The organism is Micromonospora sp. L31, assembly GCF_052068075.1.
In the GTDB taxonomy this organism is placed as follows: domain Bacteria; phylum Actinomycetota; class Actinomycetes; order Mycobacteriales; family Micromonosporaceae; genus Micromonospora; species Micromonospora purpureochromogenes.
Genome location: NZ_JBQHDC010000015.1, coordinates 57,672 through 114,062, shown reverse-complemented (window position 1 = coordinate 114,062; position 56,391 = coordinate 57,672). Strand labels below are relative to the sequence as shown.

General features: G+C 73.2%; 49 protein-coding genes, 8 tRNA genes and 3 pseudogenes (1 of these 60 cut by a window edge). 29 read left to right on the top strand and 31 right to left on the bottom strand.

Translation table 11 applies throughout. From position 1 onward, the window contains the following. From ACTMS9_RS28265 to ACTMS9_RS28255, 3 genes and pseudogenes are all read left to right on the top strand, one after another. Positions 1–285 (top strand): annotated as a pseudogene (locus ACTMS9_RS28265) (hypothetical protein); the annotation flags it as partial. 518 nt (positions 286–803) lie between these two features. Next, complete coding sequence (locus ACTMS9_RS28260) at positions 804–1,223, top strand: protein-tyrosine phosphatase family protein (RefSeq protein ID WP_441148657.1); 420 nt, start codon at positions 804–806, stop codon at positions 1,221–1,223. 174 nt (positions 1,224–1,397) lie between these two features. Then, a complete protein-coding gene (locus ACTMS9_RS28255; protein WP_441148656.1) occupies positions 1,398–1,631 on the top strand; it encodes a hypothetical protein in 234 nt (77 codons plus the stop codon). An 18-nt stretch (positions 1,632–1,649) separates the two neighbouring features. Here the strand turns inward: ACTMS9_RS28255 and ACTMS9_RS28250 are convergent, their stop codons facing one another. After that, positions 1,650–3,923, bottom strand: coding sequence for an ATP-binding cassette domain-containing protein (locus ACTMS9_RS28250; RefSeq protein WP_441166424.1), 2,274 nt, complete (start codon positions 3,921–3,923; stop codon positions 1,650–1,652). A 116-nt stretch (positions 3,924–4,039) separates the two neighbouring features. On the opposite strand from ACTMS9_RS28250, the gene ACTMS9_RS28245 reads away from it, so the two are divergent. The 6 genes from ACTMS9_RS28245 to ACTMS9_RS28220 all read left to right on the top strand — a co-directional run bounded on the left by ACTMS9_RS28245 (position 4,040) and on the right by ACTMS9_RS28220 (position 9,833). Continuing rightward, positions 4,040–4,774, top strand: a complete 735-nt coding sequence (locus ACTMS9_RS28245) for a MerR family transcriptional regulator (RefSeq protein ID WP_154936576.1) — start codon at positions 4,040–4,042, stop codon at positions 4,772–4,774. A 43-nt stretch (positions 4,775–4,817) separates the two neighbouring features. After that, positions 4,818–6,065, top strand: coding sequence for a D-alanyl-D-alanine carboxypeptidase family protein (locus ACTMS9_RS28240; RefSeq protein WP_441166423.1), 1,248 nt, complete (start codon positions 4,818–4,820; stop codon positions 6,063–6,065). A 74-nt stretch (positions 6,066–6,139) separates the two neighbouring features. Beyond that, positions 6,140–6,928 (top strand): peptidylprolyl isomerase, encoded by a 789-nt coding sequence (locus ACTMS9_RS28235; protein WP_441166422.1) that lies wholly within the window; start codon positions 6,140–6,142, stop codon positions 6,926–6,928. A gap of 105 nt (positions 6,929–7,033) precedes the next feature. After that, complete coding sequence (locus tag ACTMS9_RS28230; RefSeq protein WP_441166421.1) at positions 7,034–8,293, top strand: D-alanyl-D-alanine carboxypeptidase family protein; 1,260 nt, start codon at positions 7,034–7,036, stop codon at positions 8,291–8,293. Continuing rightward, positions 8,290–9,192, top strand: coding sequence for a M15 family metallopeptidase (locus tag ACTMS9_RS28225; protein ID WP_441166420.1), 903 nt, complete (start codon positions 8,290–8,292; stop codon positions 9,190–9,192). Before ACTMS9_RS28230 ends, ACTMS9_RS28225 begins: the two co-directional genes overlap by 4 nt. Positions 9,193–9,332: 140 nt before the next feature. After that, positions 9,333–9,833: a DinB family protein gene (locus tag ACTMS9_RS28220; protein ID WP_441148765.1), complete on the top strand. Its 501-nt coding sequence runs from the start codon at positions 9,333–9,335 to the stop codon at positions 9,831–9,833. A 20-nt stretch (positions 9,834–9,853) separates the two neighbouring features. Here the strand turns inward: ACTMS9_RS28220 and ACTMS9_RS28215 are convergent. Then, a pseudogene (locus ACTMS9_RS28215) lies at positions 9,854–10,402 on the bottom strand (alpha/beta hydrolase); the annotation flags it as partial. Positions 10,403–10,452: 50 nt separating this feature from the next. Here ACTMS9_RS28215 and ACTMS9_RS28210 point away from each other — a divergent pair. Further along, positions 10,453–11,653 (top strand): annotated as a pseudogene (locus ACTMS9_RS28210) (IS110 family transposase). A gap of 44 nt (positions 11,654–11,697) precedes the next feature. Here the strand turns inward: ACTMS9_RS28210 and ACTMS9_RS28205 are convergent. The 11 genes from ACTMS9_RS28205 to ACTMS9_RS28155 form a co-directional block, all read right to left on the bottom strand. Next, positions 11,698–15,111 (bottom strand): NUDIX domain-containing protein, encoded by a 3,414-nt coding sequence (locus ACTMS9_RS28205; protein WP_441166419.1) that lies wholly within the window; start codon positions 15,109–15,111, stop codon positions 11,698–11,700. A 50-nt stretch (positions 15,112–15,161) separates the two neighbouring features. Then, positions 15,162–15,749 (bottom strand): hypothetical protein, encoded by a 588-nt coding sequence (locus ACTMS9_RS28200; RefSeq protein ID WP_441148650.1) that lies wholly within the window; start codon positions 15,747–15,749, stop codon positions 15,162–15,164. Between the two features lie 28 nt (positions 15,750–15,777). Continuing rightward, complete coding sequence (locus ACTMS9_RS28195; RefSeq protein WP_441166418.1) at positions 15,778–16,707, bottom strand: CehA/McbA family metallohydrolase; 930 nt, start codon at positions 16,705–16,707, stop codon at positions 15,778–15,780. 437 nt (positions 16,708–17,144) lie between these two features. Continuing rightward, a complete protein-coding gene (locus tag ACTMS9_RS28190; protein WP_441148648.1) occupies positions 17,145–17,642 on the bottom strand; it encodes a DUF4913 domain-containing protein in 498 nt (165 codons plus the stop codon). Beyond that, positions 17,639–19,417, bottom strand: a complete 1,779-nt coding sequence (locus tag ACTMS9_RS28185; protein WP_441166417.1) for a type IV secretory system conjugative DNA transfer family protein — start codon at positions 19,415–19,417, stop codon at positions 17,639–17,641. Before ACTMS9_RS28185 ends, ACTMS9_RS28190 begins: the two co-directional genes overlap by 4 nt. Beyond that, positions 19,414–20,898, bottom strand: a complete 1,485-nt coding sequence (locus tag ACTMS9_RS28180; protein WP_441148646.1) for an ATP/GTP-binding protein — start codon at positions 20,896–20,898, stop codon at positions 19,414–19,416. The genes ACTMS9_RS28185 and ACTMS9_RS28180 overlap by 4 nt, the downstream gene beginning before the upstream one ends. A 9-nt stretch (positions 20,899–20,907) precedes the next feature. Next, on the bottom strand, positions 20,908–22,377 hold the full coding sequence (locus ACTMS9_RS28175) for an SCO6880 family protein (RefSeq protein ID WP_441148645.1): 1,470 nt from the start codon (positions 22,375–22,377) through the stop codon (positions 20,908–20,910). Next, a complete protein-coding gene (locus tag ACTMS9_RS28170; RefSeq protein WP_441148644.1) occupies positions 22,374–23,624 on the bottom strand; it encodes a hypothetical protein in 1,251 nt (416 codons plus the stop codon). The genes ACTMS9_RS28175 and ACTMS9_RS28170 overlap by 4 nt, the downstream gene beginning before the upstream one ends. Before the next feature lie 5 nt (positions 23,625–23,629). Then, positions 23,630–24,379 (bottom strand): hypothetical protein, encoded by a 750-nt coding sequence (locus ACTMS9_RS28165; protein WP_441148643.1) that lies wholly within the window; start codon positions 24,377–24,379, stop codon positions 23,630–23,632. Positions 24,380–24,390: 11 nt separating this feature from the next. Then, complete coding sequence (locus ACTMS9_RS28160) at positions 24,391–24,684, bottom strand: hypothetical protein (protein ID WP_441148642.1); 294 nt, start codon at positions 24,682–24,684, stop codon at positions 24,391–24,393. Then, entirely contained in the window at positions 24,681–25,175 is a 495-nt protein-coding gene (locus tag ACTMS9_RS28155; RefSeq protein WP_441148641.1) for a hypothetical protein, read from the bottom strand. Before ACTMS9_RS28155 ends, ACTMS9_RS28160 begins: the two co-directional genes overlap by 4 nt. 308 nt (positions 25,176–25,483) lie before the next feature. On the opposite strand from ACTMS9_RS28155, the gene ACTMS9_RS28150 reads away from it, so the two are divergent. The 4 genes from ACTMS9_RS28150 to ACTMS9_RS28135 all read left to right on the top strand — a co-directional run bounded on the left by ACTMS9_RS28150 (position 25,484) and on the right by ACTMS9_RS28135 (position 28,673). Beyond that, positions 25,484–25,960: a hypothetical protein gene (locus tag ACTMS9_RS28150; RefSeq protein WP_441148640.1), complete on the top strand. Its 477-nt coding sequence runs from the start codon at positions 25,484–25,486 to the stop codon at positions 25,958–25,960. Next, a complete protein-coding gene (locus ACTMS9_RS28145) occupies positions 25,957–27,096 on the top strand; it encodes a M23 family metallopeptidase (RefSeq protein ID WP_441166416.1) in 1,140 nt (379 codons plus the stop codon). The genes ACTMS9_RS28150 and ACTMS9_RS28145 overlap by 4 nt, the downstream gene beginning before the upstream one ends. A 211-nt stretch (positions 27,097–27,307) precedes the next feature. Further along, positions 27,308–27,613, top strand: coding sequence for a hypothetical protein (locus ACTMS9_RS28140; RefSeq protein ID WP_441166415.1), 306 nt, complete (start codon positions 27,308–27,310; stop codon positions 27,611–27,613). Positions 27,614–27,626: 13 nt separating this feature from the next. Continuing rightward, positions 27,627–28,673: a hypothetical protein gene (locus tag ACTMS9_RS28135; protein WP_441166414.1), complete on the top strand. Its 1,047-nt coding sequence runs from the start codon at positions 27,627–27,629 to the stop codon at positions 28,671–28,673. A 397-nt stretch (positions 28,674–29,070) separates the two neighbouring features. Here the strand turns inward: ACTMS9_RS28135 and ACTMS9_RS28130 are convergent, their stop codons facing one another. Further along, entirely contained in the window at positions 29,071–29,718 is a 648-nt protein-coding gene (locus ACTMS9_RS28130; RefSeq protein ID WP_441166413.1) for a TetR/AcrR family transcriptional regulator, read from the bottom strand. 87 nt (positions 29,719–29,805) lie between these two features. On the opposite strand from ACTMS9_RS28130, the gene ACTMS9_RS28125 reads away from it, so the two are divergent. Continuing rightward, complete coding sequence (locus ACTMS9_RS28125) at positions 29,806–30,501, top strand: NAD(P)-dependent oxidoreductase (protein ID WP_441148635.1); 696 nt, start codon at positions 29,806–29,808, stop codon at positions 30,499–30,501. On the opposite strand, the gene ACTMS9_RS28120 is transcribed toward ACTMS9_RS28125, so the two are convergent. Further along, complete coding sequence (locus ACTMS9_RS28120; RefSeq protein WP_441166412.1) at positions 30,490–31,119, bottom strand: DUF6058 family natural product biosynthesis protein; 630 nt, start codon at positions 31,117–31,119, stop codon at positions 30,490–30,492. The two genes, ACTMS9_RS28125 and ACTMS9_RS28120, sit on opposite strands and share 12 nt — an antisense overlap. Before the next feature lie 356 nt (positions 31,120–31,475). Between ACTMS9_RS28120 and ACTMS9_RS28115 the strand changes: the two genes are divergently transcribed. The 9 genes from ACTMS9_RS28115 (at position 31,476) to ACTMS9_RS28075 (ending at position 33,674) form a co-directional block, all read left to right on the top strand. Further along, positions 31,476–31,549: transfer RNA gene (locus ACTMS9_RS28115), tRNA-Trp, on the top strand. A 132-nt stretch (positions 31,550–31,681) separates the two neighbouring features. Continuing rightward, positions 31,682–31,755 (top strand) — tRNA-Glu (locus ACTMS9_RS28110). Between the two features lie 14 nt (positions 31,756–31,769). Then, positions 31,770–31,841: transfer RNA gene (locus tag ACTMS9_RS28105), tRNA-Gly, on the top strand. A 144-nt stretch (positions 31,842–31,985) separates the two neighbouring features. After that, positions 31,986–33,185 carry an RtcB family protein gene (locus ACTMS9_RS28100; RefSeq protein ID WP_441148633.1) on the top strand — a complete coding sequence of 400 codons (1,200 nt, stop codon included), beginning with the start codon at positions 31,986–31,988 and terminating at the stop codon, positions 33,183–33,185. A 37-nt stretch (positions 33,186–33,222) separates the two neighbouring features. Further along, a tRNA-Arg gene (locus ACTMS9_RS28095) sits at positions 33,223–33,295 on the top strand. A 34-nt stretch (positions 33,296–33,329) separates the two neighbouring features. Continuing rightward, positions 33,330–33,401, top strand: a tRNA-Gln gene (locus ACTMS9_RS28090). A gap of 36 nt (positions 33,402–33,437) precedes the next feature. Continuing rightward, positions 33,438–33,513: transfer RNA gene (locus tag ACTMS9_RS28085), tRNA-Glu, on the top strand. A gap of 5 nt (positions 33,514–33,518) precedes the next feature. After that, positions 33,519–33,591 (top strand) — tRNA-Arg (locus ACTMS9_RS28080). Positions 33,592–33,603: 12 nt separating this feature from the next. Further along, a tRNA-Cys gene (locus ACTMS9_RS28075) sits at positions 33,604–33,674 on the top strand. A 146-nt stretch (positions 33,675–33,820) separates the two neighbouring features. Here ACTMS9_RS28075 and ACTMS9_RS28070 read toward each other — a convergent pair. From ACTMS9_RS28070 to ACTMS9_RS28040, 7 genes are all read right to left on the bottom strand, one after another. Beyond that, a complete protein-coding gene (locus tag ACTMS9_RS28070) occupies positions 33,821–35,308 on the bottom strand; it encodes an MFS transporter (protein WP_441166411.1) in 1,488 nt (495 codons plus the stop codon). Between the two features lie 75 nt (positions 35,309–35,383). Continuing rightward, positions 35,384–35,986 (bottom strand): TetR/AcrR family transcriptional regulator, encoded by a 603-nt coding sequence (locus tag ACTMS9_RS28065; RefSeq protein ID WP_441166410.1) that lies wholly within the window; start codon positions 35,984–35,986, stop codon positions 35,384–35,386. A 134-nt stretch (positions 35,987–36,120) separates the two neighbouring features. After that, positions 36,121–37,032 (bottom strand): Gmad2 immunoglobulin-like domain-containing protein, encoded by a 912-nt coding sequence (locus ACTMS9_RS28060; protein WP_441148630.1) that lies wholly within the window; start codon positions 37,030–37,032, stop codon positions 36,121–36,123. After that, positions 37,029–38,432 (bottom strand): ATP-binding protein, encoded by a 1,404-nt coding sequence (locus tag ACTMS9_RS28055; protein WP_441166409.1) that lies wholly within the window; start codon positions 38,430–38,432, stop codon positions 37,029–37,031. Before ACTMS9_RS28055 ends, ACTMS9_RS28060 begins: the two co-directional genes overlap by 4 nt. Before the next feature lie 15 nt (positions 38,433–38,447). Next, positions 38,448–39,128, bottom strand: coding sequence for a response regulator transcription factor (locus ACTMS9_RS28050; protein ID WP_210775238.1), 681 nt, complete (start codon positions 39,126–39,128; stop codon positions 38,448–38,450). A 99-nt stretch (positions 39,129–39,227) separates the two neighbouring features. Beyond that, positions 39,228–39,836, bottom strand: coding sequence for an AMIN-like domain-containing (lipo)protein (locus tag ACTMS9_RS28045; protein ID WP_210775237.1), 609 nt, complete (start codon positions 39,834–39,836; stop codon positions 39,228–39,230). A 109-nt stretch (positions 39,837–39,945) separates the two neighbouring features. After that, positions 39,946–41,250, bottom strand: a complete 1,305-nt coding sequence (locus tag ACTMS9_RS28040) for an MFS transporter (protein WP_441166408.1) — start codon at positions 41,248–41,250, stop codon at positions 39,946–39,948. 89 nt (positions 41,251–41,339) lie between these two features. Between ACTMS9_RS28040 and ACTMS9_RS28035 the strand changes: the two genes are divergently transcribed. Then, on the top strand, positions 41,340–42,314 hold the full coding sequence (locus tag ACTMS9_RS28035) for an ArsR/SmtB family transcription factor (protein ID WP_441166407.1): 975 nt from the start codon (positions 41,340–41,342) through the stop codon (positions 42,312–42,314). Positions 42,315–42,338: 24 nt separating this feature from the next. Here ACTMS9_RS28035 and ACTMS9_RS28030 read toward each other — a convergent pair whose 3' ends face one another. From ACTMS9_RS28030 to ACTMS9_RS28015, 4 genes are read right to left on the bottom strand one after another with little or no spacing between them, the layout of a single operon-like run. Beyond that, complete coding sequence (locus ACTMS9_RS28030; protein ID WP_441166406.1) at positions 42,339–43,223, bottom strand: ABC transporter substrate-binding protein; 885 nt, start codon at positions 43,221–43,223, stop codon at positions 42,339–42,341. A 56-nt stretch (positions 43,224–43,279) separates the two neighbouring features. Continuing rightward, positions 43,280–45,559 carry an FtsX-like permease family protein gene (locus ACTMS9_RS28025; protein WP_441166405.1) on the bottom strand — a complete coding sequence of 760 codons (2,280 nt, stop codon included), beginning with the start codon at positions 45,557–45,559 and terminating at the stop codon, positions 43,280–43,282. Further along, on the bottom strand, positions 45,556–46,239 hold the full coding sequence (locus ACTMS9_RS28020; protein WP_441148624.1) for an ABC transporter ATP-binding protein: 684 nt from the start codon (positions 46,237–46,239) through the stop codon (positions 45,556–45,558). The genes ACTMS9_RS28025 and ACTMS9_RS28020 overlap by 4 nt, the downstream gene beginning before the upstream one ends. Further along, the gene (locus ACTMS9_RS28015; protein ID WP_154936593.1) at positions 46,236–46,760 is read right to left on the bottom strand and encodes a PadR family transcriptional regulator; all 525 of its coding nucleotides are present in this window, start codon (positions 46,758–46,760) and stop codon (positions 46,236–46,238) included. The genes ACTMS9_RS28020 and ACTMS9_RS28015 overlap by 4 nt, the downstream gene beginning before the upstream one ends. 297 nt (positions 46,761–47,057) lie before the next feature. Between ACTMS9_RS28015 and ACTMS9_RS28010 the strand changes: the two genes are divergently transcribed. Both ACTMS9_RS28010 and ACTMS9_RS28005 read left to right on the top strand, forming a co-directional pair. Next, positions 47,058–48,803 carry a M28 family peptidase gene (locus tag ACTMS9_RS28010; RefSeq protein WP_441166404.1) on the top strand — a complete coding sequence of 582 codons (1,746 nt, stop codon included), beginning with the start codon at positions 47,058–47,060 and terminating at the stop codon, positions 48,801–48,803. Positions 48,804–48,916: 113 nt separating this feature from the next. Continuing rightward, positions 48,917–49,333 carry a type II toxin-antitoxin system Phd/YefM family antitoxin gene (locus ACTMS9_RS28005; RefSeq protein WP_441148621.1) on the top strand — a complete coding sequence of 139 codons (417 nt, stop codon included), beginning with the start codon at positions 48,917–48,919 and terminating at the stop codon, positions 49,331–49,333. Between the two features lie 48 nt (positions 49,334–49,381). On the opposite strand, the gene ACTMS9_RS28000 is transcribed toward ACTMS9_RS28005, so the two are convergent. The 5 genes from ACTMS9_RS28000 to smpB form a co-directional block, all read right to left on the bottom strand. Further along, on the bottom strand, positions 49,382–50,338 hold the full coding sequence (locus ACTMS9_RS28000; protein WP_441148620.1) for an anti-sigma factor RsbA family regulatory protein: 957 nt from the start codon (positions 50,336–50,338) through the stop codon (positions 49,382–49,384). Further along, positions 50,335–51,138: an MEDS domain-containing protein gene (locus ACTMS9_RS27995; protein ID WP_441166403.1), complete on the bottom strand. Its 804-nt coding sequence runs from the start codon at positions 51,136–51,138 to the stop codon at positions 50,335–50,337. Before ACTMS9_RS27995 ends, ACTMS9_RS28000 begins: the two co-directional genes overlap by 4 nt. 200 nt (positions 51,139–51,338) lie before the next feature. Then, entirely contained in the window at positions 51,339–52,610 is a 1,272-nt protein-coding gene (locus ACTMS9_RS27990; protein WP_441148618.1) for an MFS transporter, read from the bottom strand. After that, positions 52,607–53,182: an ArsR/SmtB family transcription factor gene (locus ACTMS9_RS27985; protein WP_441148617.1), complete on the bottom strand. Its 576-nt coding sequence runs from the start codon at positions 53,180–53,182 to the stop codon at positions 52,607–52,609. Before ACTMS9_RS27985 ends, ACTMS9_RS27990 begins: the two co-directional genes overlap by 4 nt. Before the next feature lie 77 nt (positions 53,183–53,259). Then, complete coding sequence (gene smpB, locus ACTMS9_RS27980; RefSeq protein WP_441148616.1) at positions 53,260–53,742, bottom strand: SsrA-binding protein SmpB; 483 nt, start codon at positions 53,740–53,742, stop codon at positions 53,260–53,262. A gap of 139 nt (positions 53,743–53,881) precedes the next feature. Here smpB and ACTMS9_RS27975 point away from each other — a divergent pair, with 139 nt between their 5' ends. Both ACTMS9_RS27975 and htpG read left to right on the top strand, forming a co-directional pair. Further along, complete coding sequence (locus ACTMS9_RS27975; protein ID WP_441148615.1) at positions 53,882–54,553, top strand: class I SAM-dependent methyltransferase; 672 nt, start codon at positions 53,882–53,884, stop codon at positions 54,551–54,553. Between the two features lie 79 nt (positions 54,554–54,632). Further along, positions 54,633–56,391: the 5' portion of a molecular chaperone HtpG gene (gene htpG / locus ACTMS9_RS27970; protein ID WP_441166402.1), read on the top strand. 128 nt of this gene lie beyond the right edge of the window; only the first 1,759 of its 1,887 coding nucleotides appear in the window; its start codon is at positions 54,633–54,635; its stop codon lies off the right edge, out of view.

The window sequence follows — 56,391 nt, the reverse complement described above, 5'->3', positions numbered from 1 at the left end:
GAGTCGAAGCTGGAGAACCTGGGTCACCTGGGTGAGCGCAACGACCACGACTCGCAGGGCCTGTTCCAGCAGCGCCCGTCCAGCGGTTGGGGCACCGTTGAGCAGATCACCGACCCCGAGTACTCGACGATGGCGTTCCTGAAGGGTCTGAAGCAGGTCGACGGCTGGAAGGACATGCCGCTGACCAAGGCCGCGCAGACCGTGCAGGTCTCGGCCTACCCGGACCACTACGCGCAGTGGGAGAAGCAGGCCGCCGACCTGGTCGCCAAGCACTGGAACAACTGACACGTGAACGACACGCTGGCCGGCACCCCCGAGCGGGGTGCCGGCCAGCGGCATGTCCGCCCGGGAGCCAACCCCGTCCGACGGAATCTTGGACACTTACCGTCCCGTCGGAACGACAACTCTGGGAGTTCGGGCCGGCGAGGCCTGCGCGGAGGCTGCCCGCGGCGGGGGTGTGGCCCGCCGTGACCGGCGCAGGGATCAAGCCTGACCGCCCGGAGCCGGGCACGGCGGGCCACACCACCCACCGACCACCGCAACCCACGCACGGAACAAGCAGGTGGCGCGCGTCACCAGGACGGGTGGAAGACCCGGAGCGGGTAGCCTGTTGAGTCAGGTGTCGGTGTGTCCAGTGTCCCCGGGCCTCACCTAAATTGCCTTCGCGGAATACCGTTCGGCTGGAGCCGCGTCGTGCCACTCGCCGAGAGGCGACCTGCACACCGACACCCCAGCGCCGCCCCCGACCCACCAGGGCCGGGGGCGGCGCTGTTTCGTACGCCCCGGACGGCAGAATCACCCGGGTGGACTGGTCCGAGACGACCGGGGCGGTCGTACTGCCCAGCGGCGCGACCGTGCGGGGTCGCCGCGTCGGCGATCCCGCCTCGCCCGCCGACTTCACCCTGCTCCTGGCCCCGGGCCCGGCACCGGCCTGGCCGCACCGCCGGATCCGGTGGCCCGACTTCTGGTTGCCGCTCGACCACGCCGACGCCCTCGACGCGCTTGCCGAGGCCCTGCGCCGGGCGCACGACGGCGCACGGGTCGAGGTGGCGTGCCGGGGCGGTGTCGGCCGGACCGGGACGGCGCTGGCCGCCCTGGCGATCCTGGACGGCCTCCCGCCGGACCGGGCGGTGGGCTGGGTACGCGAGCGGTACCACCCGCGGGCGGTGGAGACCCCCTGGCAGCGGCGCTGGCTGCGCCGGCTGGATGACGTCGGCGCGTGACCCGGCGGGCGGTGCATCGGCTGTGGTACTGGTTACCTCGGCGGTTCCCGCAGCTCAGGGCGGGTACAACCGGGCCACGATGATCAGCCGCGCCACCGGTCGGCGCGGCACCAGGGCCGGCGGCGGGCGACGGTCGCCGTCCCTGGTCGCTCTCCACGCAAGGCAGGTACCACCATGGCCGCAGCCGACCCCCGCTACCGGGGTACGCACCGCCGCCCGCTGCCCACCCCCGGCCACCTCGGACGGGTCACCCTCTCGCTGGCGGTGCTCAGCGTGCTGGCGACGCTGTTCCTGGACGTCTTCCTGGTGACCGCCGCGCTGTCCATGCTGATGGTCGGCCCGGTGGTGCTGGTCGTGCAGCGGTGGCGGGACCGGGCCGGCGCCGAGGAGCCGGTGACCACGGGCTGAACCGGTCCGCCCGCAGCGCTACCCGCCGACGTACTCGCGCAGGTGGCGAGCGGTGAGGGTGTCGCCCTGCGCGACCAACTCGGCGGGGGTGCCGGTGAACACGATCCGGCCGCCGTCGTGCCCGGCCCCGGGGCCGAGGTCGATGATCCAGTCGGCGTGCGCCATGACCGCCTGGTGGTGCTCGATGACGATCACCGTGTTGCCGTCGTCGACGAGCCGGTCCAGCAGGGCCAGCAGTTGGTCGACGTCGGCCAGGTGCAGGCCGGTGGTGGGTTCGTCCAGCACGTACGTGCTCGACTTCTCCGCCATGCGGATGGCCAGCTTCAACCGTTGCCGCTCGCCCCCGGAGAGGGTGGTCAGCGGCTGACCGAGGCTGAGGTAGCCCAGGCCCACGTCGGCCAGCCGGTCCAGCACGGCGCGGGCCTGGCCGCCGGGGAAGAACTCCCGGGCCTCGGTGACCGACATGGCGAGGACGTCGCTGATGTTCTTCCCGCGCAGCGTGTACGTCAGCACCTCGTCGGTGTAGCGGCGCCCCTCGCAGCTCTCGCACACCGAGGCGACGCCGGCCATCATCGCCAGGTCGGTGTAGACCAGCCCGATGCCCTTGCAGGTCGGGCAGGCGCCCTCGGAGTTGGCGCTGAACAGGGCCGCCTTGACCCCGTTGGCCTTGGCGAAGGCGGTGCGGATCGGGTCGAGCAGCCCGGTGTAGGTGGCCGGGTTGCTGCGTCGGGAACCCCGGATGGGGGACTGGTCCACCACGACCACCCCGCTGCGGCGCGGCAGCGAGCCGTGGATCAGGGAGCTCTTGCCCGAGCCGGCCACCCCGGTGACCACGGTGAGCACCCCGAGCGGGATGTCGACGTCGACGTCGCGCAGGTTGTGCAGGTCGGCGCCGCGGATCGGCAGCTGCCCGGTCGGACGGCGTACCGGGTCGCGGAGGGTGACCCGGTGGTCGAGGTGACGCCCGGTGAGGGTGTCGGCGCGGCGCAGGCCGGCGACGTCGCCGGTGTAGCAGATGCGGCCGCCGGCCGAGCCGGCGCCGGGCCCGAGGTCGACGACGTGGTCGGCGATCGCGATGGTCTCCGGCTTGTGCTCCACGACCAGCACCGTGTTGCCCTTGTCGCGCAGGCGCAGCAGCAGGTCGTTCATCCGAGCGATGTCGTGCGGGTGCAGCCCGACGGTCGGCTCGTCGAAGACGTACGTCACGTCGGAGAGGCTGGAGCCCAGGTGCCGGACCATCTTCACCCGTTGCGCCTCGCCCCCGGAGAGGGTCGCCGACTCCCGGTCGAGGCTGAGGTAGCCGAGCCCGATCTCCACCAGCGAGTCGAGCGTCTCGCGCAGGGTGGCCACCAGCGGAGCCACCGACGGGTCGTCCACGGCGCGGATGAACTCCGCCAGGTCGCTGATCTGCATGGCGGAGCACTCGGCGATGTTGCGTCCGGCGATCCGCGAGGAGAGCGCCGCCGGGTTGAGCCGGGCGCCGCCGCAGTCGGCGCAGGTGGTGAAGGTGACCGCCCGGTCCACGAACGCCCGGATGTGCGGCTGCATCGACTCGCGGTCCTTGGTCAGGTAGATCCGGCGCACCTTCACCGCCAGCCCCTCGTACGTCCAGTTGTTGCTGCCCACCTTGATCTTCGTGGCCGGCTTGTGCAGGAAGTCCTGCCACTGCTGCGGGCTGTAGTCCTGCAGCTTGGTGTCGGGGTCGAACAGGCCGGAGCCGACGATGGTCTGCCAGTACCAGGAGTCGACGGCGAAGTTCGGCACCAGGATCGCCCCGTCGTTGAGCGACCGCTCCACGTCGACCATCGCGTGCAGGTCGAGGTCGGCGACCCGGCCCAGCCCCTCGCAGGTCGGGCACATCCCCTCGGGGAGGTTGAAGCTGAACGCGCCGGCCGGCCCGACGTGCGGCTGCCCGAGCCGGCTGAACACGATCCGCAGCATCGCGTACGCGTCGGTCGCCGTGCCGACCGTCGAGCGGGAGTTGGCGCCCATCCGCTCCTGGTCGACGACGATTGCCGCGCTCAGGTTGCGCAGCGCGTCCACGTCCGGCCGGCTCAGGCTCGGCATGAAGGTCTGCAGGAAGGCGCTGTACGTCTCGTTGATCAGGCGTTGCGACTCGGCGGCGATGGTGCCGAAGACCAGGGACGACTTCCCGGATCCGGAGACCCCGGTGAAGACGGTGAGTCGGCGCTTGGGGATGTCGACCGAGACCCCGGTGAGGTTGTTCTCCCGGGCACCTCGTACCTCGATGACGTCGTGGCTGTCGGCGGCGTTCCGCGCTGGCTGCTCCATGGGTTCGATCGTCTCATTGATGTTCCCATGTAAACTCCGGCGCCAATCTGCCGAGCAGCGTCGCGAGATGTGGGAGGGAAAGTCTCAAACGGCGTGGCAGGCGATAGGGTGACCCGGTGAAGGACGGGCGGTTGCGGGTGGTCGACGTCGCGGCCACCGCCGGGATCTCCACCCAGCAGGTGCGCAACTATCTCGACGAGGGGGTCCTGCCTCCGGTCGAGCGCACCCCGAGCGGCTACCGGGTGTTCACCGTCGCGCACGTGCGCGCGCTCGCCGTGCTGCGCCGGATGGCCGAGGGGCATGGCTGGGCGCGTACCCGGGAGGTGATGCTCGCGGTCCACCGGGGCGACCTGGCGGCGGCGCTGACGGCGCTGGACGCCGGCCACGCCGAACTGGACCGCGAGCGGACCGAGATCCGTCGCGTCCTGGGCGCCTTCGAGACGGTGGTGGTCAGCCCGCCGGTCGTGGTGCCCGCACCCCGGCGCGGTGCCCGGATCGGCGAGGTCGCGGACCTGGTCGGCGTCCGCACCTCCCAGCTCCGGCTGTGGGAGGAGCGGGGGCTGCTGCGGCCGGCGCGCGAACCGGGCACGAGCTACCGGCTGTACGACGCGGCGGAGCTGCGCGCCGCGCAGGTCGTCGCGCTGCTGCGCCGGGGCGGCTACCCCTTCGAGATCGTGACGGCGGTCCTCGACGAGATGCGCACCAGCGGCCGGCCGCAACGGGTGCACGCCGAGCTGGCCCGGCGCGAGCAGGACCTGCACCGGCGCAGCCTGCGGCGACTGCGCGCCTCGGCCACCCTGTACGACTACCTCGCCGAGATCGGGCTGGCCGGCTCCGGGCTGCCCGGGTGAGGCGTGCCGGGCCCGCCGGCCGGCCTCGGTATGGTGCCTGACCATGAGAGCCCGGGTCCTGGCCGCCGCCACCGTCGCCGTACTCCTCAGCACCGGGACCGCCGTCCCGGCGGACGCCGCGCCGCCGACGGCCCTGGCTCCCGGCGTGACCGCGCCCTGCCCGAAGCTGCCGACGCCGGCGGTGACCCGCCCGCCCCGCCCGACCCCGCCGGAACCGGTGCCCGCGCAGCGCGCGGTCGGCGGGGAGGCGCTGGCCACCTCCGGCCTGGTCGTGCCGCCCGGCACGCCGGCGCCGCCGCCGGTCACCGCGACCTCCTGGCTGGTCGCGGACCTGGACAGCGGCGCGGTGCTCGGCGGCTGCGGCCCGCACGAGTACGCCACCCCGGCGAGCGTGCAGAAGCTGCTGCTGGCCGCCACCATGCTGCCGAAGCTGGACCCGAAGCAGGTGGCCACGGTGACCCGCGAGGACCTGGACATCGAGCCCGGCAGCTCCGCGGTGGGCCTGCTGGTGGGCGGCCGGTACGCGGTGGAGACGGTCTGGCTCGGGCTGCTGCTCCAGTCCGGCAACGAGGCGGCGAACCTGCTGGCCCGGCTCGGCGCCGGCAGCACGGAGGCCGGGGTGCGGGAGATGAACGCCGAGGCGCGCCGGCTGGGCGCGTTGCAGACCCACGCGGTGACCCCGTCCGGCCTGGACGGCCCGGGCCAGTTCACCAGCGCCTACGACCTGGCGCTGATCGCCCGGGTCTGCTTCGCCAACCCCACCTTCCGGCGGTACGCGCTGACCGAGCGCGCCCAGATCCCCGCCCAGCCCGCCCTGCGCAAGCGCGGCTTCCAGATCCAGAACGAGAACCCGCTGATCTACGACTACCCGGGTGCGCTCGGTGGCAAGACCGGCTTCACCGACCTGGCCCGGCACACCTACGTCGGCGCGGCCGAGCGGAACGGCCGGCGGCTGGTGGTCACCCTGCTGGGCGCCGAACGACGGCCGGTACGGGCCTGGGAGCAGGGCGCCCGGCTGCTCGACTGGGGCTTCTCGCTGCCGCCGGACTCCTCCGTGGGCCGGCTGGTGGAGCCGGGGGAGGTCAGCGAGGACGGCGCCGCTGCGAGCCCGTCGGCGGCCCCGGACGCCGGGGCGGCCGTGGCCGCCGGCCGGTCGTCCGGTGGCGCCCCGGAGTGGCTCGGCGGGGCGGTGGTCGGCGGCTCGGCGGGGCTGGTCGGGCTGCTCGCCGCCCTGCTGGCGGTCGGGCGACGCCGTCGCCGGCCCCGGCGGCGCGCGGTCCAGTGGGATTGACCGACGTCGACAACCGGCCGACACCTCCATAGACTCCGGTCTTTCTGGTACCACGAGTCCAGGGAGGACCCCACGTGTCGAGCGAACCCCGACCGCCCGCCACCCCGCCGCGGCTGTCCGTGGCCCCGACGCTGCGCCGCCTCGCCGGCGTGACGCTGGCCTCGGCCGCGCTGGTCGTCGCCGGCGGCACCGCCGCGGTCGCCGCGCCGGGCACCGACGCGTCCGCGCCGCCGCGGACGACCAACGGGCCGTGCGCGTACACCGAGACGCCCGACGAGCCCGCGGCCCGGCCGGTGCCGTTGCCCCCGGACCCCCGGCGTACGCCGGACCGGGGCACCGTGCGGGTCACCCTGCGCACCAACCAGGGCCCGATCGGGCTGACCCTGGACCGGGAGCAGGCCCCGTGCACCGTGCAGAGCTTCCTGCACCTGGCCCGGCACCGGTTCTACGACCGCACGTCCTGCCACCGGCTGACCGCGTACCCGACGCTCAAGGTGCTCCAGTGCGGTGACCCGTCCGGCACCGGCGAGGGCGGCCCCGGCTACCGGTACGCCGACGAGCTGCCCACCGACCTGCCGCCGGCGCCGACCGACCCGACCGGCGTCCGCCGGCTCTACGCGCGCGGCACCCTGGCCATGGCCAACGCCGGGCCGGACACCAACGGCAGCCAGTTCTTCCTGGTGCAGGCCGACTCGGCGCTGCGCCCCAACTACACGGTCTTCGGCTCGGTCGACGCGGCCGGTCTCGCCACCCTCGACCGGATCGCCGCCGGCGGGATCGCACCCACCCCGGAGGACCCGGCGCCGGTCGACGGCGCGCCCGCCCAGCCGGTGGAGATCTGCAAGGTCGCCCGGCGGCACTGACCCGGACGCGGCGGGGCCGGGATCCTAGCGGCCCGGCCCCGCCCGCCGGCGGTGATTCCGCGGAAGGGGGGAGCGGACCGCCGCGCCTCACTACCGTGCGACAGAGTGAGAGTCACCAGTCGGATCATCGCCGCCGTCGCCGTCGTCCTGCTGTCGCCGGCCGGCACCCCGGCCGTCGCCGCCCCCGCCCGCACCGCCCCCGCCACCACCGGGACCGGCGCCGTCACGACCGGCCCGTGCCCGCCGGTACCCTCGGTGTCCCGGCCGCCCCGGCCGGCACCACCCCGGGCGGACCCGGCGCAACGGGCCGTCGGCGGGGCCGCCCTGGCCACCCCGGGCCTGGTGACGCCCGCCGGGTCGCCCGCACCGCCGGCCGTGCCGGCGACCTCGTGGCTGGTCGCGGACCTGGACAGCGGCGCCGTGCTCGGCGGCTGCGGCCCCCACGAGTACGCCACCCCGGCGAGCGTGCAGAAGCTGCTGCTCGCCGCCACCATGCTGCCCCGACTCGACCCCCGGCAGGTCGTCACCGTCACCGCCGGGGACCTCGACATCGAACCGGGCAGCTCCGCGGTGGGGCTCGTTGAGGGGGGTCGCTACCGGATCGAGACGATCTGGCTGGGGCTGCTGCTGAAGTCCGGCAACGAGGCGGCCAACGCCCTCGCCCGGCTCGGCGGCGGCCCCGACGGACAGGCCGGCGGCATCCGGGCGATGAACGCGGAGGCCCACCGCCTGGGCGCGTTGCAGACCCACGCGGTGACCCCCTCCGGGCTGGACGGTCCCGGCCAGTTCACCAGCGCCTACGACCTGGCCCTGATCGCCCGGGCCTGCTTCGCCGACGCCAACTTCCGCCGCTACGACGCCACCCGGGAGGCGGTCGTGCCCGCGCAGCCGGCGCTGCGGGAGAAGGCGTTCCAGATCCAGAACGACAACCAGCTGCTCTACCGCTATCCGGGCGCGCTCGGCGGCAAGACCGGCTACACCGACCTGGCCCGGCACACCTATGTCGGCGCCGCGGAGCGCAACGGGCGGCGGCTGGTGGTGACCCTGCTCGGCGCGGAGGCGACCGACCGGCGCGGCTGGGAGCAGGGCGCCGCGCTGCTGGACTGGGGCTTCGCGCTGCCCCGCGCCGCCGCCGTCGGCCGGCTGGTACGCCCCGGTGAGCTGGCCTCGCCGCTGCCCACGGCCACCGGCACCCCGCCGCCGCTGGCCGCGGCGGGCGGACCGACGCGGGTGGACCCGCTCGGACACCGGTGGGCGCGGCCCGGGCCGCTCGCCGGGGCGGCGCTGCTGCTGCTCGGGGCGACGGTCGTCGGCGCGCTGGCCGGGCGGCGTCGCCGGCGGGCGGCCGCGGGGCGCCGGGCGTGACGTCCGCCCGGGCCCGCACCCGCGCGGTGACACCGGCGTCCCGGGAGCGGCCCGGCGCGGTGCCGCCGTCCGGCGCGGGGCGGTTCGCCCGGGCGCTGGCCCTGCTGCTGGCGGTGGGGGCGGTCGCCGGCTGCCAGCGGCCTCCCGGCCCGGCACCGCGGCCCAGCGCGGTCACGCCGTCGCCGAGCGGCTCACCCGCCCCGGCCGACTTCGTGCTGCTCTCCGAGGTCGACCCGAGCATCTCGGTGGACATCCGGTACGCCACCGCGCACAACTTCGTCGGCCGGCCGATCGACGGCTACCCCGAACCGCTCTGCCTGCTCACCCGCACCGCGGCCGAGGCGCTGCGCCGGGTGCAGACCGCCGCCCGCGCCCAGGGCCGCAGCCTGCGGGTGTACGACTGCTACCGGCCCCAACGGGCGGCCGACGACTTCGTCCGCTGGGCGAAGGACCCCGCCGACCAGAAGACGAAGGCCGAGTTCTATCCCCACGTCGCCAAGTCGAAGCTCTTCGACGACGGCTACATCGGCTCGCCCACCTCGCACAGCAGCGGCAGCACCCTCGACCTGACCCTGGAGCCGGTGCCGGCGTCGCCCGGGGCCACGTACCGGCCGGGGCAGTCGCTGGTGGCCTGCACCGCGCCGGCCGGTCAACGCTTCGCCGACGGCGGCGTCGACATGGGCACCGGCTTCGACTGCTTCGACCCCCGGGCCCACACCGACGACCCGCGGGTCACCGGCACGCCGCGCCAGAACCGGCAGCTGCTGCGCCGGCTGATGGAGCAGGCCGGCTTCGTCAACTACGACCGGGAGTGGTGGCACTACCGGTTCGCCGACGAGCCGTACCCGGACACGTACTTCGACTTCCCGGTGGCGGTGTCGTCGCTGCGCCCGCGCTGAGCCCGGGCCGGAGGCGTCCCATGATCCCTTCGAGGGGGGGGGTCGACCCGCCGGGACTAGGCTTCCCGCCGACCCCTGCCAACCCTCGACGGGCCGGTCACCGCCGGCCCGTCGACCGCGTCCGAGGAGCCGTTGTGGAGATGGAACGGATCGGCCCGCCGCTGCGCGCCGGGGAGCGGGAGACGCTGCGCGCGTTCCTCGACTTCCACCGGGCGACCCTGGTGATGAAGTGCCAGGGGCTGTCCGACGAGGAACTGCGGCGTAGGTCCATGCCGCCCTCGACGCTGACCCTGCTCGGCCTGCTGCGGCACATGGCCGAAGTGGAGCGGACCTGGTTCCGGCGGGTGATCGACGCCGAGGACGTGCCGCTGATCTGGTCGGCGACCGGCGACTTCCAGGAGGCGTACGACCCGACCGGCTCGACCGGCGCGGACGCGTTCGAGGTGTGGCAGCGGGAGGTGGAGCACGCCCGCCGGATCGAGCGGGAGGCCGAGTCCCTCGACGTCACCGGGCACCAGGCGCGGTGGGGTGAGGACGTCTCGCTGCGGCTGGTGATGCTGCACATGATCCACGAGTACGCCCGGCACAACGGCCACGCCGACTTCCTCCGCGAGGGCATCGACGGCTCCGTCGGGGTCTGACACCCGCGGCCGTACCCGGCTCAGTGCCGGGCGCTGCCCGGCGCAGGGGCCTCGCCGCCGGTGGGTCGCGCGCCGTCCAGCGGCAGCCAGGCCAGCACGTCACGGATCTTGTCGTCCCAGTACGCCCAGTCGTGGTCGCCGGGGGAGAAGTCCACGGTCACCGGGACGTCGCGCGCCCGGGCCGCCTCGACGAAGCGCAGGTTGTCCTCGTAGAGGAAATCCTCCGTGCCGCAGGCGACGTAGAGCGCGGGCAGCTCGCCGCCGACCCGGTCGAGCAGCGCGACCGTGTCGTCGTCGCTGCCCGGCACCTCCCGGTCGCCCCAGACGGTGTGCCAGACGGCCCGGTCCACCGGCCGGGTCGGGTGGTCGCGGCGGTTGGCCACGTCCAGCGCGCCGGAGAGGCTGGCCGCGGCGGCGAACCGGTCCGGCCGGCGCAGCGCCCACTTCACCGCGCCGTAGCCACCCATCAAAAGGCCGGCGACGAAGGTGTCCTCCCGGCGCTCGGAGAGCCGGAAGAACGACCGGCACACCTGCGGCAGCTCCTCGCTGAGGAACGTCCAGTACCGGTCCGACGCCTGGACCAGCAGCCGAGGAGGCGACGCGGGTGAGGAGGCGTGGGGTGCACGGCGACTACGGCGTGTTCCTCGGTTTGGACGTCGGCAAGGAAGGTCATCACGCGGTCGGGCTGTCTGCGGACGGCAAGCGGCTGCACGACGGGCCGCTGCCGAACACTGAGGTCAGGCTGCGGCAACTGTTCGACAAACTCGGCCGTCACGCTCGGATTCTTGTGGTGGTCGACCAGCCGGCCTCGATCGGCGCCCTGCCGATCGTGGTCGCCCGGGCGTGCGGTCATCAGGTGGCATACCTGCCCGGCCTGGCGATGCGGCGCATCGCTGACCTGCATCCCGGTGCGGCGAAGACCGACGCCCGCGATGCCTACGTCATCGCCGACGCCGCCCGCACCTGCCGCACACACTGCGGCGGGTCGATGTCGGCGACGAAACCTTGGCTGAGCTGGAAGTCTTGGTCGGTTTCGATGACGACCTCGCTGGCGAGGCCACTCGGGTCTCGAATCGGATCCGGGGACTGCTCACGCAGATCCACCCCGCTCTGGAACGGGTCCTCGGCCCGAAAGTGCAGCACAAGGCCGTCCTGGAGCTGCTGTCCCGCTGCGGGGGACCAGCAGGGATGCGCAAGGCAGGCCGACGCAAAACTGCTGTCCATCGCCGGATCCCACGCTCCTCGCCTGGGCGAACGACTGGTCGAGCAGGTCATGACCGCCCTCGACGAGCAGACTGTCACCGTCCCCGGCACCCAGGCTGCGGAGACGATCCTGCCCCGCCTCGCCGACAGCCTCCGCGACATCCTGCGGCAACGCGACCAGGTCGCTGGCGAGGTCGAGAGGATGCTCGATGCGCACCCTCTCGCCTCGGTCCTGACCTCGATGCCCGGCATCGGCGTCAGGACCGCCGCCCGGATCCTCCTCGAAGTCGGCGACGGCACCGCCTTAGCCACCCCCGGCCACCTCGCCGCCTACGCCGGCCTGGCCCCCGTCCCCCGCCGCTCCGGCAGCAGCATCCGCGGCGAACACCCACCCCGAGGCGGCAACAAGCAGCTCAAACGCGCGCTCTTCCCTCGCCGCGTTCGCCGCCCTGGCCGACCCCGCCAGCCGCGCCTACTACGACCGCAAACGTGCCGAAGGCAAACGCCACAAGGCCGCCCTCATCTGCCTCGCCCGACGCCGCTGCGACGTCCTGTTCGCCATGCTCCGCGACAAGATCCCCTACCAGCCACGCCCAACGACCCCCATCCCCGCTTGACGAAACCCATAGGGACACCCCCCGTGGTTGATCAGTGCCTTCGGCTACCGGGTCGGTTCCTCATCCTTGCCGGCTTCCCGGCTCGTCGCCCGTCGGGCTGTCGGTTGGTCGGCGTAACCTTCGGAAGGTTGCCTGGGCAGGGATTGTCGTGTGCTTGTCGGGAACGCTTTCGCTGCAGCAGCCGACGCGGATCGCCCGGTGAGCCGGGGCAGGGGTTTCTGGGAGCCAATTCGTGGCCGAGAGGAAGCCTCCAACCGGCTGGCTTCCCCTGGCGAACGCGGCGGTGTGGTGATCCTGGATCTTGACGTACGCCAAGCCATGGGTACGTCAGGGCTGTGGATGATCCAGTCGGTCTCGCGGAAGTGGGAGGAGAGGGTTCGGCCGAGCACAGTGGCATCAAACGGCCCGCTGGACTCGAAGATCCCCAGGGACAGCGGTCTGCCCAGCGTCTCTTCCCACCTACGCGCCCAGGCGGCCAGCGCTGGGAGGGTGCCGATCGCGGCCTGTTTGTCTATATATCCGTGGCCGTTCATGAAATCGCCCAGGTAGCGGTGGGAGTGATGGGTCCGCCAGTACGTTCGAGCAGCCCGAACTATGGCAGTGCTGTTGATGTCTAGATCGAAGTCGCTGGGCGCTCGTTCGAGGCCGAGGCGCCACATGGCGTCGTACGGACGGCGCAGGGGACGATCGAGGCTCTCGCCGAACCAGTCTCGGAGACGCTGCGCCGCCATCGGCCTGGCAGTCAAGTCCTCCTCACGTGGCATCGTTTTGTGGCCTCCGGAGAAAAAGCCAGCGCCGGTTCCTTTCAGGCGGATGTCGACCTGAGACGGGTCAATGCCGTCGCGCTCGAGCGCCTCCAGCATCTCCGTGCCGAACCGCTGGTAGAGCTCCGGGGTCATGCCCATGGGCGCCTCACCAGTGAGCATCCACTTCACCTGGACCGGGTTGATGCCCAGGAAGTCGAGGTCACGCCTTGTGATGGCGTAACCGGAGTCATCCCGCGGCCACCAGCTTGGCAGCTCCTCCTCGCCGTCGAGGATCCGAATGATCTGGCTGTCGATGGGGTCCGCAGGGTCCAGCTGGGCCGTAATGGTGAGGGGACGCCAATGATCAGGAGCGTCCGACACCGGCTCCTTCTCTGCGTCACTCGGAGGGGTCTCCGCAGCACCTTCCAGGGAAGGGGCGCCGAGGGCGACGCTGCTCGCTGTGGTTTGCTCTGCCGCTGCTGCCGGGGTGTTGCCGGTGAAGACGCCGTCTAGCGTGACGAGGCTGTCGCCCGGCAGGGTGACCAGCTCCTTCTGTGCGAAGTAGCCTATGCCCGTCATGGGGATGGACAGGACGTCCTGCGCCGGCTTGCGATCAACCAAAATCACTGCACGGCCGCCACGCTTCTCCAGCCAGTCGGCGACGATCTGACGGTCTGCGGCCCAGCTCGCTAGCGGCCGCTGACGTGCCTCGAAGGTGTCTCCGACGTTGAGTCCAGCCCAGTCTGGCTGCGCTGATCCCTCTTCCCAGGTCAGCGCCCGGTAGGCGATGACCTCGGTGATGCCGCGGCTGGCAAGGGTCTCCTGCGTCATCTCGTACTGGCTGCGTAGGAAGTCCCGCAGCGCGTCGCGGTTGTAGTCGAGTTCCAGGGCGACAGCGTCGCGCGTCTTGGGATCCATCCGCCACTCCAGAACACCCGCCAGCCCGAACTCCTCTTTGGCGGCTTCCTGCAGGGCCAGCACCCGCACGTTGTTGTTGGAGCCGTACGACCAGGAACTCATCAGCTCGCTGACCGCGATCCAGCGGACGAGGGTTTCGGCGCGCGGATCGTCCATGCGCACCACCTTGCTCGGGGCGTGCCGAGGGTCCGCCGGGTTGAGCTCGTCGAAAAGGAGGACATCAGCTCCCATCGACGGGTACTGCTCGTTGTGCGGCACGAGCACGTAGCGGCCGTCTCCTAACCGGTGTCCCATGTCGGTACCGACGACCAGGCCGAACGCCGCAAGAACGAGTTCGGGCGTGGACGACCGCATCCGGTCGGCGAGGGCCTGGATGGCGATGGTCTTGGCCTGAGGCGTGTCGGTGATACGGCCGTTGTCGGTCAGCAGCGCCTCGGCGATCTGCTGATGCCGGGTCCGTTCCTGCGAGTCGGGTGGCGGTGCCAGAGGGTAGTGCCGCTCAGGCATCGGGTCGGGAAGTGTGACCTTGCCGCCAGGTGGCCGGGGCAGCAGGGGAGCTGTGCCGACGGCGTGCTCGGAGACCTGACCGAATCGCTCCATGACAGCGTCGTGCAAGTCGGGCCGACCGAGCTGCTCGAAGAGGGGGCGTAGGCCGTCGAGCTGCCGTCCCATGATCTCGATATCTGCAGTGGGGATCGGGTTGTCCACCCAGGAGAACACGTGCGGCTCAACCTGGCGGTAGAAGACGCGGACAAAGGGGTTGTCAGCGTCGGGGAAAGCGCCGTGCGAGGTGGCTGCCTTGGTTGCCGTGATGAGGCTTTGCTGTTCTCCGACGAGAACCTGGTCGACGGTGAGGCCATGAGTAGCGGTCAACGCGTAGTAGAGGCCGAGGAACACGCCGTCGCGGGTGGCCGGCATCCCTCCATCTGCCAGGTCAGTGAGGCTTCCGTAACGGGCGGACGCCGGCTGGCCGGGCATGTGATCGGTGTAGAGCTCCTGAGGCCCCAGCGGGTACGAAAGCGGAACTCGGGCGCCTACCGCTCGGCCGACGTACGCGTCGAGCACCTTGAGCCTGGCGTCCTCGGTCCGTAGGTACTCCTCATACAGAGCGAAGGTGCCGTCGCTGAAGGTGACCAGCTCTCTGCGTGAGATGCCCTCACCACTGTCAAGCGCTTCTCGCGCGAGCACCTGGGCGCCAGTCGCCGGATGCGTCGGCAGCGGAAGTTCCCCGTCGGGCCGTGCGGCAGGGGCGGCCGGCGGCGTAGGCGACTCGACGGCCAGCACCGCGTCGAGCGCCGTCCGGACCTTCGGCCAGCTCCCCGAAAAGCCAGAATGAAGATTCAGGTCCTGGACTTCCGAGAGCGGCACCCAGGCCAGTGCCACCGACTCGCCCTCGACCCCCTGCACCGGCTCGGGTCGGTCGAGCGAGACGATGACGGTGTCATACGACCAGCCGCCGTGGTCGTCTCGGACCACACGCTCGATACGGGCATGGGTGGGATCGAAGTCGCTCTCCTCCGTTGCCTCGCGGAGTGCGGCCTCGGCCGCCGACTCGTGGCTGTCCCGTGCGCCGCCAAGAAGCGCCCAGGTTCCTCCTTGGTCGGTGCTCGCGCCTCGATAGTGCATCAGGACGTGCACCTCGCCGTCCGCGGCACGGTAGACGGGCAGCAACCCGGCGGCGCCGAATCGGCCCCAATGCGCGTGCCCCTGTGCGCAGTTGACCCAACTGTCGCCGGCCATCGCGGGAAGGACGAGTTCTCGCCTGGCCGCCTCATTGATCGGCTGCTCGCTCACCTGGCCCCCGTCCAGAGGTGAAACCGCGTCTCGTTCTAGCGCTGCTGGATTTACTTGGCTGTGCCGCGTTCGGCGTCTTCGAGGAAGGACTCAGCTTCCTGCTGAAGATCCGCGGGAGCAGCGCACCATGCAGGGCTGCGCATCACCTCGCGTAGCTTGACTGCCTTCACTTCCTTGGGAGCGTTCTTGCGCAGGCCGACGTGCGGCCATAGTTGATCAAGTTCGGTGTATGGGAGGTCCCAGGAGTGACCGATGGTCGGCTCTGCGGAGCCGGCCGGCTGCCGAGGCGTGACGTGTACTTCGTCGGCGGTGACGGCAGGAGTGATTTCGATGAGGGTGAGGCCGAGTCGTTCGACGACGCCCCGGAGCAGTGCCCGGTGGCCTTCGACCGTATCGGTGGAGGGTGGCTCTCCCTCAAAAAACAGGGTGAACACCCAGCCGGACTCGCCAGTGCGCGCGAGGTCCAGGACGAGACGTGTGCCAGTGGTATCGGTGAAGGAGCGGTGAGCGATGCTCTTCGCCGCTGCGGGTCCGTCGCTGCGAGGAGCGTTTTCAAGCTGGAGTGTGCCGACCAGTCGTTGTAGTTGGTCAGATGCCAGCTCTCCCTGAGAGAGCACTCGGAGCGCGGGCCAAAGCATGAGAGCGTCCTTCTCTCGGTCTTGACGATTACGCCGTGATGGAGGGGGTGCGGCCTGGTGGAAGGTAGATCGGGTTGCTCCAGGCGCGCCGGCCGTGGCTGTCCTCGACCGTGACTCGGCACCACCTGCGCTTGAACATCGCGAGCGGCAGGGAGCACTCGGTCAGTGCCTCGCCTTGGACAACCTTTGCGCCCGGATCCCCGCCGGTGATCAGCACTTTGCGCACGGGTGAGCAGCGCACCGTGATGAGGTCGTCATCGAGCTTTATGTCGTGCAGTTCGGGCCCGGTGCTGGAGTAGTAGTGGCCGGCTTTGAGGGCGGCGAGAAGTGCCTGCGGGTCGAGGGATTCGGCGCGCACTTGAACCCAGGCCGCGCAGCCTGGAGGGTCGTGGGGCTGAAAGTGGGCATCATCGGCAGCGTAAGCGCTCAGCCGGTGTCCTCGGTTGATCAGAACGTCGGCCAGGTGCCAGCTGTCGCCCCGGTCCTCACGTGCTGAGAGCGCGTTGTAGACCTCGACCGCGTGGGCCGCATCGAGGCTCTCGGCATCGGCGGTCGTAAGTAGCGACGCTGCGGGATGGGCCATGCCAATGAACGCGCCAGCGCCTCTGGCTCGGCGGGCTAGCTGCGGCGCGCTCTCGTCGGGCTCGGGTGGAGGGAAGCCGAGTGGCAGCCCCACCGCCAGGATGTGCCACTCCGAGGAAAATTCCGTGCGTGGAGGGTGCAGTTCGGCACCCAGCAGGGTGGTGAACCTGGACGTGCGCAACTGCCGGGTGTCCGTCAGCGGGAAGTTGTACTTGGCTCGGAAGTGGTCGGTGATGGCCAGGAAGTCGTAGCCCGCTTCTCGGTAGCGGCGCGCGATCTCCTCGGGAGGTAGGGCTCCGTCTGAGCGGTCGGAGTGGGTGTGAAGATTGCCCCGCCAGAAGCGACCGGGCTGATTGAAGGGGACAGTCACGTGCATCGCCCGTCGGTCACGTGTCCTCGTTTCAGGTGGCTGCTGCGGGTGTCATCGCGTGCTGTGGTTGGCCTCATGCCGGCGGACACTGTCAGGTGCGCCTGCGTAGCCGCAGTGCCTGCACCGCATCCAGGGGCAGTCGGTGGCGTCGACGGCGGCGTCAGTCACGGATCTTTGAGGACCGAAGCCATGGCGGTGGAGAAGCTGGGGCACAGAGCTGTCGTACTCAAGCGCCATCAGCGCGGCTTCCGCGATCTTGTCGTGACCGCGGATGAAGAAGGAGCCGACGGCAGTGTCCCTACCGCATCCACACCAGCAACTCCCAGTGGGGAGCAACCGAGGGAGAGGCTGACCCGACTCGCCAGACATACCTTCAAGATATCCCATCAAGATTGACAATCAAGGTTTGACCGATGGTCAAGAGGCCGGAGAGGCGACGTCCGTTAGAGGCTGTCGGCATCAAGGAACTGCGCGAGCACTTCCGGTGGTGCCTGCTCCACGGGTAGAGGCCGCGGTTCGGTGTGCTTTTCCGGGCTGCACCGGCTGAACGGTCCGTACTCGGCGCCGAGTGCGGCGAGGTGCGGGTCCAGGTGGTCGCGCCACCAGATACTCATGCCAGTTTGGGGGTCGCTGAGCCGTAGCGTTTCCCAGGCCCGCCACAGCGCGTACAGGCGGGAGATCGCCTCCGGGTGTGCCCACCAACGCGGACACCAATTCACCCCGGAGGTAGGCCCGGAGGCGAGGCGCCGCTCAACGACGTGGGCGAGGTACTCCTGGATGAACGCTTCGACGTTGCGATAGGCCGGCTCCGGCTCTGCCGGGTCCTCGGCCGGCGGCTGGACTGAGGTCGGGGCTTGGTCGCCGACGAGCTGCCCGAGCAGAGCGTTGAGGTCCGCGACTGGGTCGCTGACTGGCCCGGGCCCGGTGGCTGGTGTGGTCATGGTGTTGGCTCCGGCGGGGCGTCGGGGGACAGGGTCCAGTCAGTGCGGCTGTCGGGGTCCCAGCGGGCTATCGAGGCGCGGATCGCGGCGGCGTGCGGGCCGTCCTGCCAGGGGGCGGTGCGGGCGAGGGCCGGTGGGGCGCCGGAGGCGTAGACGACCATCCGGCCGCGGGGAAGGGCGTGCAGATCGGAGACGTCGAGGATGCGCTGCCGGCGGGTGGCGTGCGAAACCGACCGCTGGCCCCACCCGGATCCGCTGCTGCTGGTCGAGCGGGTCGTGACGTCGTGCTCGCCGATCAGCTTCGAGAGTTCCTCCAGCCAGTCGGGGTCGGCGACGCCGCCGCCGTAGGTGCGCACGTTCGCCGCGGACCAGAGTTTGCGCATGCCCTCGCGGCCCCACACGTCGACGCCCTGTGGGTAGGACTGCAGGATCGTGATGATCGGCAGCCCGTGGGAGCCGTAGTAGGAGTAGAGGCTGGGAAGCTGGCGCAGCCGGCAGATGTTGGCGGCCTCGTCGAGGATGCTCAGTAGCGGCGGGTCCAGGCGCCGCCCGGTCGAGGCCCTAGCGCGTAGCTCGCCGGCGCGCAGAACCGCGTCGGTGAGCGCGGCGACCAGCGGGGCAGGAGATCCGGGTCCGCCCTGGGAGAGCAGGTACAGCACGTCGGTGGAGGCCACGAATGCGGCCGGGTCGAATTCGAGTACGCCGCCGCGGGTGGGTGGGGTGACCCAGGCGGTGACGGCGGGCTCGGTGAGGCACATGAGCATCTTCTGGGCGCCGGCGTAGATGCCGCCTCGGGTCTTGTCGGGCATGTTGACCACCCCGGCGACCGCGTCGGCGGGCAGGTCGTAGCCGTGCTCGCGCAGCAGCATCGCCGGCTCGTCGTCGCGGGGGCTGACCGCCCACCGGTACGCGGCGAGGATGTCCCGACCAGAGACGGCGGCCGCCAACAGGAGGTTCGCGACCAGTTCCTCGGAGCTGGGGTCGAAGAAGGCGTCGCGGCTGACCCCGGGTTCACGTTCGGCGGCGGCGAAGTGCTCGGCGAGGCGTCGGGCGTCGGTGACCGTGGCCACGGCGCGCAGCGGGTTCCACCACATGCCCTGTTCGGCGCCGAGGATGTGTTGGGGGTCGAATGCCCACACCGTGCCGCAGGCGGCGCGGACCTCGCGGGTGGCGTCGACGATGTCGCCCTTGACGCTGGTGACCAGCGTCGGCCCGGGGGCGGCGACGACGGCGGGGATGGCCCGGCTGGTGGTCTTGCCGGTGCGCGGGCCCCAGATGTCGATGGCCATGTCCTCCCAGGACTGGCGCAGCGGCATCCCGCCAGCGACGGTGTAGGCGATCAGCACGCCGAGCTGGTCCGGCTCGGGGCGGTTGACGTCGGCGAGGCTGGGCCGTAGCCGCCGGCCGCTGTCCGCGACGCCCTTGGGTCCGAGGTGCGCGAGGTCGTTGCGGGTGGCCATCCGCCGGGCAGCCGGGTCGACGCGGGTGCGCCGCCGGCGGGCCCACCGCCAGGCCGCCACCGCCGCGGTGATCAACAGCGCCAGGACGGCGACCTCGCTGGCGGCGACGAGCGTGCAGGCGGTGGTCCAGGTGATCTCACCGTGCAGCACCGCGACCGCGACCCGGATCGGGCCGCCCCCGGTGTATCCGGGCGGCCTGGTGAGCACGACCGGCAGCCACGCCGCGCTGGCCAGGGCCAGGGCCAGGGCGGCGATGCCGCCGACGATCAGGCCGACGTCGTCGTGGCCGCCCCGGGGCCCGGCGGGGCGGCTCACGTCATCGTCCAGCGGAAGTCGGTGTTGCCGAGGCGCTTCTCCGTCTCGGTGGGTTCCAGGTGCACCGGGATGCCCGGCCGGGAACCGACCTTGATCAGGAAGTTCCCGCGGCCAACAGTCTCGCTGCCCTCGGCGGCCGTCCACGACGGCGGCGCCGACCAGGACAGCACCTCCCGTCGCTCGGCCTGCGACAGCGGCCGGACCCGGGAGACGGCGTCCAGTTCCTGCTCCGAGCAGGGACCGATCATCAGCACCGCGGACCGCTCGGCGAAGCCGCGAGCCTTGGCCCGGTCGTGGGCGGTGGGCAGCGCTTCCAGGTCAGCGAGGCTGTGGGTGATGAAGGCCGTGCCGGTGCCCTTCTGCCGGTTGAGACGGGTCAGGCCGTCGGCGCGGTCGACCAGGCCGTGCCCGACGCGCAGCGCCCGCCACAGCTCATCGAGCACGGTGAAGAACGTGCGGGCCGGGGCGAGGTTGAGGTCGGCCATCAGGTGTGCGGCCTCCACTTGGGCGAAGCCGTAGGACCAGGTCGAAAGTAGGGTCGCGGCGGTGCGTAGCTCGTCGGTGTCGTCGATGCTGGAGATGTCCACGCACACCGCTGGGGTGTCGAGGCGGATCGCGGTGGTGGTCTGGCCCTCGAAGGTGTCGCCGAGCGGGCCGTGCAGCAGCGCCAGCAGGGTGCGGTGCAGCCCTGCGGTGTCCTCCCGGAACCGAGGGAGGTCCTCCTCTTCCTGCCAGAGGGTGACGGCGCGGACCTCCGCAGGGGCGTCGCGGATGACACGCAGGACGTCGGAGAGCACCGGCTGTGTGTCGGTTTCCCGCTCGGCGAGGTAGCGCAGCGCGGCGGACAGCACGGTGGTCTCATCGGAGCTGACGGGCCCGCGTCGGATGAGGGTGGCCAGGGCGACCAGCATGTTCAGCCGCCGGTCGGTGACCGCGGCGCGCACCACGGCGCCGGTGCGCTCGTCGACCCGGTCGAGGACCTGCCGCCACGGGCCGGCGTCGAGGGGGTTGATACGGTCCAGACCGGGCCCGACCCGCAGCACCTGCCCGCCCAGGGCACGGACCAGCTCGGCGTAGTCGGGCTTGAGGTCGCCGAGGATCAGCGGGGTGACGCCCTGGGCGGTCAGCCCGAGGACCATCCGCCGCACCGCCGTGGACTTGCCCATGCCGGGCTCGCCCTCGATCCACACCGACGGGTTGTTGATCAGTCGGGCGCGGGTGTACCAGGAGATCGGGTCGAAGCAGACCGCGCTGCCGGTGTAGAGGTGCCGGCCGACCGGCACGCCGATCATCGGCGTCGACGCGCCGGTGCCGAACGGGAACAGGCCGCACACCTGCACGGTGGTGCCCCTGTACTCCGTCGGCGGCTCGATGTACGACCACCGGCCGCCGCCGGGTGCGGCGTGGCCGAGGCGGCCGGGCCGACGGCCGGCTGGTCGACGCGGCGGGGGTGAGATGTTCTCGCGGGGGCTGATCGTCATGCCGGCGTCCTAGAAGGGGATGGTGGCGTGGGTGGGCAGGACCACGCCGGCGGGCAGGCCGGCGGCGAACCCGGCGGCCTGGCAGCCGTACATCGGCCGCAGCACCAGGCGGGCCTCCCCGGCGCGGGCCCGGATGATGCCGCCGGCCTCGTCGAGCTGCCTCTCGTCGGCGACGGTCGCGGTGACCAACACGCTGAACCGGGTGACCCCGGCGCCGGTGGCTTCCTCCTCCGCGGCCTGCTCGGCGGCGGCCAGGTCGGTCAGGTCCCGGGCGCTGGGCCGGTGCTTCTTTCCGGCCAGGAACCGCGCGTCGCGCTTGTCGGCCTCGACCAGCCGGGCCGCCTCGCCCGGCGAGTACGGCCGGTAGATCATCGTGACCCGCTTGCGTAGCAACTGCGGGTCCGGGTCGGTCAGCCGGGCGAACAGCCGCGAGTACACCACCCCGCGGGGCGCCTCGACCATGCACCAGGTGCGCGACACCCCGGAGTCGTGCCGGTAGGCATCCCAGCTCTCCCGGGTGGCGACCGGTCCGGCCTGCGTCCAGTCGGGGGTGAGCTGCGGCTCTCGGGCGAGGTCCAGGGCGGCGCCCGGGTCGTAGGCGGCGCGCACCACCCCGGCGAGGCCGCGGGCGGACATCGGCACGATCCCGGCACCGGTGGCACCGGTGAGGCCGGCGTGCAGGTGCGGCAGCCGGGCGGCGACCTCTCGGCAGACGTCCTCGTGCGACATGGACCGCCCAGTTGGGGCGGTGTAGGTCAGCGACACGCGGGTGTCCACGGTCGCCGACCCGGCCGGGTACGACTGTACGACGTCGTCCAGGACCTGCAGGGCCAGCGCCGGCGCGTTAGGCCGGCTGGTGGCCGCGACCTCGGCGGCCAGTCGGGTGCCCGGGTCCGGCGTGGTCTCGACAGTGACCTGGGCCTGCACGAGCTGCGGCTCCCGGGACAGCGCCGCCAGCCAGGACGCCAGGTGCCCGACGCGGGCGTCGATGACGGCCTGGTCGACCAGGTCCATGCCCTCGGGTGCGCAGCGCAGGGTGACGGTGTAGTGCCGGCTCTGCGGCACCACGACCACGGCCACTACGCCGGAGCGGCCGGTTTCCACTTCGTACACCTCGGAGCGGGCGAGCACCCCGGGCAGTTGGTGGGCGGCGGTGACCCGGGAGGCGACCCCGGAGACGTAGACGTGGTGGCGGCGGGAGCGGGCCAGCCACCACGCTACCCGGGCGGTGATGACCTGGAATCCGGTGCGCCCGTTGATCCTGATCGCCAGGGGCGCGAGGACCAGGACACCGGTGACGGCGGTGATCAGCGCGGCCAGCACGGAGACCGGCAGCATCGCGGCGGCGAGCACCATGACCAGGAACGCTGCGATGGTGCCAGCCGGGCCGAGCCCGAACAAGCCGGCCCCGCGGCCGAGCCGCCAGTTGCCGTAGGTGCGCTGCTGCTCGCTGGCCCGTTCCTGCACTCCGGTGCTCACGATCCCTCACCGTCGGTCGCTCCGGACGCCGTCCCGCCGACCTTGCGCACGGCCGCCGGGCCGGCCTTCGCCGCCGCGACGCCCGCGGCGGCGGCGACACCGACCGGCCCCGCGGCGGCGGCACCCGCACCGGCCGCACCGGCGCCGGCCCCTGCTCCCGCGCCCGCCCCTGCCGCGCCCGCCCCTGCCGCGCCCGCCCCTGCTGTCCCGGTACCAGCTGCGCTGCCGGAGCCGGTCGCGCCGGCGGTGCTGCCGCCGGAGGGACGGGGCGCGGGCGCTGACGGTGCCGCGCCTCCGGGGCGGCCCGGGCCGCCGCTGGCCCCCGCGCCGCTGGATCCACCGCCGTTGGCGCCGCTGAGCCGCACCGCGCCGGAGGCAAGCTGCCCGGCACCGGACGCGGCGGCGACCGCGACGCCACTGGACCCGCCGCTGGACAGTACCGACACCGCCGGGGCGATGAGCCGCATCAGGGCGGGCAGCGCCACGATCGCCATGCAGAACATCACCAGACCGGTCAGCACGTCGGTCAGGGTCTGGCCTTGACCGAGCCAGAACACCGCGGCGTAGATCGTGGCCGCGGCCGGCTTGTAGAGCACCAGGGCGAGCAGCCACGTGAGGTACCGGTCACGCACCGACCGGCCGGCGCCGGAAATACCGGCCGACGCGGCCAAGGGCAGCAGCCCGGCCAGCAGCACCAGTCCCGCGTTGCGGGCTAGCAGCAGCAGCAACTGCACCATGGTGGACAGGAACAGCATGATCGAGATGCCGATGACCATGAGCGAGGACAGGCCGTTGGTGGCGGCTGCCGGGGCGAGCAGCAGGAGCCGTTTACCGAGATCGCCGTTGGCGGAGGCGTCGAGAATCCACCCGGAGTAGGCGTCACCGATGGCGATGAGCAGCTGGATGGCCGGCACGCCGGCGCCGGCGAGCACGACCATCGTCACCAGTCCCTTGGCGAACGAGCCCGCCTCCCGACCGTTGCGTTCCAGCGCCATCCGGATGGCGGCGAACAACACCGCGCCGACCGCGATAGCGGTGACCGCCCAGTTGGTGTAGGCGCGCAGGCTGCCAACCACGCCAGACTCTTGCGACACCTCGGGGGTGGGAATCGACAGCCACCCCGCAACGAGGGTCTTGAGCATCTCGGCGGCGGCCTGCGACGCCTGCTCGGCCAGCTCGTCAAGGAACCGGCTGGCCGTGTTGTCGATGACCTTGCCCGGGATGCAAAGCGGGTCGACGACGGGCACGCACACTAGCGGGCACCCCACTCGACGATGCCGGTCAGCTCGGAGGTCTGCCGGTTGATCGATGTCCACGCGCCGCCGGGCGGAGCGACCATGCGCCAGTCTCCGTCGCGCCAGCGCAGCGTCAGCGACAGCACGTGGTAGCGGGGCGTGCCCGCCGACGGCGCCCGCAACGCCAATCCGATGACCGCCGTTTCTGGGGTGTAGGACTGGTAGCTGAAGCCGGCGATCTGGCTCAGCTCGCCGGGCTGCGCCGGGGCGTCCCCGACCTCGCGCAGCGTCGCCAGGAGCCGGTCTCGGTCGGCGCCGGGCTCGAACTGCTGCTCGATCGTCGGCTCCCACGACTGCCGGCCGGCGGAGTACCCGGCTCGCGTGCTCAGCTGCGCCGCGGCGATCAGCGCGCCCTCGGGGGTGTGCGCGTAGCCGGCGGCCTTCCCCCCTGCGACGCGGGTCGGGCCGGCTGACGCGCTGACCGGCACGGCGGTCTGGCCGACCAGATCCCACCGCACCCCGGCCGGTGCAGCGGTCGGCACGGCGGTGGGCAGGGTGTGCGGCGTAGTGGTCTCGGTCGGTGCGGAGCTCGGCGACGGTGCACTGGTGGTGCCACTGCCGGTGCCGTCGTCGCTGTCGCGCGACGACACCGCGACGAGCACTCCGGCGATGACGACGATCAGCACCAGCGCCGCGGAGGCGATGAAGACGGGCCGTGTCCACGGCGGACGGTCGGCGAAGTCCTGAGGGGCAGACGAGCGCGGCATCGGCGTTCCTCCTAGATCAGCGCGGAGACCACTGCGGACGCGCTTCCGATGAGCATGCAGGCGGCGAACACCCAGCCGAGTTGGGAGATGTTGGTGTCGTCGCCGCGGCGGTGGGCCAGGGCCATCTTCGCCGCGGTGTAGAGCACCCCGCCGACGCACGCGGCGGTGGCGAGATAGGCCACCCACTTCAGGATGGTGAGGATCTTGTCGCCCACGCCGGGGGGTGCCTCGCCGCCGCCCGGGTCGGGCACGGGCGCCGCGGCCAGCGCGGTCTGGAGCTGGTCGAGGTGGTCGATCAGGGTCATCGTTTCCCTTCCCGGGGTGTGTGTAGCTTCTGCCATATCGCGGTGCGCAGCGCCTCGATGTCGGGGGGAGCGCCGACGTCGCGTGGGTCGTCGGCGGCGAGCAGCGCGTCGACCCAGCCGACGCGCCAGATCTCCGGTGCCCATCCGCCTAGCAGTTGCAGTCGTTCGGTGGCGATGCGCGGCGGCCGGCGGGGCGAGGCGGCGACGGCGACTACCCCGAGGACCTTCATTAGGCCGGACATCCCAGAGCGGCGACGCCACTGCTCGATCGCGCCGGTCGCCGCCCAGGTGCCGGAGGCGGACGCCCGGCAGACCAGGACCAGGTTGGTTGCCGGCATCGCTGGCGTCACCGTGGGCCACCCTCTGCTGCCGAAGTCCAGTCCGAAGCCGACCAGGCGGGCCAGGGTGCTCACCCCGGCGCCGCCGTGGCACCCGACCCACCACACCGGCGGCCAGGCGTCGAGATTCTGCGGAATCAGCGCGAAGGGCATCTCGGGAGCGGGACCGGGACGTGTGCGCGAGGGCGCGATAGCCGCTGCCTTCACCGGCGGCCCCACCAGCGCGCGCAGATGGTTCCCGCCATCCGATGCCTCCCCCGTGTTTCAAGGTCACCGACAAGTACCAGACAGTAGCACTGTGTTTGCAAATGGATCTATGGTGTTTGCTCTGCCGCGATAGGACGCGAAAGGCACCACGGGGGAGGCGTCGATTGGCACGCAGAACACGCTCATCCGCCCACATTGATCGGGTCAGTCGGCCGGTTCTTGTCGTCTACGGCGTCGTCCTCGCCGGGCTGTTGGTGGTCGGCTGCGCGCCCATCGGCGAGGCGGGCGTTCCCGCGCCGGAGCGCAGCGGCCCGGTCTATCCGACAGGCGGCGCCGACGGCGGTTCACCGTCGTCGGCGGGGGAACAGCCGGGCCGCGACGACCACCATCACGACCAGTCGCCTGCGGCCCCGCCGCCGGCGCAGGCCACTTTCGTGGCGGCGGCGTTCGCTGCAGCGTGGGCGCGTCCGGACCTGCCGCCGCAGGTGTGGTGGCGGGGAGTGGCGGCGACCTGTGACGAGGGGTTCGCTCGGGTGTTGCGTACGGTTGATCCGGCGCAGGTGCCGGCGACACAGGTGACGGGCCGTCCGGTGGCGAAGCAAGCACCGAAGGGCGGCACGGCGGTGTACGAGGTGGCCACCGACGCGGGCACGTTGAGCGTCACCCTCGCCGGCGTGGACGGCCGGTGGGTGGTAACCGGGAACGACTTCGCTCGGTCGGTGAGCCGATGAACCGTCGAACGATTGCGCTCGGCGCGGCGGTGCTGTCGGTCATCACGCTGGTATGCGGCGGCACCGTGGGGTTGCCGCTGCTGATGTTCGGCCAGGCGCAGGCGGAAGCGGCGGCGTGCGAGGTGCCGTCCCTGCCGGGGGCCTCGCCGGTCCCGGGCACCGGTTCGTGGGGCAGTGTCGAGACGACCAACGCCGCCACCATCGTCGCCGTCGGCCGGCAGCGTCAGGTCCCGCCGCGCGGCTACGTCATCGCGCTGGCGACCGCGATGCAGGAGTCCGAGCTGCGCAACCTGGCCAACGCCAACGTGCCGGAGTCGCTGAGGCTGCCGCACGAGGGGGTGGGCCGCGACCACGACTCTGTCGGGCTGTTCCAGCAGCGGCCTGGGTGGGGCAGCGTCCGCGAGCGGATGACGCCCACCTACGCGGCGGGGAAGTTCTACGAGGCGCTGCTGCGCGTCGACGGCTGGCAGCGGATGCGGCTTACCGACGCGGCGCAGGCGGTGCAGGGCTCCGGCCTGCCGGAGGCGTACCAGAAGTGGGAGGACGACGCCGAGCAGCTCGCCGCGACCGTGCTCGGCCTGCCGAACATCGACGACATCGGCGGCGGCCCACCGACCGCCCCGTGCGGCGTCGACGGCCTGGGGCCGGTGCCGGTCGGCCCGGGCGGATGGGTACAGCCGATCCGCGCTGCCATCGTCAGCTCGTTCGGGCCGCGGGGAGGCCGGCTGCACGCCGGCGTGGACCTGTCGAAGGCCGATATCCGAGGGGACGCGATCCGCGCGGCGGCGACCGGGGTGGTGGAGCAGGTCAAGTGTGACTGGTACACCACCTGTGACCGGGACGGCAACACCCGTGAGCGCGGCTGCGGCTGGTACGTCGACATCCGTCACCCGGGCAACGTCGTCACTCGCTACTGCCACATGATCCAGCGTCCCGAGGTCTCCATCGGCCAGCAGGTCACCGCCGGTACGGTCATCGGGTTCGTAGGCAGCAGTGGCGGCAGCTCCGGACCGCACCTGCACTTCGAGGTGCACCTCAACGTGTCGCCCGGGCCGTACCACGCCAACGGCAGCAACGCGGTCAACCCGGTGCCGTTCATGCGCGCCCAGGGCGCTCCGCTAGGGCCGGCCACGTGAACGGGCACAGCGCAATGACCTCCCCCGCCGCAGCGGAGGAGGCCATCGACGTGCCAGCGCGGAAGCTACGCCTGCGCGCGTGGCGGCGGCCACCGAACCGTCGGGGCGGGGTCCGGTGAGCCGGACCGCCGATGCCCTGGCTCGCGCGGCGGCGCCGCCGCGTCGCGCGCCGGCGCCCGCGGCGTCGTCCGTGGCCGGGGAGTTGGGTCGCGTGGCGGACGCGCTGCTGGTGGCCGGACACGCCCGCGACGGTGGTGAGGCGGCCATCCTGCTCGCCGTGGTCGTCCAGGCGGCCCGGCTGGTCGTGGCGCTGGCCGAGCTACGCGCCGCGCAGCAACAGGCCCACGCCGCCGGCGCGGCGGCGGCGGCAGCCGCGCACCTGATGCCCCTGCTCCAGTCGGGCGCCCAGCTCGTCGACCAGGTGCATGTGCCGACCCAGAGCGGGCCGCCGCAGCGGCCGGTCCACACCGTGCCGGGCCCGGTCCGGCCCCGCGTCGACCGGGATCCGCAGCGTTGAGGAGGACGAGGTAGTGCCCGACAACGAGATGGCCGAGATCCACCAGCGGGCCACCGCGGCGGTCACCGCCGCGATCCGGGCCGCCGGGCAACTGGCGCAGGTGCTCATCGACGCCCGCATCGCCCAGCTGCAACGCACCGCCCGGGCCAGCGAGGAACAGGCCCGTCACATCCGCGCCCAGGTGCGCGCGGCACAGCAGGCCGACGCGGCGGTGTGGCGGCCGGCGACCCGGGCGTCGTGGTGGCGGCAGGCGTCGGTCGACGACATCGCGCGGGCCTGGCGGGCCAGCGCCGGGTGGGCGGCCGTCGACCCGCGCGCCGGTGCCGCGCAGCGGGTCATGGTGGTGCGGCTCGCCGAGCGCGGTGTCCGCGTCGACCCGCAGACCGGTGCCTGGCCGGGAGATGGGGCGTGGCTGTCCGACCAGCTCGACCGCGCCGCCCTGGACGACGGCGACAGGCCAGCGGACGCCCGGCCCGATGACGTCGGCGAGCGACGCCGCACCGCCCAGGAGCGCCAGGAGGCGCTGGCGGTGCATGTGCGGGAGGTGTGGACCGCCGACCGGGCGGAGCGGGTCATCGGCTCGGCGGCGTGGCCGGCGCTGGCGTACAAGCTCGACCAGTTGGAGCGCGCCGGGCACGATGTGCGTGACCTGCTGCGGCAGGTGCCCGGCTTCGTCGACCAGGCCCACACCCCCGCCGCGTACGCGTTCCAGATGGTCGATTACGCCACGGACCAAGCCGCCGGAGAACGACCTGCCGCTGATGCCGACCCCGCTGAGGAAGGTAGCTCGGCCACCATTGAAGGTGAGTGGCGGGACGATTGCGGTGCCACTGCCGAGGAACGTGCGCGGAGCGAGTCCGTCGGAGTCGGGCGAACCTCTGCGGGAGCCGTCGAGCAATACATACGCGCCGCCCACGCCGCGGCGCGTGCGTACCCAAGGTCGGCCAAGTCGGTCGTCGCTAGCACTTCGGCGACGACTGCAGCGCTGGCCGGAGCGGCGCAGCGCGGGACGGCGAGATCCCCTATGCCGGCAGCACCGGCGCAGGCGTCGGGTCGGTAGCTACAGAAAAGTTTCGAAGACGGCCACATCAGCGATGTTCTGCCGCTGGTTGACCCACCGTAAGCAAACAAGTTCAGACGTGAGCGTGGGGGCGGAGAATGCCGAGGTTGCGGCTGTAGCGGCAAGGCCCGGGTACTACGAGTTCCGCCTCGGCGACCACCAGCACGAACTCGGCCTGATCGACAGCCGGTACGCCCCGCCCGGCGCGACCACCGGCCCGGGCGGGGCGATGGTCTACTGGCACGTCGACGACCTGCTGGCCACCGTGGCCCGGCTGCTGGCGGCCGGCGCCCGCGAGCACGACCCGATCCGGGAGCGGGGTGCCGGGTTCGTCACGGCGTCCGTGGTCCCGTTCGGAAATGTGCTGGGCGTGATGACCAACCCGCACTACCTGGACTCACCCCACCGGTCGGGAACGCGATTCCCGGCTGAGCGGGTGCCCCGTCGCGCCGCGCACGGGCGGCCGGAGACGGCCGGACCGGTGCCGGGGCGCCAGCGCCGCGCGCAGTGCCGGACCGAGGATCCGCCGGACGTCGGCGGGGGAGAGGCCGGACGCGGCCGGGAGCGGATTCAGGTACCGCGTGTAGATCATCCCGCCGATCACGGTGACCGCCGCGGTGGCGCGCTCGGTCGCGTCGGGGCCGCCGAGGAATTCAGCGAGCCGGACCAGCACCTCCCGGTCCAGGTACTCGCGCACCAGGCCGAGCAGTTGGTCGTCCGGCGCCGGCTCGCCCGTGGCGGAGGCGTCGTCCCACAGGGTCACCACCGCCTGCAGCAGCCGGTCGGCCAGCCCGGCCGGGTCGCCCGGCAGCGCCTCGGCCAGCGCCCGGGACTGCGCGCAGTGCACCCGCATCACCTCGCCGAACAGGCCCTGCTTGGAGCCGAAGTGGTAACTGACGAGGGCCTGGTCGACGCCCGCCGCGGCGGCCACCGCCCGCAGCGTGGTGCCCTGGTAGCCCCGTTGCAGGAACAGCGTCCGCGCCGCCTCCGCGATGCGCGCGCGGGTCGGCGGATTGCCGCGTGGACGTCCTCGGGATTTATTCATCAACGTTGAACATGCCGCCCGGGACCCGCAGTGTCAACGCGTACCGAGCGACCCGGACCGCCCGGGTCCCGGAGGAGGAGTAGACACATGCGCATCGTCGTCATCGGCGCCAGCGGACCCACCGGCCGGCAACTCACCGGCCAGGCCCTCGCCGCCGGCCAGCACGTCACGGCGGTGAGCCGCCGCCCCCGGGGACTGCCCCGGCACGACCACCTCACCGTGGTGGCCGCCGACGCCACCGACCCCGCCGCGATCGAACCGGCGGTCGCCGGCGCCGACGCCGTGCTCTCCGCGCTCGGCGTCACGCCCAGCCGGAAACCGGTCACCACCTACTCGGCGGCGGCCACCGCCGTCGTCACCGCGATGCGACGCCACGGCGTACGGCGGCTGATGGTGGTCAGCTCCAGCGTGCTGGACCCCGGCTGGCGACCCAGCAACGCGTTCTTCTTCAACCACGTCCTCGACCCGTACGTCAACCGGGTGCTGGTCCGGCAGGTGCACCAGGACATGCGGCGGATGGAGGAGGTGGTCCGGGCCAGCGACCTGGACTGGACCATCGTCCGCCCGTCCGGCCTCTTCGAACATCCCACGGTCACCGACCATCTCGTCGCCGACGGCAGCGCGGACGGTGTGTTCACCGCCCGGGCGGACCTTGCCGCCGCCATGCTGCGCGAGTTGGACGAGCGGCGCTTCCTGCGCCGGGCGATGGGGGTGGCTACCACCGCCGTGAAGCCCGGCCTGGTCCGGCTCGTCCGTGACGAGGTCCTGCGATCACCCCGCTGAGCCGGCCGCGCCGGGTGCGCGCCCTCCGGCCGGCGGGAACGGGACGCGAGCCCGCACCGCGTCGATGCAGCTGTCCCGGGAGGTCGGGCCGCCGAAGCGCAGCCGGTCGTAGCCGGTGAAAGCCGGCTCCAATCCGTCCAACTCGTCCACCAGCGCGTGCAACCGTCGCGCCCACCCCGCGCCGGGCTCCGGCCGGTCCACCGCCGCGCGGATCGCCGCGGTCAGCTCGTCCTTGCGCCGGATCGTCTCCGGCGTCACCGACCGCAGGCATACGTACCGGCCGCTGAGGTAGGCGTCCCACTCCGCCGCGCCCTGTCTCGGGTCCGCCCAGTGCGCGGTGAACCAGGCCCGCAGCGCCGCCGGCCCGCCCGCCCGGTCGGCCAGCGAGAACAGGTCCGCCGGCACCATCTGCGCGCCGTCCGAGCGCAGGTAGCCCGGCAGCGGCAACCGCCGGTCCAGCATCAGCCGGCGTACGGCGTCGACGGCGCGCCCGTGCGCCGCGCAGAGCTCCTCGAGGACGACGAACTGCGCGTCGACGTACGCGTCATCGGCCGCCGTCATCGGATGCTCCCCGTTGACCTCCCGGAAGCGTTCGGCCACCTGCTCCGCCAACCCCATCGACGTCTCCTTCCTCGCATCGGGCTGCGACGGTAGCGGCGGAATCCTTCGGCAACCGCCGAAGGATTCTCGGAATATCCGTTGCGGGCCCCGGGAGGCCTCGCCTACCGTCAATGCCGCAACGTCACACCGATCACTCCGGGGAGCCCGCCGTGCAGCAGCAGACCAGCACCGAGACCACGCGGTCCATGCCGCGCGGCGGTGCCATGCTGCCCGCGGGCGAACGAGCCCGGGGCCTGCTCCAGGGCCGGTGTGGCTGGCGGCGAGGGTGGCGGCGCGGATAGCGCCAGCGCGACAGCGCAGCCGCCCACCCCACCGGGGTACGGGCGGCTTTTTCGTCACCCGGCACCCGTCCGAGGGGTGTAGCTCAACCCGGAAGAGCACCGGATTCCAAACCCGATGGTTGCAGGTTCGAGTCCTGTCACCCCTGCCTCATGTCCCGGCACGGCCGGCGACGTCGCTTCTTCTCAACTCCACAGTGGATGGCATGAGTACGAACCCGGCCGGCGCCGCGACCGTGTCGGCCGGGGGGACGACACGGGGTGCGACCAGCACCCCGCACGGGCCGTTGGAGCAAGTTGGCAGCTCACCCGGTTCTCAGCCGGGAGGTTACGGGTTCGAGCCCCGTACGGCCTACGTAGTGACGACACGCGGTTGTGGCGCAGCGGTAGCGCGTCGCCTCGCCATGGCGAAGATCGCCGGTTCGAATCCGGCCAGCCGCTCGGAACACTCCCATCCCACGGGCTGCGCGCTGGGGCGCAGAGAGGCCTTGCAAGCCACTCCGGCCGGGTTCGATTCCCGGGCGGTCCACGAGCCTTCCCGCCGCCCCACCCGGGGCGGCACCCCCACGACACCAGGAGAAGACGATGGCATTCACCCCGCTGCCGGGCACCCGGGCGCCGGTACGGGTCTGGACCGACCCGTACGGCATCGAGCCGCAGGCCGCGCAGCAGCTGCGTAACATCGGCGCGCTGCCCTGGGTGCAGGGCGTCGCGGTCATGCCCGACGTGCACTTCGGCAAGGGCGCCACGGTCGGCTCCGTCATCGCGATGCGGCAGGCCGTCTCGCCCGCGGCGGTCGGCGTGGACATCGGCTGCGGGATGTCCGCGGTGCGTACCTCGCTCACCGCGGCCGACCTGCCGGACGACCTGGCGCCGCTGCGCGCGGCGATCGAGGCGGCCGTCCCGGTCGGCTTCGCCAAGCGGGCCAACCCGGTCGACCCGCGCCGGATCCGGGGCCTGGAGCAGGCCGGCTGGGACGCCTTCTGGAAGCGGTTCGGCGAGCTGGACCGCCGGGTGGCGCAGCTGGAGAGTCGGGCCCAGCACCAGATGGGCACCCTCGGTGGCGGCAACCACTTCATCGAGGTCTGCGTCGAGCAGGGCGGGCCGGACGCCGGCCAGGTCTGGCTGATGCTGCACTCCGGCTCCCGCAACATCGGCAAGGAACTCGCCGAGCGGCACATCGGGGTGGCGCGGAAGCTGCCGCACAACGTCGACCTGCCCGACCGCGACCTGGCGGTGTTCCTCGCCGGCACGCCGGAGATGGACGCCTACCGTCGGGACCTCTGGTGGGCGCAGGAGTACGCGCGGCGCAACCGGGCCGTCATGCTGGCGCTGCTCTGCGGCGTGGTCCGGGAGCAGTTTCCGCAGGTCGCCTACGGCGAGCCGATCAGCTGCCACCACAACTACGTGGCGGAGGAGAGCTACGACGGGGTGGACGTGCTGGTGACCCGCAAGGGCGCGATCCGGGCCGGTCGGGGGGACCTGGGCATCATCCCGGGGTCGATGGGCACCGGCTCGTACATCGTGCGCGGCAAGGGGAACCCGGACGCGTACTGCTCGGCGTCGCACGGCGCCGGGCGGCGGATGTCGCGGGGACAGGCGAAGCGGACGTACAGCACCGCCGACCTGGTCCGGCAGACCGCCGGGGTGGAGTGCCGCAAGGACGCCGGGGTGGTCGACGAGATCCCCGGCGCGTACAAGGACATCACCAAGGTGATGGCGCAGCAGGACGACCTGGTCGAGGTGGTGGCGCACCTCAAGCAGGTGGTCTGCGTGAAGGGTTAGGCCGGCCGGCGCCCCTGGGGGGAGGCGCCGGTCGTACGCCCCGATGGCTCAGCGGAGAGAGCGCCGGTCTACGAAGCCGGAGATCCCAGGTTCGAATCCTGGTCGGGGCACGGTCCGTATCCGCCAGCGGCGGAACGGAACCCTTGCGAGCTGGTGCAACCGGCAGCACAGCCGACTCTGGATCGGTCGATGGAGGTTCGAGTCCTCCGCTCGCAGCACGAACCCTCGTGGCCCAAGCCCGGGCACGCGGATGGCGCGGTGGACGAAGTGGGAGAGTCGCCCGGCTTTCACCCGGGACACGTTGCGGGTTCGAATCCCGTCCGCGCTGCTCATGCCCCCGTGGCGCAGTGGAGAGCGCATCAGATTCCGAATCTGGGGACCGCTGGTTCGAATCCAGCCGGGGGCACTGCTCCACCTCGACCGAGTGCCCGAGTGGCCAGGGGACGGTCCGCAAAACCGTACACACGGGTTCGATTCCCGTCTTGGTCTCGACTGCCATCCACTATGGTGCCGCCGGAGGACGTGGGCCCAGCCGCTGCTCATGACGGTGGCCCGCCCGGTTCGACCCCGGGTCCGGCGACGACCGACCGCGCCGCGGCGACACGGCGGAAGCCGTGTCGCCGCGACAGCGACGCTCAGCCCATGTGTACCGCGCCGGTGGCCAGGTCCTCCTTGCGGACCTTGATCAGCAGCATGGTGGTCAGGCCGGCGACCAGGATCAGCGCGGCACCCCAGGCGAAGGCCACGGAGTAGCCGTGGATGGTGGCCTGGGCCATCGTCGCCTGGTCGGGGACCCGGCTGGCCAGGTACGCGGTGACCGCGCTGGTGAAGAAGGTGTTGAGCAGCGCGGTACCGAGCGAGCCACCGATCTGCTGGGTGGCGTTGAGGGTGGCGCTGGCCGCTCCGGCGTCGTGTTCGGGAACGCCGACCAGGGCGAGGCTGGACAGCGGCACGAAGGTGAAGCCGAGGCCCAGGCCGAGTACCACCTGGGCGGGCAGCAGGTGCGCCACGAAGGAGCTGTCCACGTCGATCTGGGTCAGCGACAGCATGGCGACGGCGGCCAGCGCCGCACCGGCCACCATCAGCGGCTTCGCGCCGACCCGGGGCAGCAGCTGGCTGGCGGCGCCCGCGCTGATCAGCACGCCGGCGGTGATGGGCAGCGAGGCGAGGCCGGCCTCGACCGGCGTGTACCCGAGCGTCTGCTGGAAGTAGAACGTCAGGAACAGAAACGCCCCGAACAGTCCGGCGCCGATCAGAGTGGAGGCGAGGTACGCCCCGCCCCGGTTGCGGTCCAGCAGGATGCGCAGCGGCAGCAGCGGGTGGCTGGAGCGCAGCTCGATCACCACGAAGGCGGCGAGCAGGACCACGCCGGCGACGATGAACCCGATGGTGGCGGTGGCGTCCCAGCCGTCCTCGGCGGCCCGGGTGAAGCCGTACACGAGGGAGACCAGGCCGGCGGTGACCACGACGGCGCCGGGGATGTCGTACCGGGTGTCGCCGTGGGCGCGGCTCTCCGGCACCAGCGGGATGGCGGCGAACAGGGCGACCACGGCGATCGGGATGTTGACCAGCAGGCACCAGCGCCAGTCGATGTACTGGGTGAGCACGCCGCCGAGCACCAGGCCGACGGCGGACCCGCCGCCGGCGATGGCCCCGTAGACCGCGAATGCCTTCGCCCGCTCCTTCGGCTCGGTGAAGAGCACGGTGAGCAGGGCCAGGGCGGCCGGGGCGAGCAGCGCGCCGAAGGCGCCCTGGAGCGCGCGGGCGGCGAAGAGCATCCCGCCGGTGGTGGCCAGGCCGCCGATGGCGGAGGCCAGGGCGAAGCCGACCATGCCGACGAGGAAGGTGCGCTTGCGACCCCAGTAGTCGGCGATCCGCCCGCCGAGCAGCAGCAGGCCGCCGAAGGTCAGGGTGTAGGCGGTGACCACCCACTGCCGGTCCGCGTCGGAGATGCCGAGGTCGGCCTGGGCCTCCGGTAGGGCGATGTTCACGATGGTGGCGTCGAGCACGACCATCAGCTGGGAGATCGCGATGACCGCGAGGACCAGCCAGCGCCGCGGGTGCGGCGTGGCCGCCGCCTGGGCGCGGGGCGCGCCGGGGGCGGTCGAGGTGGTACCGGGCATGGTGCAGCCTTCCGTGACGTGGTGTTGCGGTGCGGTCGGGGCGCGTCGGGTCCGTGGTGACGCGGCCGGGCGTGGTCAGGCGGCGCGGTACCGGAGGACCGGGACGAGCACCTGGTCGACGAGCTGGGTGAGGAAGTCCTCGTCGGCGGGGAGGCCGTGGGCGAGGATCCGGGACATGACCATGGCCGGGGCGAGATCGTGGAAGAGGTCCCGCTCGCCGGCCTCGGCGGGGATCTCGCCCCGGGCGGCGGCGCGGACGACGACGGCGACGCTGGCCACCCGGCCGGCGGGCAGCACCTGCTGCCGGATCAGGTGCTCCAGCTCGGGGCAGGTCCGCATGGCCAGGATGAGGGCCTGCACCAGGTCGCTGTCGGCGGTGCAGATCGCGGCGGTGGTGCGCAGCAGCTCCAGCAGGTCACCGCGGAGCGACCCGGTGTCGGCGGGGGTCTGCACGCCGACGTGCCGGTGCCGCAGCGCGGCGGCGACCAGGTCGGCCTTGCCCGGCCAGTGCCGGTAGATGGTCGCCTTGCTCACCCGGGCCCGGGCGGCGACCCCGTCGATGGTCATCCGGTCGTAGCCGACCTCGCGGATCAGCGTGAGAACGGTGTCGAGCAGCTCGGGGTGACGCTCCCCGCCGGCCGTGGTGCCCGCCTGGGCCGGGATGTTCCCCTGGCGCATGATCCCCCCGAAGCGAAACGATTTCGTACTCACGTTAGCCGGGGCAGGCGAGCCCACGCCGAGCTTTATGAGATGTCTCGCAGTGCGGTCGGGAAACGAGCCCGTTTTGTGCCGCAGTCGGGCGGTGGCGCCGGTCAGGCGGTGGCGGCCAGCAGGACCGGCACGGCCACCACATGGGTCCGGGAGCCGTCGCGGGGCGACACCTCGTACACCTCGACGGTGCCGGGGCCGGCGGTCGCCAACCGGTACGCGACTCCGCCGCGGTAGTCGCCCCGGCAGCCGCTGCCGCAGGTGGCGGTGGTGAAGCCGGTGCCGACCACCCGGCCGCTGCCGTCGAGGATCCGGATCGAGACGGTCGCCTCGTACACGTCGGCGGTGCCGGCGACGGTGACCGGCCCGGCGACCCGCTGGCCGATCGCCGGCTCGGTGACCACGATCGGCGCCAGCAGGTCGGCGAGGTCGGTGCGGGCCAGCACGACGCCGCTACCGGCGAAGGCCACCCGGCGCACGGTGGGGAACTGGGTGAGCGTCCAGACCACCTGCGCCCGTCGCAGCCGCAGCGTCCGGGCGTCGGTGTCGGCGAAGGACTCCGGCGGGGCGACGGTGGCGGTGCCCTCGGCTATCCGGACCATCTCGACGCCGGCGGGGACCAGGGTGGCCAGGCCGGCGGCGGCCTCGGCGGAGGTCGGTCCGGCGGCCAGTTCCGCCAGCGCCAGCCGGGAGGTGGCGACGGTGGTGGGTCGCGTACGCCGGGTCGGCACCACCACCCCGGCCCGGGCGAACCAGAGCTGCACCGTCACGCTGCCCGTGGCGGCCGGCGACGGCGTCGGAGTCCGGGGCGGCGTCACCGGCCCGGTCGACCGGGTGGCGGTGGGCCCGGGGACGCCGGTCGGGGTGCCCGACGGGGCGGTGGGGGCGGTCACCGGGGCGGTGGCGGTGCCGGGCGCGGCGGCGCGCGGGGCCGGTCCGAGGGTGCCCGAGCGGGCGTCGCCACAGCCGGCGAGCAGCAGCGCGAGCGCGGCGAGCAGGGCGGGCAGCCGGTTCACGGTTCTCCTCCCGGTTCGGCGTCGGGCGGGGTCATCGGCAGCGCCAGCTGGAACGTGGTGCCGACGCCGAAGGTGCTGCGGACCGTGAGCCGGCCGCCGAGCAGCCGGGCGTTCTCCCGGGCGATGGCCAGGCCGAGGCCGCTGCCCCGACCGGAGCGCGCCGGGTCGGCCTTGTAGAAGCGGTCGAACACGTGCGGCAGGTGTTCGGCAGCGATCCCCGGCCCCTGGTCGCTCACCTCGTACACGAGCAGCGGGCCGGTGCGGGTCACGCTCGCGCGGACCTCGCCCTGGCCGTGCGTGACGGCGTTGCCGACCAGGTTGGCCAGCACCCGTTCCAGCCGGCGCGGGTCGGTGCGCAGGACGGCCTCGTCGCCGGCGACGACGACCCGGCCGGCCCAGCCGTGCGCGGCGACCAGGTCGCGCAGCGGGGCGAGGGCGGGCACCGACGCCAGGTCGACCGCCTCCCGGCCGGCGTCCAGCCGGGAAATCTCCATCAGCTCCTCGACCAGCGTGCGCAGCCGGACCACGTCGGCGACCAGCAGCTCGGCGGCGCGGCGGGAGTCGTCGGGCAGTGTGTCTAGCCGGTCGGCCAGCAGCGAGGCCGCCGCCACCAGAGCGGTGACCGGGGTACGCAGCTCGTGCGCCACGTCGGCGGTGAACCGCCGCTCCCGGGCCTCGGCCCGGGACAGGTCGTCGATCTTCGTCTGGAGCGCCTGCGCCATGTCGTTGAACGCGGCGGCCCAGTCGCTGAACTCGTCCCGGCCGCGCACCGGCAGCCGGGTCGCCAGCAGCCCCTCCGCCACGGCCCGGGCGGCCCGGCTGGCCCGGCCCACCGGTTCGAGGGTGCGCCGGGCCAGGGAGTGCCCGACGCCCGCGGCGAGCGCCACCACCGCCAGCCAGCCGACCGCCAGCGCGGTGCGCAGCTGGTCCAGCCCGCCGACCAGGTCGCTCTCGTCCGTGACGGCGTACAGCTCGGCGGTCGAGCCGGGGATCCGGCCGCCGACCACCAGCAGGTGCCGTCCGCCGGTGCCGTCCAGCCGCTCGTAGCCGAGCTGCCCGTCGGCGACGGCGGCCCGCAGTTGCGGGCCGGGGGTGGGGGCGTACGAGGGGTGCGACGCGCGGGTGTCCCCGGCGACCAGCAGCACGTGCCGGCCGCTGCCCTCGAAGCTGGTCAGCAGTTCGGCGCGACGGGTGTCGGTCAGCGGCACGAACTGCCCGGCCAGGACGAGCTGGTAGCGGGCGTCGGCCGCCGCCCGCTGCACCGAGCCGTCCAGCCGGGCCTGCCGCAGCATCAGGTACGACCCGCCGGCGAGCACCCCGGCGGAGACCCCGGCGACCAGTACGAACGCCACCGTCAACCGGCGGCGGAGCCGACCCGGCGGTACGGCGCCCGTGGCCATCGCGCCATCCTCCCGTCATGCCGTGGCGAGCTTGTAGCCGACACCGCGCACCGTGCGGACCAGCCGGGGCTCGGCGGGATCGTCCTCCACCTTGGCGCGCAGCCGCTGCACCGCCACGTCGACCAGTCGGGAGTCGCCGAGGTGGGAGTGGTTCCACACCCGGTCCAGCAGCAGCTCGCGGGTGAACACCTGGCCGGGCCGGCGGGCCAGCTCCAGCAGCAGTCGGAACTCGGTGGCGGTCAGGGTCAGCTCCCGGCCGGCCTTGCGGACGACGAACCGGTTCGGGTCGATCTCCAGCCCGCCGACGGTGAGGATGGTCTCCTCGACGACGGCGCTGGCCCGGCGCAGCCCGGCGCGTACCCGCGCGACGAGTTCCGGCAGGTCGAACGGCTTGCGCAGGTAGTCGTCCGCGCCGCATTCCAGCCCGACGACCACGTCGATGGTGTCGGTGCGGGCGGTGAGCATCAGGATCGGCACCGCGCTGGTGCGCCGGATCTCCCGGCACACCTCCAGCCCGTCGAGGCCGGGCAGCATCACGTCGAGGACCACCAGGTCGACCGGCTGGGCCCGCCAGGCGGCCAGCGCGGCGCGGCCGTCGACCGCGGTGCTGACCCGGAAGCCGGCCCGCCGCAGACCGAGGGCGGTGACCTCCCTGATGGAGGCATCGTCCTCGACCAGCAGCACGCGGCCGTCCATGACGTCCTCAGGGTAGCCCCGGGAGGTCATCGGCCGGTCCTGCCGCAACGGCCGGTGACGGGGGGCCGGTCGACGCCGGACCCCCGCCCCGACGGCTGGTCATTCCTGCCACTGGTGCGCCACGTCGAGCACGATCCGGCTGTGCGTGCCGGGGCCGGCGAGCACGAACACCCGGAACGGCAGCCGGGCCCGCACCCCGACGGCGAAGGTGGTGTAGCCCTCGAAGCTGCCGGCGAAGACGACGTCGCGCAGCGTCGAGTAGCGCAGGACGTTCGCGGCGTGCTCGCCGACCCGGTACGGGACGGTGGCGACGTGCTGGTCGTCGTACGCCGGTGCCCGCAGCGACACCCGCAGCAGCGCGTCCCCGGCGGTGTACGGCGACAGCGCCAGCCCCTCGCCCTCGGTCCAGGTCTCGCCGTAGGCGACCGAGTAGCCGCTCACCGGGCCGGCGAACTCGAACACCACCCGGTCGAAGCAGTCGTGCCGACCGGTACGCACCTGGGTCAGCGGGGCGCTGCTGAGCGGGCCGGTCGTCTTCTCCGCGCTGCCCCAGGTGATCCCGCAGTACGGCGCGCCGGTGACCGCCCGGGGCGCGACCTGCGTGCCGGTGGTCGTGGGCCGCGCTCCCGCGGTGGCCGCCGTGGCGGCGGTGAGCAGGACGGCGAGCATGACCGCCGCCACCGCCCCCAGTGTCCTCGTGGATCGCATGGTGTCCTCCCTGCCTGTTCCGTCCGGCCCGGTGAGCCGGTTCGAGTTCGACGGTCGGGCCGATCCGCCACAGCCGTCCCACCGGGGCGTAACAGCGGGGTAACAGTCCTCAACGGCCGGTCCGGGCCGCCGGTGCGCAGGCGTCCGCGACGGTGGCCGGCCCCCGCGGTGAGGCCACCGTCGGCGGCTCGGCGAGGGCGCGCAGCGGGGAGCAGAAGATCGGCAGCCAGGTCAGCGCGGCACCCGCGGCGCCGAGCCAGAGCGCCGTGCGGACACCGGCGTACTGGCCGAGCAGGCCGGAGAGGGCGGCGCCGACCGCGATCGCGCCGAACAGCAGGAAGCGGAACACCGCGTTCATCCGCCCGAGCAGCGCGTCCGGGGTGCAGCGCTGGCGCAGGCTCACCCCGATGACGTTGCCGATCCCGGTGCGCCAGGCGGTGGCCAGCCAGCCGAACCCGGCCAGCCAGAGCGCCGGACCGGTGTCCAGCAGCGGCACCAGCGCGCCCAGCGGCGCCACGATCAGCCCGGGCAGCCAGAGCGCCCGACCGTGGCCGATCCGGTCCGCCAGCGGCCGGGCGGTCACCGCCCCGAGCAGCGCCCCCACACCGCCGGCGCCAAGGAACAGCCCGAGCGCCCCGGCGCCGAGCCCCAGCTCGCGGAGGAAGACCACCGGCAGCATGGTGGTCATCACGTTGACCGTGAGGTTGATGCTCGCGAGCGAGAGCACCAGCGGCCGCAGCAGCGGGTTGCCCAGCACGTGCCGTACCCCCTCGGCGAGCTGGCGGCCGAAGCCGTCGCCCCGGCCGGCCTGCCGGGCCGGCGCGGCGTCCGGTCGCAGCCGGGTCAGGACCAGCGCGGAGACCAGGTACGCGAGGGCGTTGAGCACCAGGGCCACCGGCGCGCTGAGCAACTGCACCAGGAATCCGCCGAGGGCCCGCCCACCGATCTGGATGGTCGCGCCGGTGCTCACCAGCAGCGAGTTCGCCGCCACCAGCCGCTCCCGGCCGACCACCGCCGGCAGGTAGCTCTGCTCGGCGACGTCGAAGAAGACCGTGCCGGCCCCGGCGAGCAGGACCACGAGGTAGAGCTGCCCGATGGTCAGCCAACCGGCCCACCAGGCCACCGGGACCGAGGCGAACAGCACCGACCGGACGAGATCCGCGAAGATCATGACGGTGCGGCGGTCGGCCCGGTCCACCCAGACCCCGGCGGGTAGGCCGATCAGCAGGAAGGCCGCGGTGCCGAGCACCCCCAGCAGGCCCACCTGCCCGGGGGTGGCGCGCAGGACGTCGACGGCGAGCACCGGGACGGCCAGCAGGGCCACCTGCTGGCCGATGCCACCGACGACGCTGACGGCGTACAACTGACGGAAGGCGCGGGACCAGCGGGCGGTCGGGCGCGGGTCGGTGATCATGCCGGTCACGGTGCCCGGACGCCCGGTCCGGGGTCGATGAATTCGGCCCAGGGCAAATCCGCGGGCCACGAAAGGACGGGGGACGAGAGGTGCTGCGCGCCGCGCTGTCGGTGGCGGACCTGGCCAACACCAGGTTCGCCGTGTCGCCGCTGTGGGAGGTGGTGGCCAGCGTACGGATCGTCAAGAACCCGGCCGGCTTCCCCGCGCACCTGCCCTGGGCGCGCCAGGTGGTGCCCCGGCTGGCGACGGTGGAGTGGGGACTCCTTGCCGACCTGGTGCCGGTACCCACCGTGGTGATCCCGTCGTTCGTCTGCCCACCGCCGACCACCACCGGGCCCACCCTCGACCTGGAACTGGCCGCGCTCACCGCGACCCCGCCGGAGGCGGTCCGCGCCTGCCTCGACCGCGATCCGGTGCCGCCCACGCCCCGAACGGCCGCCCTGCGCGCGGACCCGGAGGCCGAGCTGGCCGACCTCGCCGCGCAGATCCGCGCCTACGCCGACGTCGCGCTCGCCCCGTACTGGCCGCGGATGCGGACCCTGCTGGAGCGGGAGGTGCTGCTCGGCGCCCGCCGGATGGCCGTCGACGGGGTGCGGGGTCTGCTCAACCACCTCGACCGTTACGTCTCCTGGGACGACGGCACGCTCCTGGTCGAGCACCTGACGACCGCCGGGTCGGTGCGGCTGGACGGTCGCGGGGTGCTGCTGGTGCCGTCGGTCTTCACCTGGCCGCGGCCGTTCTCGAACCTGGTCGAGGCGTCCGGGCAGCCGACCCTGCGCTACCCGGCGGGGGCGGTGGCGACGCTCTGGGAACGCGCCGCGCTGCCACCGGGGGAGGCGCTGAGCCGGGTGCTGGGCCGTACCCGGGCCACCCTGCTGCACGAGCTGGCCGTGCCGTCCTCGACGACCGAACTGGCGCGCCGCTGCGGGCTCGCCCCCGGCACGGTCTCGCAGCACCTCACCGCGCTGCGGGACGCGGGTCTGGTGGGCACTCACCGGGTCGGCCGGTTCCTGCTCTACGCGCGGACCACCTCGGCGGAGGCGCTGCTCGCGGGGGCGGGCTGACCGGGGGTCGCGCCGGCCGGGCCGTCAGGCCACCCGGGCCACCGCGCCGGCGGGCGGGGCGGGCACCGCGTCCGGGTGCAGGACGGCGGCGATCGCCTCGACGCCGTCGACCAGACGCGGGCCGGGGCGGACGACCAGTCCGTCGGCGTCGACCGCCCAGACCGGTGTGCCCGGGAAGTGCTCCGCCACCGCCTGGGCCTGGCCGACCGCGCCGTCGAGGCGGAAACCGCAGGGCGTGACCAGCACGACCTGCGGTGCCGCGGCACGCAGCTCGGACCAGGGCACCTGCACCGAGCGGGCGCCGGGGCGGGTGGCCACCGGCTCGCCGCCGGCGGCGCGTACCAGGTCGGGGATCCAGTGCCCGGCGGTGAACGGCGGGTCGGTCCACTCCACCACCGCCACCCTGGGCCGTGGCCGGTCCCCGACCGCCGCCGCGACCGCCGCGAGCCGGTCGCGCAGACCGTCCACCAGCGCCCGCGCCCGCTCCGGTACGCCGGCGGCGTCGCCCACCGCGAGGATGCTCGCCAGCACCTCGTCCAGGGTGTACGGGTCGAGCGAGAGCACGTCGGCGCGGCAGCCCAGGTGGTCGAGGGCATCCGCGACGTGCCCGGAGGGCAGGGCGCAGACCCGGCACAGGTCCTGGGTCAGGATCAGCTCGGGGTCCAGCCCGGCGAGCGCGTCGGCGTGCAGGGTGTAGAGGTCGGCGCCGGCGGCGAGCCGGGCCCGGACGTGCGCGTCGATCTGGCCCGGGGTCATGCCCCGGGTGTCCGTGCCGCCGACGACCACGGTCTTGACGGCCCGGTCGGCGGCCGGCACCTCGCACTCGAAGGTGACCCCGATGAGGTCGTCGCCGAGGCCGAGGGCGTAGACGATCTCGGTCGCGGAGGGCAGCAGGGAGACCAGGCGCATGCCCCCATCCTGCCCGGGGCCGCCCCGCGTGGCGCGATGCGGCCCCGGGCCGGCGGTCACTCGGTGCGCAGCCCGTCCGGCCGGGTCAGCCGCATCAGCAGCGGCAGGCTCAGCCCGGTGACCACCAGCACGGTCAGGGCGCCGAAGCCGACGGAGAGCCCGACGACGGGCCACGCCACGGTCACCGGGGCCTGCACCAGGCGCAGCAGCACGGCGCCCAGGCCGAGCCCGAAGGCCACCGCGAGGGTCAGGCCGACCAGCACGGGCACGGCGGTCTGCCAGAGCACCGACCAGGCGAGGGTGCCGCGGCGGGTGCCGACGGCGACCAGCATGGCCAGCAGCCGGCGGCGTTCCCGCAGCTGTTCCAGGGTGCCGACGAGCATGCTCGCGGCGATCAGCAGCAGGGTCACCACCACGCCGATGTAGAGGCCGCGCCGGACGTCGGCGAACCGGTCGCTCTCCCGGACCTCGGTCAGCGTGGTCACCGCGAGGGTGGGGTCGATGGTCGCGGCGGCGTTGCGGACGTGCTCTACCGCGTCCGGCGCGTCCGGGTCGAGCCGCAGGAACACCTCGCCGCGCAGCTCGCCCAGCGTCGCCCCGCCCAGCGCGGCCGGGGTGATCAGCACCTCCCGCTGCTCCCATCCGGCCGGGGTGGGCCGGGACGGGACGCGGCGGGCGTCGGCCGGCACCCGCCACCGCGCCGTCCCGTCGACGGTCAGCGTCGCGCGGGGCGCGACGGCGGCCGCCGTACCCGGCGTCTCGACCAGGAACACGTCGCCGTCGGCGCAGCGGTCGAGGCGGGCGAACTCGGCCAGCGCGGTGCAGTCGCCGACCCGCAACTGCACCAGGTCGCCGGCGTTGGCCACCGTGGTGAGGGTGCTGTTGGCGCCGGTGACCCCGGCGGCGGTGACGAGCCGCTGGACCGCCCCGGCGGTGTCCGGGCCGGCCGGCAGCTGCACCTGGACCTGCGCCCGGGAGGTGTCCTGCCCGGTCGCGGTGGTGAACTCCCGGGCCACCCCGGCGAAGAGCATCTGCAGTCCGATGGTGCCGGCCACCGCCACGGCGATGCCGTTGACCAGCCGGGCGGAGGTGGCGCTGTCCAGCTGCATCCGTCGCACCGCTAGCTGCCAGCCGACCGGCCCGCCCCGCAGCCGGCGGACCAGCAGCTCCGTCGCCCAGGGCAGCAGGGTGACCGTGCCGACGAGCAGCAGCACGGCGCCGGCCGCCACCTGGTAGCGGGTGGCGGCGGAGCCGTCGTCCCGGATGCCGGTGAGCGGGTACAGCAGGGCGAGCCCGACGACGGGCAGCAGCAGCCGCCACCACAGCCGACGGCGTGCCGGCACGCCGCGCCGGGTCACCCCGAGCGGCTCCACCACGACCGCGCGCAGCGCCACCATGGACACCAGCACGGCCAGCGCCGGCACGGCGACGGCGACGATCGCCACCAGCGGCAGGGGCGGGCGGACGTCCGAGGCGTACACGCTGAGGTCGAAGAGGGTGACCAGCGGCACGAGCTGGCGGCCGAGGGCGAACAGCGCGCCTCCGACGGCGACCCCGAGCAGCGCGCCGGTGGCGGCCTCGCCGGCGGCGATCCGCCGGATCATCACCGCGTCGGCGCCGACCAGGCGCAGCGCGGCCAGGCGACGGTCCCGGCGTTCGCCGCCGAAGCGCACCGCGGCGCCGAGGAAGACCGCGATGGGCAGCAGGAGCACCACGAAGATGACCGCGACGAGCAGCAACAGCACCGGCCCGAAGCCCTCCCCGGGCAGCCCGCCGCCGAAGCGGTCCAGCCGGGTCGCGCCCCGCTCGGTGCTCAGCCGGTCGTCGCCGGCGAAGAAGGCGAACTCGCCGGGGCCGGCCAGACCGTCGTCGGCGATGGTGCCGGTGACCCGGGCCCCGCCCAGGCGGGGCGCGAAGAGCGCGCCGTCGGGGGAGTCGAGCAGGTCCCGCAGGGCGGGGGAGACCACCGCCTCGCCGGGCGCGGGCAGCCGGGTCAACCCCGGCGGCACGGGCGCGTCCGGTCCCTCCGGACGCACCAGCCGGCCGCGCACCGGACGGCCCCGGAACTCGGTCTCCACCATGGACACCAGCAGGGTGTTCGCCGCCGGCGCCAGCTCCTGGCCCATCCGCAGGTCATCACGGGCGTCGCCGCGCGCCTGGCGGGCGTCGAGCGCGCCGGGCACCGACGCGGCGAGCAGCAGCAGCGCCACGCCGATGCCGACGCCGAGCGCGGTGAGCACCGCCCGGGTCCACCCGTCGCGGCCACCGCCGACCGCCATCCGGGCGCCCATCGCCAGGTCGGCCGCCGCGCCCCGGAAGCGTCCGCCGGCGCTCACGCGACCGCCTCGAGGTCGCGGGTGCGGCCGTCGCGCACCACGACCTCCCGATCGGAGTACGCGGCCACCCGCGCCTCGTGGGTCACCAGCACCACGGCCGCGCCGGTCTCCCGGGCGGCCCCGGTGAGCAGCCGCATCACCCGTTCGCCGTTGAGCGAGTCCAGCGCGCCGGTCGGCTCGTCGGCGAAGACCACCCGGGGCCGGCCGACCAGCGCCCGGGCCACCGCGACCCGCTGCCCCTGGCCGCCGGAGACCTCGGCGGGCCGCTTGCCCGCCACCTCGGCCACCTCGACCCGGGTGAGCCAGTCCAGCGCCCGGCGCTCGGCCTCCCGGCGACCGACCCGGGCCAGCCGCAGCGGCAGCGCCACGTTCTCCAGGCAGGTCAGCTCGGGCACCAGCTGGCCGAACTGGAACACGAACCCGAAGCTCTCCCGGCGCAGGGCGCTGCGATCGGCGTCGGACAGCTCGGCCAGGTCCCGCCCCTCGTAGCGGACCCGACCGCCGTCCGGGCGGACGATGCCGGCGAGGCAGTGCAGCAGGGTCGACTTGCCGGAACCGGAGGAGCCCATCACGGCCACCACCTCGCCGGGGTCGACGCGCAGCGACGCGCCGGCCAGCGCGACGGTGGCGCCGAAGCGACGGTGCAGGTCCTCGGCGGCCAGCAGCGGGGTGGGGTTCACCGGCGCACCTCCGCGGCCAGCTCGTCGAGGCGGGCGGCGGTCAGCTCCAGCCAGCGCAGGTCCGCCTCCAGGTGGAACAGGGCGTGGTCACAGATCAGCTGCTCGGCGAGGTCGCCGTCGCGCTTGCGGCGGGTGAGCTCCCGCATCAGCCGCAGGTGCTCGGCGCGCTGCACGTCGAGCAGGTCGGCCGCGCCGCGGTCGGTCAGCAGCGCCAGCACCACCTTGGTGTAGAGGGTGCTCTGCAGGTAGGGCTCGGGCTTCTCCGGCGTGGCCAGCCAACGCTGGACGTCGGTCACGCCCGCCTCGGTGATCGCGTACCGCTTGCGATCGGGACCCTCGCCGGGCTCGACCGCCTCCACCTGGACCAGGCCGCTGCGCAGCAGCCGGGAGAGGGTCGCGTAGACCTGGCCGTAGGCCAGCGGGCGGGCGTGGCCGAAGCGCTCGTCGTAGAGGCGTTTGATGTCGTAGCCGTGCCGGGGAGTCTCCTCCAGCAGGCCGAGGAAGGTCTGACCGATGGACATGCCGGTGACTATACACACCGAGTATACGCGTGGTGTGTACGCGGGGTGGCTACTCCGCCGACGGTGGCGTCACCGCAGGTCGCCGGGTCTTTCCTGACGCGGCGAGTGAGGGTGCCCGTCGACGGGCCGGGATTGTGACACCGTTCGGCCGGTTGACCGGGAGATTGATACATGTCAGTGTTTCAATCCCCGGCGTGACCGCCGCGACCTCACCCCCGGGCCGCGAGATCCCGTCCACTCCGACCTGACCCCCGCCAGGGATCCGGCCACGCCCGCCGACCCCCACGAGGAGTTCGCATGAGACGTAGCACGCCGACGAAGGGCCTCGCCCTCGCCGTGTTCGCCGCCGTGACGATGACGCTTGCCGCCCCGCCGGCCACGGCGACCCCGCCGGCCGCCGCACCGGCCGCCGCCCCGCTCGCCGCCCTCGCGGCGCCGGACATCTCGATCACCAACGTCCAGGCCCACCTGACCCAGTTCCAGACCATCGCCACCAGCAACGGCGGCACCCGGCGGGCCGGGTCGGCCGGCTACACCGCGTCGGTCAACTACCTCAAGACCAGACTCCAGGCCGCCGGCTACACGGTCAGCGAACAGTACTGCTCCTCCTGCACGTACCCGTCGAACAACCTGATCGCCGAGTGGCCGCAGGGCCCCGCCGACCAGGTCGTCATGTTCGGCGCGCACCTGGACAGCGTCTCCGCCGGCCCGGGCATCAACGACAACGCCTCCGGCTCGGCCGCCCTGCTGGAGAACGCGCTGGTGCTGGCGAGTCAGAACCCGTCGATGACCAAGCGGGTCCGCTTCGCCTGGTGGACCGACGAGGAGCAGGGCCTCAACGGCTCGGAGTTCTACGTCAACTCGCTCAACGCCACCCAGCGCGGCTACATCAAGGGCTACTACAACTTCGACATGGTCGGCTCGACCAACGGCGGCTACTTCATCAACCGGATCACCTCCACCACCGCCGCGCCGCTCAAGGCGTACTGGGACTCGCTGGGCCTGCAGCCGGAGGAGAACGTCGAGGGGCAGGGCCGCTCCGACGACTACTCGTTCCAGCAGGGCGGCATCCCCACCTCCGGGTACGCCGCCGGCGCCAGCGCCCGCAAGACCAGCGCCCAGGCGACCAAGTGGGGCGGCACCGCCAACGCCGCGTACGACCCCTGCTACCACCGCTCCTGCGACACCACCGGCAACATCAGCGCGACCGTGCTCAACCGCAACGCCGACGGCGTCGCGTACGCCATCTGGCAGCTCGCGGTCGGCACCGGCACCCCGACCAACAACTTCTCGGTGTCGGTGAGCCCGACCTCCGGCAGCGTGGCCCGGGGCGCGTCCACCACCGCCACCGTCAGCACCGCCACCACCAGCGGCAGCCCGCAGCCGGTGGCGCTGTCCGCCACCGGCGCGCCCAGCGGCGTGACCGTGTCGTTCAGCCCCTCGTCGGTCACCTCCGGCGGCTCCGCCACGATGACCGTCAGCGCCTCGTCGACCGCCACCACCGGCACCTTCACCATCACGGTCACCGGCACCGGATCGGTCACCCGCACCGCCACCTACAGCCTCACCGTGACCGGCACCGGCGGGTGCGCCGGCGGCCAGGTGATCGGCAACGGCGGCTTCGAGTCCGGCACCACCCCGTGGACCGCCACCTCGGGCGTGATCACCAACTCGGCCAGCCAGCCCGCCCGCACCGGGTCGTACAAGGCGTGGCTCGACGGCTACGGCAGCACCCACACCGACACGCTGTCGCAGTCGGTGACCGTGCCGGCCGGGTGCTCGACGTACACCCTCGCCTTCTACCTGCACATCGACACCGCCGAGACCACCACCGGCACCGCGTACGACAGGCTGACCGTGCAGGTGGGCACCGCCACCCTGGCGACGTACTCCAACCTCAACGCCGCCAGCGGCTACGCGCTGCGCTCGTTCAACGTGGGCGCGTACGCCGGCCAGACCGTCACCCTCAAGTTCACCGGGACCGAGGACTCGTCGCTGCAGACCAGTTTCGTCATCGACGACGTGACCCTGCAGGCCAGCTGACCGGCCGGGGGCGGGGCGGGCCGCCGCCCGCCCCGCCCCCCACGGCCCGCGCCCGAACGACCCGCCGGAGCGTCACGACGATAAATGTCGTACCCCCGGCTGAGCATGACGGCATGGCTGCCCCCGCGCTGACCGACCACAGTGGTCGACCCCGTTCCCTGCCGCTGCGCGAGCTGCGCACCCGGCTGACCCAGCTGATCGCCATGGCCGAGCTGACCGACACCGTCACCCTGGTCACCCGGGACGGCGATTCCCGCCCGGTCGCCGCGATCGTGCCCGCCGTCGCGGCCCGCACCGCCGCCCAGGCCCGCGCCGACGGTGAGCGCCTCGCCGCCGTCACCGCCGGCTGGGCCCGCCGCCTGGAGGAGGCGCACCGGCAGGGCGCCCGCCGGCACGCCGCCGAGCTGCGCGCGGTCACCGCCGCCCTCGCCGAGGTCTGGGCCGAGCTGGACCAGCGCGTCCCACCGGGCACCGACCGCGCCCTGGACCGGCTGCGCGCCGTCCACGCCGACCTGCTCCGCGGCGACTGACCGGCCCTGCTCCGCGACTGACCGGCCCCGCCGGGCCGGCCGCCGCCGTCAGGGCGTGACGTGCGGGTTGCCGGCGGTCAGGCGCAGCGTGAAGGCGTCCGCGCCGCGGTGCATCACGACGTGGTTGCACGACTGATGGGTGATCCAGAGCCCGAGCCCGCCCGGCGCCGCGCCCCCCGCGGGCAGCAGACCGGCGTACGGGTCGCTCGGCCCGGCACCGCGGTCGTCGACGCTCACCACGATCCGGTCCTCGCCGACCCAGAGCCGGAACCGCACCGGTGGCCGCCCGTGTCGCAGCGCGTTGGTCACCACCTCGCTCACCGCCACGGCCAGGTCGTCGACGTCGTCGACCTTCAGCCGGCCGCGACCTGCCTCGTGCACCGCCTCGCGGGCCCGCGCCGGTGTCGGGTCGTGCAGCTCGACGGCCGGAGCGTCCGCCTGCAACGGGTCGGGCACGATCGGCCGGTTCTCCCGCAGGTACACCTCCGGCGGGGTGTAGCCCTCGTTCGGCACGTGCCGCCCGTCCGGCATCGCCGTGCGCGGGTGGGTGCGGACCACGTCCGCCAGCATCGCGCTCGGGGTGGTGCGGGTGTCGTACACGCACATCCCCCACAGCGGGAAGTCGTCGTACGCGTGGTTGATTGCCGACTCGTAGCGGGCCCACCAGTCCCAGGTCGGGCCGAACGCGGGCAGCTCGCCGATGATGCGGATCTGCCCCGCTCCTGCCGCGACGTGGTCGGCCAGCAGTTGGCGGTACGACCTGATCGCCGCGGTCGGTCGCCCGTACACGTCGCCGCCATCGAGGTACGACACCCCGGAGTCCGGGCCGAGCGCCGCGCGCACCAGCGCGGTGGTGCGCTCGCCGAGGGCGACCAGCGTCGGCTCCCCGGCGGCGACCCCGCCGGTGAGGAAGGGCACCACGACGGCGAGCAGATCGTCGTCGGAGCCGTAGCAGACCGCCTCGTGGAAGTAGCCGCGGTGCCCGGCGGCCGCACCGGTCCTCATCGCGCCACCACCGCGACCCGGACGCGGGACAGCCCCAGCAGCTCGACCAGCCGGGCGGCGGAGGTCAGCGGGGTGTGCAGGACCACCGTGCCGCCGCGACGGGCGGCGTGCCGGTGCAGGTGGATCAGGTTCCGGTGGTCGATGAAGCGCAGCTCGTCGGCGCGGACCACCAGCTCGCCGGTGGGGTCGTCGACGTGCGCCCGGGCGAGCGCGGTGTCGAAGAGGTCGTGGTTGGAGGGGTCCAGCTCACCGGCGAGGACCAGCTCGTCGCGCCCGGCGTACAGGTGGAACAGGGTGGCCCCCGGGTCGGCCGCCGGGTGCAGGCAGGCCAGCTCCTCGATCGCCCGGCCGTCCAGCACCCGCCGGTCGTAGCCGCAGGCGGCCGACATCGGCCGGACCCGCATGAGGCGGTCGACCAGGTGTTCGTAGCGGGCGAAGGCGGCGCGCTGCTCCGCGGTGACCACGAGCGTCGTCGCGTCGGCGGCCACCCGCAGGCCGGCGTGACCATCGGCCACGGCCGCGTCGGTCAACGCGGCGTAGGCGGCGACCTGGGCGGCCGGGTCGACGACGTGCCGCTCGCCGTAGGTGTCGCGCACCGACACCACCTCCGCCGCCCCACCGCGCAGCGCCTCGCGCAGGCGCGGGACGCCCTGCCACCGGGCCACGGCGACGTCCCCCGGCTCGGCGGTCACGTAGCGGACCCGTTCGCCGGCGTCGAGGCCGGCGAGGAGGAACCGCTGTGCCCGGGCGTCGAAGACCGCGGTGTCGTCGAAGGTCCAGCAGACGTGTCCAGGCGGCACGGAACGCACTGATTCGCTGGTCAAGCTCCACGCCTCATGTCCGGAGTCTAAGCCGCAGCGGCGGGGTGCGCGCAGCGCGGCCGCCGCGCTCGGATACGCCAGCGACGCCGCGGCTGCCGTGCGCAACGGCGACTGTCCCGAGTTCATCGCCGGGGCGGTCCGGGCCGGCGCCGCCCCGGCCACCAGTGGCAGACCAGGGCTCAGCCGGGTGTGCTGGCCAGGTCGGCCGGTCGCTCGTCCACCGTCGCCGGCCGGCCCATCCGGCGCCACGGGCCGCCAAGCAGCGGGGTGAGCACGACCAGGACGTAGGCGGTGCCGATCGTAACCAGGATGGCGGTGGGGCCGAACCGGTCGGTGGCCAGTCCGGCGCCGAGAGCGCCGAGCGGCATGGCGGCCCAGCAGCCGGCCCCCACCACCCCGTAGACCCGGGCCCGCATGTGCGCGGGCACCCGCTCCAGCTCGACCGCGCCGATCAGCGGGTTGATCGCACCCGCGGCGAGACCGGAGACTGCGAAGATCGCGACCACCACCGGCAGCGGCGGCGCGGCGGCCAGCGCCCAGAAGGGTGGCCCGCCGGCGACCGCGAAGGTGGTGACGAGGGTGGCGCGGCGGGGCAGCCGGTGGCCGACGGCGCTGAACAGCAGCGAGCCGACCAGCGCGCCGCCGCCCATCGCGCCGACCAGCAGGCCGAACGCGGTGGCCCCGCCGAGCTCGCGGTCCGCGACCACCGGCAGCAGGACGCTGCTCTTCGTCGCGTCGAAGCAGTTGGTGATCAGCACCAGCAGCACCATTGCGCGCAGCAGCGGCTCCCGGACCAGGAACCGTACCCCGGCGGCGAAGTTCCGCCAGTACCCGCCGGACTCCTCCGACGCCGGCTCGGCCGGGCGCATGCCGCGGGGCACCAGCAGCGTCACCACCAGCGCGGAGACGGCGAAGGTGGCGGCGTCCACGGCCAGCACCGGCAGCGCGCCGATGGCCGCGACCAGCAGCCCGGCCACGGGCGCGCCGAGCAGTCGCGAGCCGCGTTCGGTGGCCTCGAACCAGCCGATCGCCCGTTCGATCGGCACCCGGGCGGCGGTCGCCGCCTCGGGCAGCAGCGCGGTCCGGGCGGTCTGCCCGGGCGTGTCGAGCAGGCCGCTGGCGAAGACCAGCGCGAGCAGCGCCCAGAACGGCAGGCCGACGGTCGCGTCGAGCAGCGGGACGGCGGCGACCGTCGCGCAGGACACCAGGTCGGCCACGACGCTGGCCCGGCGGTAGCCGATCCGGTCGACCACCACGCCGCCGAGGGCGCCGCCGAGCACCACGGGCGCGGCGGCGAACGCCCCGGTCAGGCCGGTCGCCGCCGGTGAGCCGGTCTCGGCCAGCACGTACAGCGGCAGGGCGATGTAGGTGAGCATGTTGCCGGTGAGCGAGACCGTGTGGCCGATCAGCAGGCCGATCAGCGGGCCCCAGCGGCGGGGCGCGGCGGTCACTGCGGCCCCCGGTAGGCCTGCCAGATCAGCGTGACGGTGCGGGCGGCGGGCCGGTCGGGGTCGCTGCGGGCCTGCCAGCGGGCACCCAGCTCCGCCAGCTCGCCGTGCAACTCGAGCAGCTCGTCGGGGGTCAGGTGCATGGTCTGGTCGCTGCTGGTGGTGCCCCGGACCCACTCCGGGTCGAGGGTGGCCTCGCTGTCGAGGTAGGCCTGGAACCGCTCCACGTAGCGCTGGAAGACGGCCCGGCGCAGCAGGTCCGAGGCGAGCTTGCGCTCCGGGTCGTGCAGCACCTCGACCAATTCCCAGCTGGTGCGGCTGTGCGCCGCCCGCCACCACCGTTCCCGGCGGTTGCGGGCGTGCTCGGGTGCCTCCCGGATGAAGCCGTGCTCGGCGAGCTTGCCGAGGTGGTAGCTGACCGACCCGACGGCCTCGTCGACGAGGTCGCTGAGCATGCCGACGCTCTGCGGGCCGCGTACCCGCAGCTCGCCGAGGAGCCGCAGGCGGGTGGGGTGCGCCAGCGCGCGCATGGCGCGCGGATCGGTCAGGTGCAGGGTCGACTCGTCCTCGGACATGGGGACAGGCTAGACGTACAAGATGTGATGTACAAGAAGTCTTGTCAAACGTCGCCGGGGCAAATCCTGCGAGTGGCTCAGGCGGGGCGGCGGCCCTTGAGACGGCGGCCCAGCTCGCGGGCGATCTCCCGGTTGGCGTCGCGTTCGGCGAGCGCCTGCCGCTTGTCGTACGACCTGCGGCCGCGGGCCAGGCCCAGCTCGACCTTGGCCCAGCCGTTGCTGAAGTACATCGACAGCGGCACCAGCGTCACGCCCCCGTCGCGCAGCTTCTCCAGGATCCGGGCGATCTCCACCCGGTGCAGCAGCAGCTTCCGGGTGCGGCGGGGCTGGTGGTTGGTCCAGGTGCCGTAGCCGTACTCGGCGATGTGCAGGCCGTAGAGCATGAGCTCGCCGTCGCGTTCCTGGGCGAAGGCGTCGACCAGCGACACCCGCCCCTCCCGCAGCGACTTCACCTCGGTGCCGGCCAGCACGATCCCCGCCTCGTACGTCTTCAGGACGGTGTAGTCGTGCCGGGCCTTCTTGTTGGAGGCGATGAGCTTGCGCTCCGTGTCCCTGGACACGACGACCTCCTGTGGGTGGGGCTGCGGACCGGATGCAGGATACCCGCCGGCGCCGCCCGGAACGGCGGGGCGCGACGCGTACGGGCGGCAGGTCCGGCCGGACCCTGTCGCCGGCCGCCCGGCGGTAGGGTCGGCGGTCGTGACCGAACCGGACTTCCTCACCGCCACCCGCACCTCGTACGACACCATGGTCGCCGACTACATCGAGTTCGTCCGCGACGAGCTGGCCGCCCGGCCGCTCGACCGGGCCATGCTCGCGGCCTTCGCCGAGCTGGTGCTCGCCGACGGGGGCGGGCCGGTGCTGGAGGTCGGCTGCGGCCCGGGGCGGATCACCCGGCACCTGCACGACCTCGGGCTCGACGCCGCCGGCCTCGACCTGTCGCCGGGCATGATCGCGCACGCCCGTCGGGCGTACCCCGACCTGCGCTTCACCGAGGGGTCCATGCTGGAACTCGACCTGGCCGACGGCGCGCTCGCCGGCCTGGTCGCCTGGTACTCGGTCATCCACCTGCCCGACGACCGGCTGCCGGCCGCCTTCGCCGAGTTCCACCGGGTCCTCGCCCCCGGCGGCCACCTGCTGCTGGCCTTCCAGGTCGGTGACGAGCCGGTGCACCGCACGGACGCGTGGGGGCGACCGGTCTCGCTCACCTTCCACCGGCGTCGGCCCGAGCGGGTGGCGGCCCTGCTGGAGGCCGCCGGGCTGATCGTGCACGCCCGCATGCGACGGGAGCCGCAGGAGCTGGGCGGGTGGCGGGAACCTACTCCACAGGCCTACCTGCTGGCCCGCCGTCGGGATGACGACCGGCGGTGACCGGGCGACCACGACGGCTCGTATCCTTCTCCCGCGGATCCTGTCCCGTGGACCGAAACGAGCCGATGAGGAGGTTGGTGTGAGCAGCCGGACCGAGACGTTGGAGTTCCAGGCCGAGACGCGTCAACTGCTGCAGTTGATGGTGCACTCGATCTACTCGCACAAGGACGTCTTCCTGCGGGAGTTGGTCTCCAACGCCTCCGACGCGCTGGACAAGCTGCGGCTGGAGTCCCTGGTCGACAAGGACCTGGCGGCCGACACCGCCGACCTGCACATCGAGATCGAGACCGACCGGGCGGCCCGTACCCTCACCGTGCGCGACAACGGCATCGGCATGTCCCGCGAGGACGTCGTCTCGCTGATCGGCACCATCGCCCGCTCAGGTACGGCCGAGCTGCTGCGCAAGCTGAAGGAGTCCCGGGAGGCGGCCGCGCAGGACCTGATCGGCCAGTTCGGCGTCGGTTTCTACTCGACGTTCATGGTGGCCGACACGGTCACCCTGCTGACCCGCCGGGCCGGCCAGACCGAGGGCACCCGCTGGGAGTCCACCGGCGAGGGCACCTACGTCGTGGAGACGGTCGACGACGCTCCGCAGGGCACCTCCGTCACCGTGCACCTGAAGCCGGCCGACAGTGAGGACAACCTCGCCGACTACACCGACCACGGCAAGATCCGCGAGATCGTCAAGCGGTACTCCGACTTCATCGCCTGGCCGATCCGGCTCGTCACGCCCGACGCCGAGCCGGTCACCCTCAACTCGATGAAGGCGCTCTGGGCCCGGCCGCGCGACGAGGTCGCCGAGGAGGAGTACCGCGACTTCTACCGGCACGTCAGCCACGACTGGGCCGACCCGCTGGAGACCATCCACATGCGGGGCGAGGGCGTCTTCGAGTACGAGGCGCTCCTCTTCATCCCCACGCACGCCCCGTTCGACCTGTTCATGGCCGACGGCCGGCGCGGGGTGCAGCTGTACGTCAAGCGGGTGTTCGTGATGGACGACTGCGCCGCGCTCATGCCCAACTACCTGCGCTTCGTCAAGGGCGTGGTGGACGCGCACGACCTGTCGCTGAACATCTCCCGGGAGATCCTCCAGCAGGACCGGCAGATCCAGATCGTGCGCCGCCGGCTGGTCCGCAAGGTGCTCGCCACCGTCAAGGAGATGCGTACCGAGCACGCCGACCGGTACCGGACCTTCTGGTCGGAGTTCGGCCGGGTGGTCAAGGAGGGGCTGCTGGAGGACCCGGACAACCAGCAGGCGATCCTCGACATCGTCTCGGTCGCCTCCACCCACGACGCCACCGAGCCCACCACGCTGCGCGAGTACGTCGAGCGGATGAAGGACGGCCAGGAGGAGATCTACTACGCCACCGGCGAGACCCGGGCCATGCTGGAGAACTCGCCGCACATGGAGGCCTTCCGCGCCAAGGGCTACGAGGTGCTGCTGCTCACCGACCCGGTCGACGAGGTGTGGGTGGAGCGGGTCGCGCAGTTCGACGGCCGGCCGCTGCGCTCGATCGCCAAGGGCGAGGTGGACCTGGACACCGAGCAGGAGCGCGAGGAGGCCGAAACGGAACGGGAACGGCAGGCCAAGGAGTACGCCGCCCTGCTCGCCTTCCTCGGCGGCGCGCTGGCCGACAGCGTCAAGGAGGTACGGCTCTCCTCCCGCCTCACCACCTCGCCGGCCTGCATCGTCGGCGACGCCCACGACATCACGCCCACGTTGGAGAAGATGTACCGCGCGATGGGGCAGGAGGTGCCGAAGGTGAAGCGCATCCTCGAACTCAACCCGACCCACCCGCTGGTCACCGGCCTGCGCGCGGCGCACGAGCGCGGCGGCG

Coding starts and splice junctions, on each gene's coding strand:
- ACTMS9_RS28015 (WP_154936593.1), bottom strand. CDS start 46,760: ATGTCCATCGGTCAGACCTTCCTCGGCCTGCTGGAGGAGACTCCCCGG.
- ACTMS9_RS28065 (WP_441166410.1), bottom strand. CDS start 35,986: ATGCGCCAGGGGAACATCCCGGCCCAGGCGGGCACCACGGCCGGCGGG.
- ACTMS9_RS28125 (WP_441148635.1), top strand. CDS start 29,806: ATGCGCATCGTCGTCATCGGCGCCAGCGGACCCACCGGCCGGCAACTC.
- ACTMS9_RS28000 (WP_441148620.1), bottom strand. CDS start 50,338: ATGAGGACCGGTGCGGCCGCCGGGCACCGCGGCTACTTCCACGAGGCG.
- ACTMS9_RS28180 (WP_441148646.1), bottom strand. CDS start 20,898: ATGACGATCAGCCCCCGCGAGAACATCTCACCCCCGCCGCGTCGACCA.
- ACTMS9_RS28220 (WP_441148765.1), top strand. CDS start 9,333: ATGGAACGGATCGGCCCGCCGCTGCGCGCCGGGGAGCGGGAGACGCTG.
- ACTMS9_RS28165 (WP_441148643.1), bottom strand. CDS start 24,379: ATGCCGCGCTCGTCTGCCCCTCAGGACTTCGCCGACCGTCCGCCGTGG.
- ACTMS9_RS28030 (WP_441166406.1), bottom strand. CDS start 43,223: ATGCGCCTGGTCTCCCTGCTGCCCTCCGCGACCGAGATCGTCTACGCC.
- ACTMS9_RS28255 (WP_441148656.1), top strand. CDS start 1,398: ATGGCCGCAGCCGACCCCCGCTACCGGGGTACGCACCGCCGCCCGCTG.
- ACTMS9_RS28190 (WP_441148648.1), bottom strand. CDS start 17,642: ATGACCACACCAGCCACCGGGCCCGGGCCAGTCAGCGACCCAGTCGCG.
- ACTMS9_RS28070 (WP_441166411.1), bottom strand. CDS start 35,308: ATGCCCGGTACCACCTCGACCGCCCCCGGCGCGCCCCGCGCCCAGGCG.
- ACTMS9_RS28200 (WP_441148650.1), bottom strand. CDS start 15,749: ATGCTTTGGCCCGCGCTCCGAGTGCTCTCTCAGGGAGAGCTGGCATCT.
- ACTMS9_RS28240 (WP_441166423.1), top strand. CDS start 4,818: ATGAGAGCCCGGGTCCTGGCCGCCGCCACCGTCGCCGTACTCCTCAGC.
- ACTMS9_RS28120 (WP_441166412.1), bottom strand. CDS start 31,119: ATGGGGTTGGCGGAGCAGGTGGCCGAACGCTTCCGGGAGGTCAACGGG.
- ACTMS9_RS28160 (WP_441148642.1), bottom strand. CDS start 24,684: ATGACCCTGATCGACCACCTCGACCAGCTCCAGACCGCGCTGGCCGCG.
- ACTMS9_RS28155 (WP_441148641.1), bottom strand. CDS start 25,175: ATGCCCTTCGCGCTGATTCCGCAGAATCTCGACGCCTGGCCGCCGGTG.
- ACTMS9_RS28055 (WP_441166409.1), bottom strand. CDS start 38,432: ATGGCCACGGGCGCCGTACCGCCGGGTCGGCTCCGCCGCCGGTTGACG.
- ACTMS9_RS28005 (WP_441148621.1), top strand. CDS start 48,917: ATGGCTGCCCCCGCGCTGACCGACCACAGTGGTCGACCCCGTTCCCTG.
- ACTMS9_RS28045 (WP_210775237.1), bottom strand. CDS start 39,836: ATGCGATCCACGAGGACACTGGGGGCGGTGGCGGCGGTCATGCTCGCC.
- ACTMS9_RS27985 (WP_441148617.1), bottom strand. CDS start 53,182: ATGTCCGAGGACGAGTCGACCCTGCACCTGACCGATCCGCGCGCCATG.
- ACTMS9_RS28050 (WP_210775238.1), bottom strand. CDS start 39,128: ATGGACGGCCGCGTGCTGCTGGTCGAGGACGATGCCTCCATCAGGGAG.
- ACTMS9_RS28040 (WP_441166408.1), bottom strand. CDS start 41,250: ATGATCACCGACCCGCGCCCGACCGCCCGCTGGTCCCGCGCCTTCCGT.
- ACTMS9_RS28250 (WP_441166424.1), bottom strand. CDS start 3,923: ATGGAGCAGCCAGCGCGGAACGCCGCCGACAGCCACGACGTCATCGAG.
- ACTMS9_RS28100 (WP_441148633.1), top strand. CDS start 31,986: ATGGCATTCACCCCGCTGCCGGGCACCCGGGCGCCGGTACGGGTCTGG.
- ACTMS9_RS28010 (WP_441166404.1), top strand. CDS start 47,058: ATGAGACGTAGCACGCCGACGAAGGGCCTCGCCCTCGCCGTGTTCGCC.
- ACTMS9_RS28145 (WP_441166416.1), top strand. CDS start 25,957: ATGAACCGTCGAACGATTGCGCTCGGCGCGGCGGTGCTGTCGGTCATC.
- ACTMS9_RS28130 (WP_441166413.1), bottom strand. CDS start 29,718: ATGAATAAATCCCGAGGACGTCCACGCGGCAATCCGCCGACCCGCGCG.
- ACTMS9_RS28195 (WP_441166418.1), bottom strand. CDS start 16,707: ATGCACGTGACTGTCCCCTTCAATCAGCCCGGTCGCTTCTGGCGGGGC.